Annotated in this window: 55 protein-coding genes (1 of these 55 cut by a window edge); 30 read left to right on the plus strand and 25 right to left on the minus strand. The window is 62.4% G+C overall.

The genetic code is table 11. From position 1 onward, the window contains the following. The 7 genes from ASD07_RS31845 to ASD07_RS20475 form a co-directional block, all read left to right on the plus strand. Positions 1-248: hypothetical protein (locus ASD07_RS31845; protein ID WP_055934516.1), on the plus strand; the 248-nt coding region annotated here is incomplete at its 5' end. Between the two features lie 225 nt (positions 249-473). Beyond that, positions 474-992 (plus strand): hypothetical protein, encoded by a 519-nt coding sequence (locus ASD07_RS20450; RefSeq protein ID WP_156398116.1) that lies wholly within the window; start codon positions 474-476, stop codon positions 990-992. Positions 993-1,331: 339 nt separating this feature from the next. After that, positions 1,332-2,405, plus strand: coding sequence for a type II toxin-antitoxin system RnlA family toxin (locus tag ASD07_RS20455; RefSeq protein ID WP_055934520.1), 1,074 nt, complete (start codon positions 1,332-1,334; stop codon positions 2,403-2,405). Beyond that, complete coding sequence (locus tag ASD07_RS20460) at positions 2,406-2,744, plus strand: type II toxin-antitoxin system RnlB family antitoxin (RefSeq protein ID WP_055934522.1); 339 nt, start codon at positions 2,406-2,408, stop codon at positions 2,742-2,744. Between the two features lie 686 nt (positions 2,745-3,430). Beyond that, complete coding sequence (locus ASD07_RS20465; protein ID WP_055934524.1) at positions 3,431-5,101, plus strand: DEAD/DEAH box helicase; 1,671 nt, start codon at positions 3,431-3,433, stop codon at positions 5,099-5,101. 104 nt (positions 5,102-5,205) lie between these two features. Next, positions 5,206-6,105, plus strand: a complete 900-nt coding sequence (locus tag ASD07_RS20470; protein ID WP_055934525.1) for a L,D-transpeptidase — start codon at positions 5,206-5,208, stop codon at positions 6,103-6,105. A gap of 10 nt (positions 6,106-6,115) precedes the next feature. Next, positions 6,116-6,886: a M23 family metallopeptidase gene (locus ASD07_RS20475; protein ID WP_055934527.1), complete on the plus strand. Its 771-nt coding sequence runs from the start codon at positions 6,116-6,118 to the stop codon at positions 6,884-6,886. Here the strand turns inward: ASD07_RS20475 and ASD07_RS20480 are convergent. Next, positions 6,877-7,413 carry a DUF882 domain-containing protein gene (locus ASD07_RS20480; protein ID WP_055934529.1) on the minus strand — a complete coding sequence of 179 codons (537 nt, stop codon included), beginning with the start codon at positions 7,411-7,413 and terminating at the stop codon, positions 6,877-6,879. The two genes, ASD07_RS20475 and ASD07_RS20480, sit on opposite strands and share 10 nt — an antisense overlap. A gap of 99 nt (positions 7,414-7,512) precedes the next feature. Between ASD07_RS20480 and ASD07_RS20485 the strand changes: the two genes are divergently transcribed. The 5 genes from ASD07_RS20485 (at position 7,513) to ASD07_RS20505 (ending at position 12,983) form a co-directional block, all read left to right on the plus strand. Continuing rightward, entirely contained in the window at positions 7,513-7,938 is a 426-nt protein-coding gene (locus ASD07_RS20485; RefSeq protein WP_055934531.1) for a MarR family winged helix-turn-helix transcriptional regulator, read from the plus strand. Further along, positions 7,938-9,197 (plus strand): MFS transporter, encoded by a 1,260-nt coding sequence (locus ASD07_RS20490; protein WP_055934533.1) that lies wholly within the window; start codon positions 7,938-7,940, stop codon positions 9,195-9,197. Before ASD07_RS20485 ends, ASD07_RS20490 begins: the two co-directional genes overlap by 1 nt. Before the next feature lie 10 nt (positions 9,198-9,207). Then, positions 9,208-10,170: a LysR family transcriptional regulator gene (locus ASD07_RS20495; protein WP_055934535.1), complete on the plus strand. Its 963-nt coding sequence runs from the start codon at positions 9,208-9,210 to the stop codon at positions 10,168-10,170. Between the two features lie 190 nt (positions 10,171-10,360). Next, positions 10,361-11,644 carry a Glu/Leu/Phe/Val dehydrogenase gene (locus ASD07_RS20500; RefSeq protein WP_055934537.1) on the plus strand — a complete coding sequence of 428 codons (1,284 nt, stop codon included), beginning with the start codon at positions 10,361-10,363 and terminating at the stop codon, positions 11,642-11,644. 106 nt (positions 11,645-11,750) lie between these two features. Continuing rightward, positions 11,751-12,983: a malic enzyme-like NAD(P)-binding protein gene (locus ASD07_RS20505; RefSeq protein ID WP_055934539.1), complete on the plus strand. Its 1,233-nt coding sequence runs from the start codon at positions 11,751-11,753 to the stop codon at positions 12,981-12,983. Here the strand turns inward: ASD07_RS20505 and ASD07_RS30330 are convergent. After that, the gene (locus tag ASD07_RS30330) at positions 12,874-14,790 is read right to left on the minus strand and encodes a DUF885 family protein (protein WP_082507468.1); all 1,917 of its coding nucleotides are present in this window, start codon (positions 14,788-14,790) and stop codon (positions 12,874-12,876) included. The two genes, ASD07_RS20505 and ASD07_RS30330, sit on opposite strands and share 110 nt — an antisense overlap. Positions 14,791-14,865: 75 nt before the next feature. Here ASD07_RS30330 and ASD07_RS20515 point away from each other — a divergent pair, with 75 nt between their 5' ends. After that, positions 14,866-16,932, plus strand: a complete 2,067-nt coding sequence (locus ASD07_RS20515; RefSeq protein ID WP_055934543.1) for a S9 family peptidase — start codon at positions 14,866-14,868, stop codon at positions 16,930-16,932. A 30-nt stretch (positions 16,933-16,962) separates the two neighbouring features. Here ASD07_RS20515 and senA read toward each other — a convergent pair whose 3' ends face one another. Then, positions 16,963-18,165 (minus strand): selenoneine synthase SenA, encoded by a 1,203-nt coding sequence (gene senA, locus ASD07_RS20520; protein WP_055934545.1) that lies wholly within the window; start codon positions 18,163-18,165, stop codon positions 16,963-16,965. A 36-nt stretch (positions 18,166-18,201) separates the two neighbouring features. On the opposite strand from senA, the gene senB reads away from it, so the two are divergent. The 3 genes from senB to ASD07_RS20535 all read left to right on the plus strand — a co-directional run bounded on the left by senB (position 18,202) and on the right by ASD07_RS20535 (position 21,144). Further along, the gene (gene senB / locus ASD07_RS20525) at positions 18,202-19,173 is read left to right on the plus strand and encodes a selenoneine biosynthesis selenosugar synthase SenB (RefSeq protein ID WP_055934547.1); all 972 of its coding nucleotides are present in this window, start codon (positions 18,202-18,204) and stop codon (positions 19,171-19,173) included. A gap of 11 nt (positions 19,174-19,184) precedes the next feature. Continuing rightward, on the plus strand, positions 19,185-20,234 hold the full coding sequence (gene selD / locus ASD07_RS20530; RefSeq protein WP_055934549.1) for a selenide, water dikinase SelD: 1,050 nt from the start codon (positions 19,185-19,187) through the stop codon (positions 20,232-20,234). A gap of 241 nt (positions 20,235-20,475) precedes the next feature. Next, entirely contained in the window at positions 20,476-21,144 is a 669-nt protein-coding gene (locus ASD07_RS20535; protein ID WP_229207228.1) for a flagellar brake protein, read from the plus strand. Position 21,145: 1 nt separating this feature from the next. Here ASD07_RS20535 and ASD07_RS20540 read toward each other — a convergent pair whose 3' ends face one another. Both ASD07_RS20540 and ASD07_RS20545 read right to left on the minus strand, forming a co-directional pair. Further along, positions 21,146-21,763, minus strand: coding sequence for a hypothetical protein (locus tag ASD07_RS20540; protein ID WP_229207230.1), 618 nt, complete (start codon positions 21,761-21,763; stop codon positions 21,146-21,148). 51 nt (positions 21,764-21,814) lie between these two features. After that, entirely contained in the window at positions 21,815-22,264 is a 450-nt protein-coding gene (locus ASD07_RS20545; protein ID WP_082507469.1) for an Lrp/AsnC family transcriptional regulator, read from the minus strand. Between the two features lie 277 nt (positions 22,265-22,541). Here ASD07_RS20545 and leuA point away from each other — a divergent pair, with 277 nt between their 5' ends. The 3 genes from leuA (at position 22,542) to ASD07_RS20560 (ending at position 27,300) form a co-directional block, all read left to right on the plus strand. Then, positions 22,542-24,239, plus strand: coding sequence for a 2-isopropylmalate synthase (gene leuA / locus ASD07_RS20550; RefSeq protein WP_055934559.1), 1,698 nt, complete (start codon positions 22,542-22,544; stop codon positions 24,237-24,239). A 106-nt stretch (positions 24,240-24,345) separates the two neighbouring features. Then, a complete protein-coding gene (locus ASD07_RS20555) occupies positions 24,346-25,971 on the plus strand; it encodes a methyl-accepting chemotaxis protein (RefSeq protein ID WP_055934561.1) in 1,626 nt (541 codons plus the stop codon). A gap of 261 nt (positions 25,972-26,232) precedes the next feature. Beyond that, a complete protein-coding gene (locus ASD07_RS20560; RefSeq protein ID WP_055934563.1) occupies positions 26,233-27,300 on the plus strand; it encodes a cache domain-containing protein in 1,068 nt (355 codons plus the stop codon). A 507-nt stretch (positions 27,301-27,807) separates the two neighbouring features. On the opposite strand, the gene egtB is transcribed toward ASD07_RS20560, so the two are convergent. Together egtB and egtD are read right to left on the minus strand one after the other, a co-directional pair. Further along, the gene (gene egtB, locus ASD07_RS20570; protein WP_082507470.1) at positions 27,808-29,187 is read right to left on the minus strand and encodes an ergothioneine biosynthesis protein EgtB; all 1,380 of its coding nucleotides are present in this window, start codon (positions 29,185-29,187) and stop codon (positions 27,808-27,810) included. Next, the gene (gene egtD / locus ASD07_RS20575; RefSeq protein WP_082507471.1) at positions 29,180-30,184 is read right to left on the minus strand and encodes an L-histidine N(alpha)-methyltransferase; all 1,005 of its coding nucleotides are present in this window, start codon (positions 30,182-30,184) and stop codon (positions 29,180-29,182) included. The genes egtB and egtD overlap by 8 nt, the downstream gene beginning before the upstream one ends. Positions 30,185-30,296: 112 nt before the next feature. On the opposite strand from egtD, the gene ASD07_RS20580 reads away from it, so the two are divergent. The 6 genes from ASD07_RS20580 to ASD07_RS20605 all read left to right on the plus strand — a co-directional run bounded on the left by ASD07_RS20580 (position 30,297) and on the right by ASD07_RS20605 (position 34,725). Then, a complete protein-coding gene (locus tag ASD07_RS20580; RefSeq protein WP_373922095.1) occupies positions 30,297-31,157 on the plus strand; it encodes a putative selenate ABC transporter substrate-binding protein in 861 nt (286 codons plus the stop codon). Between the two features lie 3 nt (positions 31,158-31,160). Then, positions 31,161-31,982 carry a phosphonate ABC transporter ATP-binding protein gene (locus ASD07_RS20585; RefSeq protein ID WP_055934573.1) on the plus strand — a complete coding sequence of 274 codons (822 nt, stop codon included), beginning with the start codon at positions 31,161-31,163 and terminating at the stop codon, positions 31,980-31,982. A gap of 3 nt (positions 31,983-31,985) precedes the next feature. Next, entirely contained in the window at positions 31,986-32,831 is an 846-nt protein-coding gene (locus ASD07_RS20590; protein WP_055934575.1) for an ABC transporter permease, read from the plus strand. Further along, the gene (gene phnE, locus ASD07_RS20595) at positions 32,828-33,616 is read left to right on the plus strand and encodes a phosphonate ABC transporter, permease protein PhnE (RefSeq protein ID WP_055934579.1); all 789 of its coding nucleotides are present in this window, start codon (positions 32,828-32,830) and stop codon (positions 33,614-33,616) included. Before ASD07_RS20590 ends, phnE begins: the two co-directional genes overlap by 4 nt. A gap of 3 nt (positions 33,617-33,619) precedes the next feature. Next, on the plus strand, positions 33,620-34,300 hold the full coding sequence (locus ASD07_RS20600; protein ID WP_055934581.1) for an ABC transporter ATP-binding protein: 681 nt from the start codon (positions 33,620-33,622) through the stop codon (positions 34,298-34,300). Between the two features lie 137 nt (positions 34,301-34,437). After that, the gene (locus ASD07_RS20605; RefSeq protein WP_055934583.1) at positions 34,438-34,725 is read left to right on the plus strand and encodes a hypothetical protein; all 288 of its coding nucleotides are present in this window, start codon (positions 34,438-34,440) and stop codon (positions 34,723-34,725) included. 63 nt (positions 34,726-34,788) lie between these two features. Here ASD07_RS20605 and ASD07_RS20610 read toward each other — a convergent pair whose 3' ends face one another. From ASD07_RS20610 to ASD07_RS20645, 9 genes are all read right to left on the minus strand, one after another. After that, complete coding sequence (locus ASD07_RS20610) at positions 34,789-35,346, minus strand: TetR/AcrR family transcriptional regulator (RefSeq protein ID WP_055934584.1); 558 nt, start codon at positions 35,344-35,346, stop codon at positions 34,789-34,791. Positions 35,347-35,348: 2 nt separating this feature from the next. After that, a complete protein-coding gene (locus ASD07_RS20615) occupies positions 35,349-35,819 on the minus strand; it encodes a nuclear transport factor 2 family protein (protein ID WP_055934586.1) in 471 nt (156 codons plus the stop codon). Between the two features lie 70 nt (positions 35,820-35,889). Next, the gene (locus tag ASD07_RS20620; RefSeq protein WP_055934588.1) at positions 35,890-36,645 is read right to left on the minus strand and encodes a GNAT family N-acetyltransferase; all 756 of its coding nucleotides are present in this window, start codon (positions 36,643-36,645) and stop codon (positions 35,890-35,892) included. Between the two features lie 141 nt (positions 36,646-36,786). Next, a complete protein-coding gene (locus ASD07_RS32230; protein ID WP_200953834.1) occupies positions 36,787-36,996 on the minus strand; it encodes a transposase in 210 nt (69 codons plus the stop codon). Between the two features lie 77 nt (positions 36,997-37,073). Beyond that, on the minus strand, positions 37,074-37,499 hold the full coding sequence (locus ASD07_RS32235; RefSeq protein WP_307144975.1) for a transposase: 426 nt from the start codon (positions 37,497-37,499) through the stop codon (positions 37,074-37,076). 64 nt (positions 37,500-37,563) lie between these two features. Further along, entirely contained in the window at positions 37,564-38,073 is a 510-nt protein-coding gene (locus ASD07_RS31475; protein WP_055934591.1) for a hypothetical protein, read from the minus strand. A 42-nt stretch (positions 38,074-38,115) separates the two neighbouring features. Then, positions 38,116-39,570, minus strand: coding sequence for a Ppx/GppA phosphatase family protein (locus ASD07_RS20635; RefSeq protein WP_055934593.1), 1,455 nt, complete (start codon positions 39,568-39,570; stop codon positions 38,116-38,118). Positions 39,571-39,635: 65 nt separating this feature from the next. After that, on the minus strand, positions 39,636-40,814 hold the full coding sequence (locus tag ASD07_RS20640) for a GGDEF domain-containing protein (RefSeq protein ID WP_055934595.1): 1,179 nt from the start codon (positions 40,812-40,814) through the stop codon (positions 39,636-39,638). Between the two features lie 21 nt (positions 40,815-40,835). Further along, positions 40,836-41,111: a hypothetical protein gene (locus ASD07_RS20645; RefSeq protein WP_055934597.1), complete on the minus strand. Its 276-nt coding sequence runs from the start codon at positions 41,109-41,111 to the stop codon at positions 40,836-40,838. A gap of 153 nt (positions 41,112-41,264) precedes the next feature. On the opposite strand from ASD07_RS20645, the gene ASD07_RS20650 reads away from it, so the two are divergent. The 3 genes from ASD07_RS20650 (at position 41,265) to ASD07_RS20660 (ending at position 45,180) form a co-directional block, all read left to right on the plus strand. Continuing rightward, entirely contained in the window at positions 41,265-42,038 is a 774-nt protein-coding gene (locus ASD07_RS20650) for a methyltransferase domain-containing protein (RefSeq protein ID WP_055934599.1), read from the plus strand. Positions 42,039-42,099: 61 nt separating this feature from the next. Continuing rightward, a complete protein-coding gene (locus tag ASD07_RS20655) occupies positions 42,100-44,970 on the plus strand; it encodes an EAL domain-containing protein (protein ID WP_055934601.1) in 2,871 nt (956 codons plus the stop codon). An 18-nt stretch (positions 44,971-44,988) separates the two neighbouring features. After that, a complete protein-coding gene (locus tag ASD07_RS20660) occupies positions 44,989-45,180 on the plus strand; it encodes a hypothetical protein (protein WP_055934603.1) in 192 nt (63 codons plus the stop codon). 9 nt (positions 45,181-45,189) lie between these two features. On the opposite strand, the gene ASD07_RS20665 is transcribed toward ASD07_RS20660, so the two are convergent. Together ASD07_RS20665 and ASD07_RS20670 are read right to left on the minus strand one after the other, a co-directional pair. Further along, positions 45,190-45,672 (minus strand): acyl-CoA thioesterase, encoded by a 483-nt coding sequence (locus ASD07_RS20665; protein WP_055934605.1) that lies wholly within the window; start codon positions 45,670-45,672, stop codon positions 45,190-45,192. Positions 45,673-45,698: 26 nt separating this feature from the next. Then, a complete protein-coding gene (locus tag ASD07_RS20670) occupies positions 45,699-48,545 on the minus strand; it encodes a CheR family methyltransferase (protein WP_055934607.1) in 2,847 nt (948 codons plus the stop codon). Between the two features lie 102 nt (positions 48,546-48,647). Between ASD07_RS20670 and ASD07_RS20675 the strand changes: the two genes are divergently transcribed. Continuing rightward, a complete protein-coding gene (locus tag ASD07_RS20675) occupies positions 48,648-49,964 on the plus strand; it encodes a pitrilysin family protein (protein ID WP_055934609.1) in 1,317 nt (438 codons plus the stop codon). Positions 49,965-49,967: 3 nt separating this feature from the next. Next, positions 49,968-51,350 (plus strand): pitrilysin family protein, encoded by a 1,383-nt coding sequence (locus ASD07_RS20680; protein ID WP_055935369.1) that lies wholly within the window; start codon positions 49,968-49,970, stop codon positions 51,348-51,350. A gap of 85 nt (positions 51,351-51,435) precedes the next feature. Here ASD07_RS20680 and ASD07_RS20685 read toward each other — a convergent pair whose 3' ends face one another. The 7 genes in view from ASD07_RS20685 to ASD07_RS20715 are tightly spaced (at most 13 nt apart) and all read right to left on the minus strand, a layout consistent with a single transcriptional unit that may run on beyond the window. Further along, entirely contained in the window at positions 51,436-52,551 is a 1,116-nt protein-coding gene (locus tag ASD07_RS20685) for a hypothetical protein (RefSeq protein WP_055934611.1), read from the minus strand. After that, on the minus strand, positions 52,548-53,258 hold the full coding sequence (locus ASD07_RS20690; protein WP_055934613.1) for an outer membrane lipoprotein-sorting protein: 711 nt from the start codon (positions 53,256-53,258) through the stop codon (positions 52,548-52,550). Before ASD07_RS20690 ends, ASD07_RS20685 begins: the two co-directional genes overlap by 4 nt. A gap of 3 nt (positions 53,259-53,261) precedes the next feature. Next, positions 53,262-54,491: an FtsX-like permease family protein gene (locus ASD07_RS20695; RefSeq protein ID WP_055934615.1), complete on the minus strand. Its 1,230-nt coding sequence runs from the start codon at positions 54,489-54,491 to the stop codon at positions 53,262-53,264. Continuing rightward, entirely contained in the window at positions 54,488-55,162 is a 675-nt protein-coding gene (locus ASD07_RS20700; RefSeq protein WP_055934617.1) for an ABC transporter ATP-binding protein, read from the minus strand. Before ASD07_RS20700 ends, ASD07_RS20695 begins: the two co-directional genes overlap by 4 nt. Further along, complete coding sequence (locus ASD07_RS20705) at positions 55,162-55,614, minus strand: DUF2141 domain-containing protein (RefSeq protein WP_055934618.1); 453 nt, start codon at positions 55,612-55,614, stop codon at positions 55,162-55,164. The genes ASD07_RS20700 and ASD07_RS20705 overlap by 1 nt, the downstream gene beginning before the upstream one ends. Before the next feature lie 13 nt (positions 55,615-55,627). Next, on the minus strand, positions 55,628-56,737 hold the full coding sequence (locus tag ASD07_RS20710) for an ABC transporter permease (protein ID WP_055934620.1): 1,110 nt from the start codon (positions 56,735-56,737) through the stop codon (positions 55,628-55,630). Then, positions 56,734-57,076, minus strand: the 3' end of a protein-coding gene (locus ASD07_RS20715) for an ATP-binding cassette domain-containing protein (protein WP_055934622.1). The gene runs 2,024 nt beyond the window's last position; only the last 343 of its 2,367 coding nucleotides appear in the window; the start codon falls outside the window, past its right edge — the gene reads right to left on this strand; it ends in the stop codon at positions 56,734-56,736. Before ASD07_RS20715 ends, ASD07_RS20710 begins: the two co-directional genes overlap by 4 nt.

Raw genomic sequence — 57,076 nt, forward strand, 5'->3', positions numbered from 1 at the left:
AAAATGGTCGTCAGGATGGTCTGGAAGATACCGCCGCCAAGTTAGCGGGCAAATTCTCGCTTACTCCAGTGACTGAATTTCCGGTAATTCGAGGCGCCCTTTATTGTCTGCGCATTGAGGACGCCTCAAGAGCTTCAGTCCACATGGATTTTTCATTTGATGGCAATTCGATCAACGAAGTCGCGCCGAGCTTAGACGCTATGTGCGGAATGCTGTTAGATGATCCTAGAGCCTTGTACCTTCCCTAAACTTGGCGCCAAGTAAACGTCGTTTTTTGGAGACGGCGACGCGACTGGGTACAATCGGCCAACAGCGGAACTTGGCTGGAGGCGGACTTCCGTTTGACACTTAAGTGGCCAGGCAATAGCAACAAGGCTTTCTTGCGCCTATGGTCCGGCGGTGTCTTTGGAAACTTTCTGTAGACATGACGGGCACGAATGACCACCAGCCGTTGGACGGCAAAGAGAGGTGCTATGTCTAGTGCTACCGAACAAGGAGTCGTCTGGGATTTTTACAAGCCTCGACATACTCATGCATGGAACATGCTCCAAGTGGCTGCGCAGCAGCTTGCAAAGACCGCTAAGACAGTAGATTTCGAAACGGAATACGCGTGGGAGAATCTGATAATTCGCCTCTCGCTGTATCGCAACACAGTGAAAACATTGACGAATCTGCCCTCAGTGGCGCCTGATGCGGAACAAGCGCTCAGCCGCTTTGACGCTGAGTTTACTCAAGGCGGAAAGAACGCGCTCATCTCGCTAAGGAATATGTTCGAGCATTTCGACGACTATGCGACTGGAGCAGGACGCGGCCCTGCTGAAAGGAATCTTGACTTAGATCCTTGGCGCTCCATCGCCGTTGAAGAGTTCAGTCGGGGTCAGTTTAAGATTCTTCTTTCCCCGTCAATGGCAGCTGCCAACTACCTACGGTCTGATGCCGAGGCCGTCAGTGACAAGTTCATTCGTTGGTACGAGAGAGAAACGGCGCGCTAGTCGATGCAGCCACCTCCCCCGTTCGTCGAGAGGACGCTTTCCGGTAGCTATAGGGCGACCGGCGGCTTCGGAGTGGCAGCTGCGCTTGATGTGACAAAGTGCAAACCTTTCAACTCAGCAACATGCTGCGGCCAGGTACGGCCAGAAGCGGCCGCACGGTTGGCCGCACTGAGAGCGGGCATTGGTAGAGTGGGTTCTGCGCGTAGCAGGGTGCTCGCAAACCATACTTGCTAGACAGCCATCCGCAGCCGCAGGTACAATGAGAACCTTTTCTCTACAAGTCTGTGCTTTTACATCGTCCAGATAAGAGATTGCCCGTGCGCGTTCGAGGTGGAATGGATGTCTGACTATAAAGACCTGAATCTGAATCGGGAGACTCTGGATGCGAACATTCAGGGCTTCATGGTGTCGAACAGCTACATGCTGGACGGCGGAATTCAGTCGCTTGAAAAACGCAAACGAGTCGTCTTTGGTGCTGCGGGCTCTGAGTATGCTACCGTTGATCTGCACCTGAACGGGACAGGTACGACGACTGTCCAATGGCAGATGGGAAAGAACCAGCCAGTAGGCGAGCAACTTGCCGTCTACTTGAAAGCAACAATCAACCCTGCTGAGTTTGAGAATATAAACTATTCCCTTAAGGGGATCACTAGTGAGTCGTTTGATCCGATTCTGGATTGTCTTGAAGAGTCCGCTGACATTAAAATCACCCCTCTTCGAGATGAAGCGATTTGCAAGCAGGTGACACTGACAAGCGTTGCTCATCAGGATAGTCTCACGCTTACCCACCATCGCACGACAAGGGTTTTGCAGATTCAGGGCAAACCTCTTTCTTGTTATCGGCGGGTCATATTTATGCTCACCGATCTTCTGGACTTGAAGGGGCTTGAGCAAGTTTTGTATCGAAAAGATGACAGCAGCGCGGAAATTGTCCGGAAGGAGATGGCTGAAGATTACCTGAAGGGATTTTTCCCTCGTAGCTATGGCGATCTGCCGGAGGCAGTCAAAAAACTGTTAATTTCTAGCTGCTGCGTCAAGTTGGCAGCTCCGAAGCTGCCTGACTATTGCTTGTTGCTTTATCCTGACCTGCGCTCGTTGGAAGGCGTCCTGAAACAGGAGATGAGCGGCTACTTGATGTCCGTTGAAGACGCCGACGATGGGTTCGGCGAATTCTTTGACGTTAAGCATGGCGTATGTACGCTGAAGCCTAAGTATGAGGCCGCTGTTGGGCACGCGGCGATGGTAGATGCCTTTAACAAAGGCTATACTTTTTTCAGGAAGCACCGTCATACAATTTTCCACATGGAGGAATTTCCTGATGGTAGCAGAATGATAGATACGTTGGATAAGGCCATTAGTCTGTCAAAAGATGCTTATGCAGCTATCGACGGACTTTATACGGCGAGAATGTAAATGATTAAGACACTTCGCATTGTCGGTGAAATCGCAGTGGTTACAGCCACGGCTGATTTTCATCCTTTGCGCCAGACAAAGCAACTCACTACAGAACTCGGCCGTTTGGGTTTCGAGGGTGTGGTGCTGTTCGATTTGCTAGCTGTCAATGGACTGACCTCAAATCGTTTCGCTTCCATGAAATTCGGCGAGAACGGATTTGATCGCACGTCATTTGCAGTTGAGTCCGACGTTAGTTTAAGCATTCAGGACGAACAAGACTCGATTGCCAAGAGCGATCCGACATTTCTTCTCGGTAGCGTCCTCTCGTCTGGCGAATTGAAAAAATTCGCGCACTAGCCTGCCAATCCCATTAGCATTGTTACCCGTGCGCTTAGGCATACTGTGCCAGTAATAGATTTTTCGAGCTAAACAAGTGCTTGCTAGGCAAGCTCAGAGAGTCGTGGCCGGTCTTGAGCCTGGAAGAAGGCAAAGCCGGAATCCGAGGCTTGTCCATGGCAGCAGAGGCTGACTGCGGGATTACTCTGGCACGTCCGGGCTTCGTTTTCTGAGGGTCTGCTTTTCTTTTCGCCGACCGTCCGCAACGGGGCGGAAGCGGCCATTCGCCTCTCCTTGAACGTGACCTCATGTAAGCCCAGGCATGGCGCAGACATTCGCAGCCATCGTTGAAGTATAACCTGGACGACACCCGAGGCGTGATCTTCACGTCGCGCAAGCAATGCAATATTGCTCTGCCGCAAACCCAAACGAAAGCTACCGCGCGGCCGGGATTCCATGTATAATTCACCGCTTGTGCGCTGCAACACATCAACGCAGCTGAAAATAACAACACAAATAGCAGCTTCGCGAAACTATCTGCCGCATTCCGAAACACTGGATGCCGCCTTAAAAGCCCCCCCGCCCTGCGTGTCGTAGTCCAATGACACCGTCCCGGCGCAAAGCTTTTGTGCCGAAATTTCTATACAAATAGAGTCGTTTCGTTCTGGTTTAGCGTAGCTTTTTTTCGCTTTTTACGAAAGATATACATGACTTTTGAAGCACTTGGTCTCAACACGTCCATCCTCAATGCACTGACCGAATCCGGCTACACCAAGCCGACCGGGGTCCAGGAGCAGGCAATCCCTGCGGCGATTGCGGGCAAGGACCTGTTGGTTTCCTCGCAAACCGGCTCCGGCAAGACCGCGGCCTTCATGCTGCCATCGCTGAACCGCCTGGCCGCAGACAGCTTCTCCGGCAACGCCGGCAAGACCGCAGCGCAGGAAGCGCAGTCGGCGCGCGCACGCGGCGAGCGCCCACGCTTCCGCCCTGCCCAGCCAAAAATGCTGGTGCTGACCCCGACCCGTGAACTGGCCCTGCAAGTCACCACCAACACCGCCAAGTACTGCTCGAACCTGCGCCAGATCCGCGCCGTGTCGATCCTGGGCGGCATGCCTTACCCGAAGCAGATGCAACTGCTGGCGAAGAATCCGGAAGTCCTGGTCGCGACCCCAGGCCGCCTGATCGACCATATGGAACAAGGCAAGATCGACTTCTCCCAACTCCAGATCCTGGTGCTGGACGAAGCCGACCGCATGCTGGACATGGGCTTCATCGACGACATCGAGAAGATCGTTGCCGCCACCCCTGCTTCGCGCCAGACCATGCTGTTCTCGGCAACCCTGGACGGCGTGGTGGGCAATATGGCCCGCCGCATCACCAAGGACCCGCTGACCATCCAGGTTAACAGCACCACCACCAAGCACGAAAACATCTCCCAGCGCGTGCACTTCGTGGACGACCTGTCGCACAAGAACCGCCTGCTGGACCACCTGCTGCGCGACGAAACCATGGACCAGGCAGTGGTCTTCACCGCCACCAAGCGTGACGCCGATACCATCGCCGACCGCCTGAACATCGCCGGCTTCTCCGCCGCCGCGCTGCACGGCGACATGCACCAGGGCGCGCGTAACCGCACCCTGGACGGCCTGCGCCGCGGTAACGTGAAGGTGCTGGTTGCAACCGACGTGGCGGCTCGCGGTATCGACGTGCCGAACATCACCCACGTGTTCAACTACGACCTGCCGAAGTTCCCTGAGGATTACGTGCACCGCATTGGCCGTACCGGCCGCGCAGGCCGCAATGGTGTCGCCGTTTCGCTGGTGAACCACGCGGAAAACATGCTGGTGCGCCGCATCGAGCGCCTGACCCACCAGCCGATCCCGGTCGAAGTGATCGAAGGCTTCGAGCCTAAGCGTGCAGCGCCTTCGCGTTCCGCAGCGCGTCCGGGCTGGAAACCAGGCGACGGCCGCAATGCCAAGCCGGGCCAGCGTTCGTTCTCGAACCCGCGTTCCGAAGGCAGCCACTATCGCAGCGAAGGCAATCCGTTTGCCGGCGAGCGTAAAGAAGGCGGCTTCCGCAACCGCAACGAAGGCGGCCAGCGTGCCGAAGGCGGTTTCCGTACCGAGCGCACCGATGGCGGCTTCCGCAACCGTAATGAAGGCGGCTTCCGCGCCGAGCGTCCAGCCGAAGGCGGTTTCCGCAATCGCGCCGACGGCGGTGGTTTCCGCGCTGAGCGTCCTGCAGAAGGCGGCGTCCGCAAGGAAGGCAGCGGTTTCCGTGAGCGCGGCGAGAGCACCTTCCGCAATCGCGACCGCGATGCCGGCGGTTTCAAAGGCCCACGTACCGATGCACCGCGCCGTCCATGGGGCGACCGCTAATCCTTAGCATGCAATAAGCAAGGCCGCCCGGGCAACCTGGCGGCCTTTTTTCTTTTGTACGTTACCGAACGGAGCCGCCTTGAAAACGGCGCGACACTGCGCCCATGAGAACAACCCTGATCGCCCTGTTAATAGCCAGCACGGGCGCGCATGCGGCCCAGGACTCGCCCTCCCCAACCGTGCGCGCCCAAGTGCTGCTGGACCGGGCCAACTTCTCCGGTGGCCAGATCGATGGCGCGGCTGGCAGCAATATGCGGCAGGCCCTGGCCGGCTTCCAGCGGGCGCATAACTTGCCGCAGACAGGCAAGCCGGATGACGCAACGCTGGCTGCGCTTGACGACGGCCAACCGGTGCTGGCCGAATACACCATCACCGATGCCGATGTCGCCGGGCCGTTCGAGCCGGTGCCCGAGGAAATGGCCGATAAGGCAAAGATGCAGGCGCTGGGCTACTCGAGTGCTGCCGAAGCCTTGGGAGAACGCTTCCACGCCAGCCCCGCCTTGCTGCGCAAGCTAAATCCAGGCAAGGATATCGAACAGGCGGGCACGCGCATCCTGGTGCCGAATATCGGCGGCGAGCGTCCCTTGCCGAAAGCCGCCAGCCTGGTGGTGGACCGCAGCGCCAGCACCGTGACCCTGCTCGATGCGGGCGGCAAGGTGATTGCGCAGGTGCCCGCCAGTACCGGCAGCGAGCATGATCCGCTGCCGATCGGACAGTGGAAAGTGAATGGCGTGGCACGCAACCCGCCCTTCCACTACAACCCGCAATTGTTCTGGGATGCGCGGCCTGGCGAGAGCAAGGCCACCATCCCGCCCGGACCGAACAACCCGGTCGGCGTCGTGTGGATCGACCTGTCGAAAGATCATTACGGCATCCACGGCACACCGGAACCCGCCAAGATCGGCAAAACGCAGTCGCACGGCTGCATCCGGCTCGCCAACTGGGACGCCGCGCGCGTCGCCGATGCCGTGGGGCCCGGGACGCCAGTCGTGCTTCAGGAATAAGGAGGCTGCCATGAGACCCATAGGCGCATTCGGTACCCTGATTGCCGGCATCGTCCTTGGTGCCGCGGGCACGCTGCTGTTGCTTAGCCGCGTGCCGCTCGATAACCGCGAGACCGCGGCCATTACGATTCCCGGCGACCGGCCAGCGCCTGTGACGCCGACGGTACCGGCGGCTAACTCCCCCGTGATCGAACCAGCGGCGACCGGACCCGCACCGGTACTCGCGCCGGCCCAGGCGGCACCTGTCGCTCCGCCGCAAGTGGCCAGCGCCGGCAAGGCGGGCGACTCCCTGGCCGGCATGCGCCCGGCCGATACCAGCGGAACTGGCGGCCTGGTAGCCAGCGGAAGCGGCAGCTCGCTCATGATCCCCGTGGCCGGCGTGAAGCCCGCACAAATCCAGGATACCTATAGCCAGCCGCGCGGTTCCGAACGCATGCATGAAGCGCTGGACATCCTCGCGCCCATCGGCACGCCGGTCTACGCGGTGGCGGACGGCAGGATCGCCAAGCTGTTCACCAGCAAACCCGGCGGCCTGACGATCTACCAGTTTGACCCGAACGAGAAATACTCCTACTACTACGCCCACCTGGACCACTATGCCACCGCGCTAAAAGAAGGCCAGCAGGTAAAGCGCGGGGAACTGATAGGCTATGTGGGCACCACCGGCAATGCCGATCCCGCGGCGCCGCACCTGCATTTCGCCATGTTTGAACTGGGCCAGGAAAAGAACTGGTGGCAGGGCAAACCGGTCAACCCCTACCCTCTGCTTGCTCACCAGTGACGGACGCGACCCGTGTCCATGTGCACGAACTGTGACGTCGGGTAGTAGCCAACGCCACCGCTTTTCAACGCCAGCGCGGCCTTGTGCAGCCGTTCCAGGTCGCGCCCCGGGATGCGCACGTCAATCGCCTTCCCTTCGATATGCATGCTGTGCTTCGCCACGCCGCCACTGGCCTCGGCCAGCTTCTGGTTGGACTCCGGCGAGCGATAGCCCGATATCACGTGGATCACTTCATGGTTACTGAACTGCGCGCTGACACGGTCGAGCAGCAGAATCAGCTCGGGATCGATGGCTGCGATCTTGTCGTTGCGATGGTCGCGCAGCAGGTGGTTGATATCCTGCAGCGCCTCAGGGATGAACTGTCCTTCGGCCCAGAACATGGTGCGCAGGGTTTCGCCGGTATGCGTGTTGTAGAAGCGCAGGCTACGCTCATGCGGCGCCGCAATGGCTGCGCGCGCCATCGCCGGCAACGCCAAGGCCGAAGCCACAGCGACGGAACTCTTGAGGAATGATCTGCGCTGGTTCATGACTGTAGTCTACCGCTGACACCGATATGAATGTTTTTATGGCGCGCGGCAAGAAGTTTCGATATACTTGATTACTCAAGCACTTTTCAATGATCAATCATGGATAACGCACTCGAATTCTGCCTGCGCCTTGCGCGCGCCCACGCCACCATCATTCGCCGCCTCGACACTGTGCTGGGCGGCCACCACGGCCTGAGTTTCAGCGACTTCATGCTGCTGCAAAGCCTCGCCAATGCGCCGGGCGGCCGCCTGCGCCGCGTCGACCTGGCCGACCGCCTGGGACTGACCGCTTCCGGCGTCACGCGCACCCTGCTGCCGCTGGAGAAAACCGGCTGGGTGGCACGCCAGGCCGACGAACGCGACGCGCGCGTCGGTTATGCCGTGATTACGGCCGCAGGGCACGCGCTGCTCGACAACGCCCAGCGCACCGCCAACGAATATGCAGCGGACCTGCTGCGCCACTCAAACGACGAAGAGCTGGCGCCATTGAACGCCGTTCTCGCCAACCTGATCGGACCCCAATAATGACTCCCAGTCCCAGCCTGAAATCCAATGCCAATTTCCGCTGGCTGCTCAGCGGCGGCATCCTGTCCATGCTGGGCGATCAATTCACGCTGATCGCCCTGCCCTGGCTCGTACTGAAACTCACCGGCGACCCGCTGTCGCTTGGCCTGGTGCTTGCCCTGTTGGGCGCACCGCGCGCCATCTTCATCCTGATCGGCGGCGCCGTGGTGGACCGCTATTCACCGAAGCGCGTGCTGATGCTGACCAAGCATGCCAGCGCCTTGCTGGTAGGCGCCCTGGCCGTGCTTGCGCTGACCGGCAACGCGACGCTGCCGCTGGTCTACGCACTGTCGCTCGGCATCGGCCTGGCGCAGGCGTTTGCTTTTCCGTCCGGCAGTTCAATCATGCCGCGCACCATTCCGCCGGAACTGCTGCAGGCCGCCAACGGCGCCACCATGGGCGTGCGCCAGGTCGGCATGCTTGTCGGGCCTTTGCTTGCCGCGCTGCTGCTGGCTATCGGCGATGCAGGCGATGCGACGGGCGGCATGCGCGCGCTCGGCCTGGCTTTCGCGTTCGACAGCCTGAGCTTCATGGCCTCAGCATGGACCTTGTCCCGCGTGGTGCCGCTGGGAGGAGCGAAGCCGCCGGTGCCGCAAAACGTGCTGCATGCGGTCGGCGAAGGCTTGCTGGCAGTATGGCGCGACGCGGAGATGCGCACTTGCTTCGCCTACTGGGGCCTGGTGTCGGTGCTGATCGGCGGCACCATGCAGGTAGCCCTGCCCGTGCTGGCCAAAGAGCGCCTGCATGATGGCTCCGCCTTCGGCCTGCTGATGGCCGCCCACGGCGCCGGCATGCTGGCGGGCATGGCATTCTCCGGCATGACCGCCAAGTACAACGCTGGGAAGCCGGTGCGTATTGGCCTGCTCGCCTTGTCGGTCGATGCCATGGCCGGCCTGTTGATCATGCCGCTGGGCCTGATCACCGCGGCGTGGCAAGGTGGTTTGCTCCTGCTGTCGCTCGGCGCGCTGGTGGGCCTGGTGCAGGTGGCCGTGTTCACCTGGATCCAGAAGCGCGTACAGCCGCAGATGATGGGGCGCATCATGAGCATCTTCATGTTCATCCTGTTCGGCCTGGCGCCATTGTCTTCGGCGGCAACCGGCTGGATCATGCAAAGCGCGACCCTGCCGCAAATGTTCTTCGGCGGTGGCGTAATCCTGGTGGTTTGCGCTACGCTTGCGTTGCTGTTCACGCCGATGCGCCGCATCGCAACCGCTGCTTAGGATCTCGTACATGGAAACAAAATGGCTGGAAGATTTTATCTCGCTGGTTGAAACGAATAGTTTCAGCCGCTCCGCGCAACTGCGCCACGTCACGCAGCCAGCGTTTTCGCGGCGCATCCAGTCGCTGGAAAACTGGCTGGGCATGGACTTGATCGACCGCACTTCCTACCCCACGCGCGTGACGCCGGCGGGTCTGGTGTTCTACGAGCAGGCGCTGGAAATGCTCAGCCAGATCAATGGCGTGCGCGAACTGTTGCGCGGCAAGCGGGCAGCGGCGCAGAACAGCATCGACCTTGCGGTGCCGCACACGCTGTCGCTGACCTTCGTCCCGAAATGGATCACGCAGCTGGAAAAGGAATTCGCGCCGATCAATTCGCGCCTGATGGCCTTGAACGTGCACGATGCGGTGCTGCAGCTGGTGGAAGGCGGCTGCGACCTTCTGCTTTGCTACCACCATCCGCGCCAGCCGGTGCAGCTTGATCCGGGGCGCTACGACATGCTGGTACTGGGGCGCGAGGCTTTGCGCGCTTATGCACGCTGCGACAAGGCGAAGCTGCCGGAGTTCGTGCTGCCGGGGCGGAAGACCTCGCCGCTGCCCTTCCTTTCCTACACCACCAATGCCTATTTGGGGCGCATGGTCGACCTGATCGTAGCGGATGCGAAGCAGGCTTTGCACCTTGAGACCCACTACGAAACCGATATGGCGGAAGGCTTGAAGATGATGGCGCTCGAGGGACGCGGGATCGCCTTCCTGCCTGAATCGGCAGTGACACGCGAGGTGAAACAAAAGCTGCTGGCGCCTGCCGATGGCGGGCGGGCGGAATGGGAAATCGAGATGGAGATCCGGCTTTATCGCGAGCGGCCAAGCACGGCGCGGCCTGGGAAAGCCATCGTGGCGCGTTTGTGGGAGCACTTGGCGGAAAGGCAAAAGCCCGCTTCGGCGAAACGGCGCGTGCCGGCTTCGGACCGCTAAAACCGGTAAACCAGTGTCAGACCCACAGGGTCTGACACTGGTTTACCGGTTTGTAGTTTTGGTTCAGAAACATGCCATTCCGACACGTTATGCAAATTTTGCATAACCGGATGCGCACTCGGCATTGGCTTCGGCTATTGCGCAGGAATAAGATTCGCCGCGTTACCGAACAACCTGAGCGAGTCACACAATGACCAACCACGTCTTGCCGTCTTACCTCAACGCTGAAGATCTCGGCCCTTGGGGCCAGTACCTGAAACAAATTGATCGCGTCACCCCTCACCTGGGCGGCCTGTCCCGCTGGGTTGAAACCCTGAAGCGCCCAAAGCGCATCCTCGTTGTCGACGTTCCGATCGAACGTGACGACGGCTCGATCGCCCACTACGAAGGCTATCGCGTTCAACACAATATGTCGCGCGGCCCTGGCAAGGGTGGCGTACGCTTCCATCAGGATGTAACCCTGTCGGAAGTAATGGCCCTTTCGGCATGGATGACGGTGAAAAACGCCGCCGTCAACGTGCCATACGGTGGCGCAAAAGGTGGTATCCGTGTCGATCCAAAGACCCTGTCCAAAGGTGAACTGCAGCGCCTGACCCGCCGCTACACCAGCGAGATCAGCCTGATCATTGGCCCGACCAAGGATATCCCTGCGCCGGACGTCAACACCAACGAACAGGTGATGGCGTGGATGATGGACTCCTACGCCATGATCGAAGGCAACCTGTCGACCGGCGTCGTAACCGGCAAGCCGATCTCGATGGGCGGCTCGCTGGGCCGTCGTGAAGCAACCGGCCGCGGCGTGTTCGTGACCGGCCGTGAAGCTGCTGCAAAGCGCGGCGTGGCAATCGCCGGCGCACGCATTGCAATCCAGGGCTTCGGCAACGTGGGCGGCATCGCTGCCAACATGTTCGCTGATGCCGGCTCGAAGATCATCGCAGTGCAGGATCACACCGGCACCGTGGTGCACCAGGGCGGCCTGAATGTGGCTGAACTGCACAAGCACGTAGCGGAAACCGGCGGTGTCGCTGGCTTCGCAGGTGCAGAAGCAACCCAGGACCGCGATTCCTTCTGGGGCATCGAGTCCGACATCCTGGTACCGGCAGCACTGGAACAGCAGATCACCGCCAAGAACGCCGGCCAGATCCGCACCAAGATCATCCTGGAAGGCGCCAACGGCCCAACCACCCCTGAAGCGGACGACATCCTGAACGAAAAAGACATCCTGATCGTTCCGGACGTACTGTGTAACGCCGGCGGCGTGACCGTGTCCTACTTCGAATGGGTGCAGGACTTCTCCTCCTTCTTCTGGAGCGAGGAAGAAATCAATGCACGCCTGACCCGCATCATGCAGGACGCGTTCAACTCCGTGTGGGAAGTGTCGCAAGAGAAGAAAGTCTCGCTGCGCACCGCAACCTTCATCCTGGCCTGCACCCGCGTGCTGGCCGCCCGCGAAGTTCGTGGCCTGTACCCTTAATCACACGCAAGCAGGGGCGCCCGCGTAGCGCCCTGCAGCATACGCCCGCACCGGCTAAACTGGCCTGTAGCGGGCGTTTTTCGCAGAATAAAAGGAGAAGTACAGAATGAGCAGTCTTGAACAAAAGGCACTGGAATATCACAAGGCCGGCACGCCCGGCAAAGTGGCCATTGCAGTGACCAAGAGCGTCGCCAGCCAGGAAGACCTGGCCCTGGCCTACTCGCCTGGCGTAGCGGCGCCTTGCGTGGAAATCGCACGCGATCCGGCACTGGCCTATGAATACACGGCCAAAGGCAACCTGGTGGCAGTCATCACCAACGGTACCGCGGTGCTGGGCCTGGGCAATATCGGCGCACTGGCCGGCAAGCCGGTCATGGAAGGCAAGTCCATCCTGTTCAAGAAATTCGCCGGCATCGATTCCTTCGACATCGAACTGGACGAAACCGATCCGGACAAGCTGGTCGACATCATCGCAGCCATGCATCCGACCTTCGGCGGCATCAACCTGGAAGACATCAAGGCGCCGGAGTGCTTCTACATCGAGCGCAAGCTGCGTGAACGCCTGAGCATTCCGGTGTTCCACGACGACCAGCACGGCACCGCGATTGTGGTCGGCGCGGGCATGCTGAACGCCGTTGAAATGACCGGCCGCGATATCGCCGAGGTGAAGATCGTCTGCTCCGGCGCCGGCGCAGCGGCCATCGCCTGCCTGGAACTGCTGGTGGACATCGGTGCACGCCGCGAGAACATCTTCGTATGCGACTCCAAAGGCGTGCTGAGCAGGGCCCGCAACCTGACCGGCGAGAAAGCCGACTGGGCGCAGGACACTAATGCCACCACCCTGTCCGACGTGATGGAAGGCGCAGACGTGTTCCTCGGCGTATCCGGTCCTGGCGTACTGTCGCAAGCCGACGTGCAACGCATGAAGAAGCAGCCGATCGTGTTCACCCTGGCCAACCCGGAGCCGGAACTGCGTCCGGAACTGGTACGCGAAGTGGCACCGGACGCGATCATCGCCACCGGCCGCTCCGACTACCCGAACCAGATCAACAACGCGCTGTGCTTCCCATACCTGTTCCGCGCCGCGCTGGACACCGGCGCCACCACTATCAACCAGGAAATGAAGCGCGCCTGCGTGACCGCCCTGGCCGGCCTGGCGCACAGTGATGCCCGCTTCGGCAAAGACTACGTGGTACCCGGCCTGCTGGACGACCGCCTGCTGCCAACCGTCACCCCGAAGATCGCGCAAGCCGCGATGCGCAGCGGCGTCGCCCGGAAAGAGCTCGACATGACCGCCTACTTCGAACGCCTCGAAGCACTCGGCAAGCACCTTCTGTAATTAAAGTCGGGGTCAGCTCCRGCACCATCATCGGCAAAGCGCCGTGGCTCAGGACTTCATTATGGAAGTCCTTGAGGTCGAACTTGTCGCCCAGTTCGCTGCGCGCCTTCTCGCGTAATCCCAGTATCGACAGCATCCCCACCTTGTAGGCCAGCGCTTGTCCAGGCGAGACGATGTAGCGTTCCACTTCCGCGGTCGCTTCCTGTTCGGACATGCCGGTATTTTCCATCATGTATTCGATGGCTTCCTCATGCTTCCAGCGTTTGTAGTGAATGCCGGTGTCAACTACCAGCCGTGCGGCCCGCATCATGTCGTCGCGCAATCGGCCCAACTGGTCCAGCGGATCGGGGGTCAGGCCCATTTCGGAAGCCAGCCGCTCCGCATACAGTCCCCAACCTTCCTGGTATGCAGAAAAACTGATCACGCGGCGGAAAAACGGCACACCCTTCATCTCCTGCGCCAGCGATACCTGGAAATGGTGGCCCGGCATGACTTCGTGGAAGACCGTGCTGCGCATGCCGAACTTCGGCGTGTCTTTCAGCGAGCGCAAGTTCGCATAGAACACGCCGGGCCGCGAGCCATCCATTGCACCTGGTATGTAATAGGCGCTGGGCGCGGTTGCGGCCGATTCGATGGGGGCAGGACGCACTTCGATCGCAGCCTTGGGGCGCGTAGTAAATGCGTCGGCCAGCTTTTCGTCGGCTTCCTTCATGATGGCGCGATATTCGGCCAGCATTTCCTTGCGGCCTTCGTCGGTATCGGGATAGCGGTACTTCGGATCGCGCTGCAGCTGCTGCATGCGCTCGCCGACGCTCCCCTCCTCCAGCCCGATCTGGCGCAGCAGCCGGTCCATGATGCCGGTGATGCGGTCGACATCGGCCAGCCCCAGTTCATGCACGCGCTGCGGGGTCAGGTTGGTCGAGGTGTGATAGCGCACGCACCAGGCGTAATATTCGTCGCCGTTCGGCAGCGCCCAGGCGCCATCGTTGGAGTGCGCACGTCCTTGCAGGTCGACGAAATGGCGGATCAATCCGGCATAGGCCGGATACACGCTCTTCTGGATTGCGTCAGCCACGCCCTGCAGCAATTCATCGCGCACCTTCTCACTCATGTCGGACAGCGGAATCGCGTCAAGCTTGGACTTGAAGCTGGTGTACAGCATGTTCTCGCGCGCCGGTCGGCCGGCGAAGCCATGCATCTGCAACAGCACTTTCTCGACCAGGAACTGCGGCGGCAGGATACCGGCGGCTTGCTGTGCGCGCAGGCTCTCGATCAATTGTTCGAACTTGCGCGGGAATTTCTGCAGGCGGGCGATATAGCTTTCCGCTTCGCTGCGGTTGCTGACGCGATGTACGTCGTTCATGAATTCAGGCAGCGCGCTTTGCAGGCCGTGCACCTGGTTGACCGGAAATTCATGCAGCTGGAAGCGCTCGCCTTCCACCATGGTGCCCAGATAATAATGCAGCGTGTCGTAGGACAGCTGCGCCTCGCGTCCCAGCTCGTTGCGGTCATAGCGATCGAGCATGGCCAGGTTGTCCTTCATGTCCTGGAAGATCTCGTGCCGGCGCCGGGGCGATTCGTCGTCCAGCCGTGAGCTGGAAAAATCCAGCCAGCCCGGCAGCACGTGCAGGCGGGACATCATCTCCGGGCTCTTCAGCGCGGCCGCGGCAAAGCCGCGCATGTAAAACCACTCGAGCTTGAGCGGTTTCGAATACCACGTTTGCGTCAACAGCACGGCGCCGGCGCACAAGGCGGCAGTAGCACCGGTCAATCCCCAGACCGCGATTTTTTTGGCATTGATCTCCATGCACGAAATATTACAGTATCATGCCGCTTGGCCAGCCATCAGCTGGCGGATTTGATAACAGACCGGAGATCCCGAATGACCTTACGCCTGCTGGTATTGGGCGCCGCCATCGCTGCGGCTACCAATGCCGTTGCCGCCCCGCGCGGCCTGACCATCGAAGACCTGGCGAGCATGGACCGTGTCGGCAGCCCTGTGCTGTCGCCGGATGCAAGCCGCGTGGTGTACACCGTGCGCGCCACCAATATGGAAAAGAACCGCGGCATCACGCAACTGTGGATGATCGACCTGAAGGCCGCCAAGGCGGCACCGGTCCAGCTGACCCAGCACGATGCCAGTAGCAGCCAGCCGCAATGGTCCCCTTCCGGCGATGCCGTGTACTTCGTCAGCGGCCGCTCGGGTTCCGCGCAAGTGTGGCGCCTGCCGATGAACGCCGGCGGCGAAGCCGTTCGGATCACCGATTACCCGCTGGGCGTGGAGAGCTTCCGCCTGTCGCCAAAGGGCGACCGCCTGGCCATGGCCTTTGAAGTGTTCCGCGATTGCGCCGACCTGGCCTGCACCAAAAAACGCCTGGACGACAAGTCCAAGAACAAGGCCACCGGCATGCTGTACAACGAAATGTTCGTGCGCCACTGGGATACCTGGGCCGACGGCCGCCGCAATGTGCTGTACTCGGCGCCGATCGACGCCGCAGGCAAGGCAGGCGCACCGGTCAGCCTGAGCGGCGCGCTGGACGGCGACGTGCACTCCAAGCCTTTCGGCGACAACGCCGACTACCAGTTCTCGCCGGACGGCGAGAAGGTGGTGTTCTCGGCACGCGTGGCCGGCAAGGCCGAATCCTGGTCCACCAACTTCGACCTGTATGAAGTACCTGCCGCCGGCGGCGCTGCCCCGCGCAACCTGACTGCGGAAAATCCGGCATGGGATGCCAAGCCTTCCTTCTCCCCGGATGGCAAGACCATGGCCTACCTGATGATGAAGCGCCCGGGCTTCGAAGCCGACCGCTTCCACCTGGTACTGATGGATGTCGCCACCGGTAAGAAGCGCGTGGTAGCACAGGACTGGGACCGCTCGATCGCCGACTACAAGTGGCGCACCGACGGCAAGGCCCTGCTGGCCAACGCCGACGATATCGGCAACCACCGCCTGTTCTCGATCGATGCCGCATCCGGCAAGGTCACCGCGCTCACCGGCAAAGGCTACGCTGGCGAATTCGATACCCAAAAAGACACCGTGATCTCCGCCGCGGCCTCGCTGGGCGGCGCGGCGCAACTGGTCAAGCTGAAGACCGAGGGCGCCGAGCAGAAAGGCACCCAACTGACCTGGGCCAACGCTGATCGCCTGAAAGACGTCAAGATGGCGGAGTACGAACAGTTCTCCTTCAAAGGTGCGAACGGCGAAACCGTGTACGGCCACGTGATGAAGCCTTGGAACTACGAACCGGGCAAGAAATACCCGGTGGCCTTCCTGGTGCACGGCGGCCCGCAGGGCAGCTTCGGCAATAGCTGGAGCTACCGCTGGAATCCGCAGGTGTATGCCGGCGCCGGCTACGCTTCGGTGTTCATCGACTTCCACGGTTCGACCGGCTACGGCCAGGGCTTCACCGATTCGATCAGCAACGACTGGGGCGGCAAGCCGCTGGAGGACCTGCAGAAAGGCCTGGCGGCAGCCGTCGCCAAGTACGACTTCCTGGACGGCCAGAACGCCTGCGCCCTGGGCGCATCCTACGGCGGCTTCATGATGAACTGGATCGAAGGCAACTGGAGCGACGGCTTCAAGTGCATCGTCAACCACGACGGCGTATTCGACCAGCGCGGCATGGCCTACTCCACCGAAGAGCTGTGGTTCACCGAATGGGACAACGGCGGCACCTACTACGCCAACCCGAACGGCTACGAGAAGTTCAACCCGGTGCACCATGTGGCCAAATGGAAGACCCCGATGCTGGTGGTACAGGGCGACCTGGACTTCCGCATCCCGACCGCACAGGCACTGGGCACCTTCACCGCGCTGCAGCGCCAGGGCATCGAGTCCAAGCTGCTGGTATTCCCCGACGAGAACCACTGGGTGCTGAAGCCTGCCAATTCGATCCTGTGGCACCACACCGTGATCGGCTGGCTGGATGACCACCTGAAGAAGAAATAAAGAACCAGAGCCGCCTCCGGGCGGCTTTTTTCATTCAAAAGCGCAGGTACGGAAGCCGTTGAAGATATCGTCCCGTTCCGGCAGGTAGAAATTGCGGAACTTGGCCGAGCCTAGCCGCGACGGCGTGGCGAACGAAGCACCACGCAGCACCTGGTGGGTGCTGAACCACGGCGCCGAATACTCGCGATAGCGGTCGGCAGTAAAACCGGGATACGGCTCGAACGGCGACGCCGTCCACTCCCACAATTGCCCCCAGCGGAAAGCCGGATGGCCATGCAGGGCAGCATATTCCCATTCCATCTCAGTCGGCAGCCGGCGGTTGGCCCAGGCGCAGTAGGCCTGGGCCTCGTATAAGGACACATGCCGCACCGGTTCATGCGCCGCCAGGGTTGTGAGCCGGCCGAAGCGCATGGTGCGCCACTGCCCATTGTCGCGGCGCCAGTAGCGCGGTGCTGAACGCTCCTGCCGCAGCAGCCAGTCGGTGCCGGAATTGCTCCAGAATTCGCGCCGCTCATAGCCGCCGTCTTCCACGAAGTCGGCGTACTGGGCGTTGGTCACCAGCGTGGAATCCATGCGGAACGGCGCAACGTAGCAGGGATGGGCGAATTTCTCGTTATCGAAGATGAAGCCCCCCGTATCCGCTGCGCTCCCCAGTTGCAGCGTGCCGCCTGGGAAGCCAATGTCGCCCGGCGCACCGGAAGCTCGTTCGTCGTGGGTCAGGTGGGCCGGCGCCTGCAAGCCCAGGGTTTGCAAGGTATAGAGGAAGGCCTCGCCGTGCATATCCTCGTGGGCCAGCGCCAGCCGGTACGGGTACAGCGCTTCGTCCGTATTCGCTTCACGCGACAATTTGTCCAGGACGCGATCAAGCACTTCGTGGCAGTAGGTCTTGACACCGCCGGTAGTCGGCAGGTCGAGGCTCCAGCGGCTGCGGTGCGGCACCATATTGGAATCGAACCAGTCGTCGCCTTTGCGCAGCAAGGACATGTACAGCGCATCCGCCGGATGGCTGGAAATCGCTTCGCGCAACACGAACCATTCGGCAAACCAGGCGGTGTGGCCCAGCTCCCACAACGGCGGATTCACGATGCGAATTTGCGGCACGCGCATCGAGACATCCATGCCGGCGGCGGCAAAGCATTCGAAAAGGCTCAGCGTATAATGGCGCGCAGCCTGTAAGGCATCGGCAAGTTGCTGTGTTCGGGCGGTACGGAACGAGGCGTGGATGGCATTCATGGATCGATTGTAGCGATATTTGGGCAAAATACACCAGTGAGCAAGCAGACAATCTGCATCGTCAGCCCGGCGCTGGCACAAGCCAACAATGGCAACTGGCAAACGGCCCGCCGCTGGGCGCAATTCCTGCGCACGCGCTACCAGGCCGACATCGCTTCCGACTGGCCAGCCGCTGCGGCGCCGGACCTGCTGGTCGCACTCCATGCGCGCCGCTCGGCCGCAGCGCTGGCGCACTTCTGCGCAGCGTATCCCGCCCGTCCCACCATATTGGTGCTGACCGGTACCGACCTGTACCGCGACATCCGCAGCGACGCCGACGCGCAAGCCTCGCTGGAGCGCGCCAGCGCGCTGGTGCTGCTGCAGCCGGCCGGGCTGGACGAACTGCCGCCCCACCTGCGCGCCAAGGCCCACGTCATCTATCAATCGGCGCCGGCACTGCAGCCAGCGGTCCGCGCCGCGGCGCCGCAGCGTCACGAAATCCTGATGGTCGGCCACCTGCGCGAAGAAAAAGACCCGCGCACGTTCATGCTGGCAGCCGCGCACGTGACGGCCCGCACCGCCCGCCTGACACATATCGGCGGCGTTCTCGAACCCGCGCTCGGCGACGCCGCCACCGCGGCCAACGCAGCCTGGCCGGGACGCTACCAGTGGCTCGGTCCCCTGCCCCACGCCGACACCCGCCAGCGCCTGAAGCACGCCCACGCCATGGCCATCTGCTCGCGCATGGAAGGCGGCGCCAACGTCATCATTGAGGCCGTGACCAGCGGCGTTCCCGTGCTGGCCAGCGATATCAGCGGCAACCGCGGCATGCTGGGCGACGACTACCTTGGCTACTTCCCGCTGGGCGACGCGCAAGCACTGGCCAAGCTGATTGACAAAAGCATCAACGTCCCCGGCTGGTATGCAGAGCTGCAAGAACAATGCGCCCGCCGCGCCCGACTTTTCACTCCCGAAGCCGAGCAGGCAGCCCTGCTCGACTTGGTGGATAATCTGCTCCATACGAACTGAAAGACCCCATCATGAGCACTGAACCAATCAAACTCACCTCCTTCTCCCACGGCGGCGGCTGCGGCTGCAAGATCGCGCCGGGCGTGCTGTCCGAGATCCTGAAGAACACCAACGGCTTCCCGCTGCCGAAGGAACTGATGGTCGGCATCGAAACCGCCGATGACGCCGCGGTCTACAAGCTGAATGACGAGCAAGCGCTGATCGCCACCACCGACTTCTTCATGCCGATCGTCGACGATCCGTTCGACTTTGGCCGCATCGCAGCCACCAACGCCATCTCCGACGTGTACGCCATGGGAGGCACCCCGATCATGGCGCTGGCATTGGTCGGCATGCCGGTCAACAAACTGCCGATCGACGTAATCGGGAAGATCATCAAAGGCGGCGAATCGATCTGCAACGAGGCAGGCATCCCGATTGCCGGCGGCCACACCATCGATTCCGTTGAACCGATCTACGGCCTGGTGGTCCTGGGCCTGGTGCACCCGTCGAAAGTGAAGCGCAACGCCGATGCCAAGGCTGGCGACGTGCTGGTGCTGGGCAAGCCGCTGGGCGTGGGCGTGCTGTCCGCCGCCCTGAAGAAAGGCGTGCTGGGCGACGAGGGCTACAAGGCCATGATCGACAACACCACCAAGTTGAACAAGCCGGGCAAAGCTTTGTCCGAGCTGCCAGGCGTGCACGCGCTGACCGACGTTACCGGCTTTGGCCTGCTGGGCCACCTGCTGGAACTGGCGCGCGGCGCCAAGCTGACCGCCAAGCTGAATATGTCGCAAATCCCGCTGCTGCCAGGGGTCGAAAAGCTGGCGCATGACGGCTTCTTCACCGGCGCTTCCGGCCGCAACTGGGACGCCTACGGCAAGGACGTGCTGCTGTCGCCGAACATCAGCCAGCCGCAGCACACGCTGCTGACCGATCCGCAAACTTCCGGCGGCCTGCTGGTGTCCTGCGATCCGTCCAGCGTTGACGAAGTGCTGGACCTGTTCCGCAGCCACGGCTTCGAACACGCCGCCGTCATTGGCGAAATGGCCGCCGGCGAGCCGCGCGTGCAAGTGGCGGCGTAAGCCGCGACTCGCCGGCCGCAGTGCAGATAGCAACGGCCGGCAATCACTTTGACCTGGTTTCATTTTCAAAGTTCTAAAACAGGTTGCTATTTGGCAATTCGCATCCTATGATGGACTCATACCAGTCCCCTATACAAGCGATATGCTGCTCAATGAGCCACATGCCGTACCGATCCGCAAAGGACCTCCGCGGCCACAAGACGCGCTAGCCCCTTTCCTGGCTACCGCAAGCTCGTACGAAATGACGAGCGAGGACGATATTGGCGACGCCCTGACCCTGCTGGCTGCGAGCGGCGACGCGATCTCGATGTATGCGGCCGGCAGCCGCGACGTGGTACTTGGGCGCATCCTGTCGGTCGACCCGGAGTTGCCGCATTTTGTGATCGAGCTCAATGAAGGGGCAGTCCTCCCGCCCGGCAAGATCACTTTTGTCAGCTGGCTGCGCACAGCCAAGGTGCAGTTCCGCCTGTCCAGCCAGGAATGGGGTTCGGTTCCCGGCAAGCCGCAGCTCATCCCACTGACATTCCCGGAAACCTGCGCGATACTGGACCGGCGTGCTTCGGAGCGCATCGAGACGCCGCTGGGCGCCAACTTCATGGCCTCGTTCGTGTTGAACAACCATACCTACCAGCTGCCGATTTACGACCTTTCACTTGGCGGAATCGGCCTGCGCTGCTCGAAGCTCGAGGCGAAAGGCTTGCTCAAGGGCCGCAAGATCCCGGACGTTGTGCTGGAGCTAGGGGAGGATATCGAGATCGCCACCGAGCTGGAAGTGCGCTTCACGCGCGGTTTTCGCTCCTTCCTGCTGGGCGAACAGCTCCATATCGGCTGCATGTTCATCAACGTGGCGGCAGAGACGGCAGCCCAGCTGGCCGCGCAGCTGCCGCTGATTACCGCAAGCGGGAAGTAGCTTATTTCAGGAAGCGGAAGGTGGGCTCGATGTTCTTTGAATGGAGGAAGCTGACGATGTCTTCCAGCGCCGCATCCTTCAGCAGCAAGCCTGCCGCTGCGGACCCAGTTGGCGGCGCCTGGCGCAACGGCGGCAGGGCACCGCCACTGGACCGGCGCAGTTGATCGAGCGCTTGCGCGAACTGCGCAGGCCCGATGCTTTCCAGCCCTTCCAGCAAGGCGACTTGCCCCGCTTCCGGCGGCTGCATATCGAGTCCCTCGTCACCTGCGAATGACGCGCCCATGCCAGGGTGGATGAACGCCGCCCACTTGCCGCTGGCCTGGTCAAGGTATGGCGGCAGCGCGACGGCGCACGCATCGGCGTCAGCGCAAACCAGCTGCGCGAACACCTGCGCTTGCGCCAGCGTTACCGGTTTCTCCAGCGAGAGCCAGAGCCCAAACGCGCCCGCGCCGCAAATACTCACCGCAGGAGCCGGCAGGCCCAGGTCCGCCTGCAACGCATTCGCCACCGCGCACAGGCGTTCCCAATGCCCGGCCTCGCCATCCCCCGCCAGTTTCCTGAACGCCAGGGAAATGCTGCGCGTTCCGCCATCGGCAGGCGCAAGGAAAAGTCGGTTCAATTCTGCATTCAGCTTTTGCATCGGGATTTCGCAATCAAAACATCAAGGCCGTTATTCTGTCACAGACAGCGGAGCGCTGACCGGTGTCTGGTGCAGGATCACGCGGCTGTATGTGTCCTGCACGCCGGCGCGGTCGCGCAAGGTATCGATCAGCCGCAGCAAATGGGCCTGGTCTTTGCAGGCCACACGCAGCAGGCCATCGTAATTCCCCGTCAGCAGCGCCACTTCCAGCACGCCGGGGATGGTTTTCACGATTTCCTCAAACTCGCGGGTATTGCTACCCGACTTCAGTTTGACGTCGATATAGGCTTGCAAGTGCAGGCCAAGGGCGGCGTGGTCAATGCGGGCCTCGAAAGCGAGAATGGCGCCTTCGGCCACCAAACGCCGCACGCGATCCGCCACGGTATTCGCACTGAGGCCTACGCGCTCACCTAAATCCTTAAAACTTATCCTCGCATCATCGCGCAAAAGTCCGATTATTTCTCGATCAATCTTATTCATATTCGATTTATCCTCACTGTGACCGGCATTTTATCAGCATAAAACGCGAAAACATCGCAAATCACTGTCGAGATTTTTTCTTGACAAGGCCAAATCCGGTGCCTTACATTGGTCGACATGACCTCGCATTCGCACATTTCTGCACACCTGCCAGGCGCCCTATCCCTAGGGGCGCTACTACTGGCACGCGCCTGATTTCCCCTAGCAGCACCCTTCGTCGGCCGCCCTTGCGCCGCGTCCCGGTTTCCCAAAATTTGAAAAACACAGGAGTATCACCATGATGTTGAAGAACCCTGCCGCCAAATATCGTCCCTACCCGACCGTCGGCTTGACCGACCGCACCTGGCCAAACACCGTCATTTCCAAGCCGCCGACCTGGATGAGCACCGACCTTCGCGACGGCAACCAGGCGCTGATCGAGCCGATGAGCGTGGAAAAGAAAATCAAGTTCTTCGAGCTGTTGATCAAGGTGGGCCTGAAGGAAATCGAAGTGGGCTTCCCTTCCGCCTCGCAGACCGATTTCGATTTCGTGCGCAAGCTGATCGAAGAAGACCGCATTCCGGACGACGTCACCATCATCGTGCTGACCCAGGCGCGCGAAGAGCTGATCCGCCGCACCGTTGAATCCTGCATCGGCGCCAAGCGCGCGATCGTGCACATGTATAACTCCACTGCACCGGTCTTCCGCAAGGTGGTGTTCGGCGCGACCCGCGAAGAAATCACCGCGATTGCCACCAGCGGCACCAAGCTGGTAAAGGAGTTGCTGGCCCAGCATCCGGAAACCGACTGGACTTACGAATACACGCCGGAGTCCTTCTCCACCACCGAACTGGATTTCGCCAAGCACATCGTGGACGCGGTCTCCGCCATCTGGCAGCCGACCCCGGACAAGAAGATGATCGTCAACCTGCCGGCCACCGTCGAATGCTCGACGCCAAACGTCTACGCCGACCAGATTGAATGGATGTCGCGCAAGCTCGAACGCCGCGATTCCATCATCATCTCCGTGCATCCGCATAACGACCGCGGCACCGGTATCGCCGCCGCCGAATTCGCCGTCATGGCCGGCGCCGAGCGCGTGGAAGGCTGCCTGTTCGGCAACGGCGAGCGCACCGGCAACGTCGACCTGGTGACCCTGGCCCTGAACCTCTACACGCAAGGCGTGCATCCGGGCCTGGACTTCTCCGACATCGACTCCGTGCGCAAAGTAGTCGAGGAATGCAACCAGCTGCCGGTGCATCCGCGCCATCCATACGTGGGCGACCTGGTGTTCACCGCCTTCTCCGGCTCGCACCAGGACGCGATCAAGAAGGGCTTCGCCAAGCAGCAGGAAGGCGCGCCATGGGAGATCCCCTACCTGCCAATCGACCCGCAAGACCTGGGCCGCAGCTACGACGCCGTCATCCGCGTCAACAGCCAGTCCGGCAAGGGCGGCATGGCCTACCTGCTGGAACAGGATTACGGCCTCGAATTGCCGCGCCGCCTGCAGATTGAATTCAGCCGCGCGGTGCAGAAAGTGGCCGACCAGAGCGGCCTGGAAATCACCTCCGAAGGCATCCACCAGATCTTCGAAAGCGAATACCTGAACCAGGCCACGCCGTATGCCTACGTATCGCACAGGATGGTGGAAGACAGCTCCAGCGACGAGCCGGTGCAGATCGACATCAGCCTGCTGCACAACAAGGCTTCGATGTCGCTGCAAGGCGGCGGCAATGGCCCGATCGATGCATTCGTCGATGCGCTCGGCCTGGACGTCACGCTGATGGACTACCACGAACACGCGATCGGGCACGGCGCCAACGCCAAAGCGGCCTGCTACGTTGAACTGCGCCTGGATGGCGGCCCGACCCTGTTCGGCGCTGGCATCGACAGCAATATCGTCACCGCTTCGTTCAAGGCCGTGCTGAGCGCGATCAACCGCCAGATCGCACAGAAATCCGAAACCTCGGCTAGCATCGCACAAGCCGAGGCCTGAGCGGTTTCCCATTCGGGGCGGCCGCCTGCGCCGCCCCGAATTTTGTCTCCTTGCGGCCATTACCTATACTGGTAAATCGTTTTCCACGCCGCCGGAAGGAGCAGTCATGCGCATTGCCAACCTGAAGATCGGGACCCGCCTGGGATTGTGTTTCGCGATTGTCTTCGCCTTGATGGCAATGCTGATCGCCGTCGGCAGCCAGCGCCTCTCCAGCATCGGCGAGCTGAGTTCCACCATTATCGACAAGGACTGGGTCAAGGCGGATGCGGCGGCAACGGTCTCCGCCACCACGCGCGCCAATGCGGCACTGGTGCTGCAACTGCTGCTGGTGACCGACACCGCCCAAGGCGCGCAGCTGCGCGCGCAGGTGGACAGGAACAAGGCCATCATCACCGATGCACTGGCGAAGCTCGACAAGCTGGTGTACCGCCCCGCCGGCCGTGAACTGCTGGCGCAAGTGAGCAGCGACCGCAGCGCCTACGTGCAGTCGTTCACCGGCGTGCTCAAACTGCTCGCGGACGGCCAGCGCGAGCAGGCCACGCAACGCGCACTGTCGGAAACCATGCCGCGCCTGGCGAAGCTGCAGGCAAGCGTGGAAAAACTCGCCGACCTGCAGGACGGCATCGTCACGGCCAACGGCGCCGAAATCAAGCAGCACATCAGCTCCGCCCGCGCCATGATGATTGCCCTCGGCGTGTCGGCACTGGTGCTGGGTGCGGCCTGCGCGCTGTGGGTCACACGCTCCATTACGCGCCCGATCAACTATGCGCTGCAGGTGGCACGCACCGTCGCATCGGGCGACCTGAGCAGCCAGATCAAGGCTCAATCGCAGGACGAAGCCGGCCAGCTGCTGCATGCCCTGCGCGATATGAACGACGCGCTGTCGCAGATCGTCGGCCAGGTACGCAATGGCACGGTGGCGATCGCCTCGGCCTCCGGCGAAATCGCGACCGGCAACATGGACCTGTCGGCACGCACCGAGAACCAGGCCTCCGCGCTGGAAGAAACCGCATCTTCGATGGAAGAACTGACATCGACCGTCAAAGCCAATGCCGACAACGCGCGCGAAGCCGACAAATTGGCCAGCTCCGCCTCCTCCATCGCCCAGCGCGGCGGCGAAGTGGTGTCGCAAGTGGTGACCACCATGGGCTCGATCAACGACTCCTCGCGCAAGGTGGTGGATATTATTGCGGTGATCGACGGTATCGCGTTCCAGACCAATATCCTGGCCTTGAACGCGGCGGTGGAGGCGGCACGGGCCGGCGAGCAAGGCCGCGGCTTTGCCGTTGTGGCCAGCGAGGTGCGCAACCTCGCAGCGCGCTCGGCCAGCGCCGCCAAAGAGATCAAGGCACTGATATCCAGTTCGGTGGAACAGGTCGATGCCGGCGCCAAGCTGGTCGCCCAGGCCGGCGCCACGATGGAAGAAGTGGTGTCGGCGGTGCAGCGCGTGACCGGCATCGTCGCCGAAATCTCGCTTGCCACGCGCGAGCAAACGGACGGCATCGAACAAATGAACACGGCCATCATGCAGATGGACCAGACTACGCAGCAGAATGCCGCCCTGGTGGAGCAAGCCGCAGCGGCCGCCTCGGCCATGAGCGACCAGGCTGGCGAACTGGAAACCCTGGTCAGCCAGTTCCGCCTGGCAGGTGAAACGGCAGGGCGCAAGCGCCCCGCCCTGCCAGCGCAGCAACGCAACACGCCACGCCTGGCCAACGTGCGCGATGCATAAATCATTTCCGCACAGAAACCGACTGATGTATAATCGTGTACTTATAAACTGAGCAACAGGGAAATCACGCTAAACAAGGGTCCAGCAGCGACCCGTGATTTCGCAAGTTGTTGCTCAGGCAATGCCCGAAGCAGCGTGCTTGGCGCTGCAAACAGCCTCGGGTGAGCAACCAGCTTTGCCTCGAAATCAGCCATAATGCCAACACTGTCCGTAATCTGAATGCGGAAGTGTCCGTGCGATTTTTACGAATGATTTATAAAAATGAAACTGTCACTTAATATCTTCCAAAAAGTCCTGATCACCCTGCTCGTGGTCACCCTCGTGCCACTGTTTGCCCTTTGGTACCTGGGCAATTCTTCTGCTGAGCAGGAACTGACCACGAAGATTTCGGAAAACCTGATTGCCACCACCGACACCGTGGCGACCGGCGTCACCGGCTGGGACGACACCAATATGCGCGCAATGCGCCAGGCCGCCCGCCTGGACGACATCATCTCCATGAACACCGCGCGCCAGACCCCGATCCTGATGGCAACCGCCGCCTCCTATGAATGGGTCTACCTGATCCACACCCTGGGCGTGGACGGCATGGACGTGGCGCGTAGCGACGGCAACCCAATGCTCAACTACGGCGACCGCGGCTACTTCAAGGCCATCATGTCCGGCAAGGACGAAGGCCGCCTGGTAGCCATCGGCAAGACCAGCGGCAAGCCTTCGCTGAACATCGGCGTACCGATCCGCAATGAAAACCGCACCATCGTCGGCGTGTTTACCATGGCGATGGACCTGGGTGTGGTGTCCCGCACCGTAACCGACATCCGCATCGGCGAAACCGGCCACGCGATCCTGCTGGACGGCGACAAGAAAGTCATCGCCCACGGCGACGCAAGCAAGATCAAGTCCGCCCTGCAAGACTTCAGCAAGCACCCTGCCCTGCAAGTGCAAGGCATCACCGACGAGCCAAAAGTCTACATGGACGGCGACGTCAAGATGGTGGGCTTCGTACGCAACCTGCCACAAGGCTGGACCGTGCTGGTTGAGCAGCAATACGACGAAGCGTATGCCGCCATGTCGAAGATGCGCAGCGAAGCGCGCCTGCTGATCATCGTCGTTATCGTCCTGGTTGGCGCACTCGCATTCGTGCTGGGCAAGCAACTGACCCGTCCGATCAACCACCTGACCGACATCGCTGAGAGGCTGAGCAAAGGCCAGCTGGACGTGACCATTCCACAGACCAGCCGCGGCGACGAAATCGGCTCGCTGGCCCGTGCGGTGGAACGCCTGGGCGTGAGTATCCAGATGGCGATGGATCGCCTGCGCAAGAAATAATCGATAAAGGCGAACTGATATGGCACAGCCAGAGTTCACTCCTTTCGTAGAGTTACTCGACAAAATCGCCGGCTTCTGCGCCCAGGGCGACACCGCGACCATCATGCTGGTCAGCGATGACAACCGCATGGCGCAGATCCACCTCGATAACGGACGCATCGTGTTCGTCTTGTGCCGCGGCCGCCGCGGCCGTGACGGCCTGGACATCCTGCGCACCATCCAGAACGCACGGATGAGCCTGGATCGCCCGAGCGTTGGCAGCAACGAGCCGCTGCCGTGGTCGACCGAAGCGATTCTCGACTACCTGTACGGCAGCATCACGGAACTGCCGGAAGGCAGTTCGGCGTCGACGCTGCTGGCCGGCGTAGCGCGCCGCCCGGCAGCCGCACCGGAAGCGGCAAGCAAACCGGCTTCCAGCAAGCCGGCACTGTCGGCCGCGCAGCGCACGATTTTCGAAGAAACCCTGGCCACCTACATTGGCCCGATGGCCGCAATTGTGTGCGGGGATTATTTCGACGAGATCAGCGACCTGCGCCAGCTGACATTGAAACTGGCCGGCGAGATTGCCAACGCCGACCAGGCAGCCAAGTTCAAGGCAGAGATCGTACAGGCCCTCGGCATCCGCCTGTAACTCGCATCTAAAAAGTCGGGGTCAGGTCCGGCAATCGGACATTTCGCAAGCGAAATGTCCGATTGCCGGACCTGACCCCGACTTTTATTTTTGAATTGCCAGCGGGCGCTGGCGGGGAAGAAGTTGCGGTAGCTGGCTCGGGCGTGACCTGGCGGGGTGGCCAGGCTGGAGCCGCGCAGCACGTATTGGTTCACCATGAACTTGCCGTTGTACTCGCCAATTGCGCCTTGTGCCGGGCGGAAGCCGGGGTATGGGGCATAGCTGCTGCTGGTCCATTGCCAGCGCTGGCCGAACATTTGCTGCAGCGCGCCGTCGCCGGCTGCATGCTCCCATTCCGCTTCCGTCGGCAGGCGGGCGCCGCACCAGTGGGCGTAGGCGTCAGCCTCGAATAATGAGATATGCATTACCGGGGCATCCATCGCAAGCGGCTGCTGGCCGTGCATTGTGAAGGCGCTCCAGCCTGCCCCCTCCCCGTCGTGCCGCCAGTACAAGGGCGCTTCAATGCCTTGCGCACGAATCCAGTCCCAGCCTTCCGCCAGCCACAGGGCTGGGTCGCGGTAGCCGCCTGCTTCAATGAAGGCGAGGTATTCGGCATTCGTTACCAGCCGCGTGGACAACTCGAACGGGGCAATGCAGGCCTTGTGGCGCGGCAGCTCGTTGTCGAAGCAGAAGCCGTCGCCCTGGTGGCCGATTTCTTGTACGCCGCCATCGAAGCGTTGCCAGGATTGGGCTGCGGCGGCGGGCGCAGCCGGTGCAGCAGCTGCCGGCAGGCAGGCCGGCGCCATCGGGTTCTGCGCCAGCAGGTGCTTGACGTCGGTGAGGATCAGCTCCTGGTGCTGTTGTTCGTGCTGCAGGCCAAGCGTCAACAGCTCGGCCAGGCGGGCATCGGTGGCGGCCAGCCGCGTCGCCAGCACGGCAATCCGGGCATCGACATTGGCGCGGTAGGCGCGCACTTCTGCCATTGAAGGCCGCGTCAGCAGGCCGCGCTGCGGCCGCGGGTGCTTGTCGCCGACGCCGTTGTAGTAGGAGTTGAACAGCACGCGGAACGCGGCATGGAATGGCTGGAATCCGGGTTCGTAACGTTCGAGGATGAAGGTCTCGAAGAACCAGGTGGTATGCGCCAGGTGCCATTTGACCGGGCTGGCATCCGGCATCGACTGCGCGCCGCAATCCTCGTCGGACAGCGGCTCGGCCAGCGCCATCGTCGCAGCTCGCACTTGCGCGTAGCGCTCGGTCCAGGGGCTGGCGTCACGCATAGGCTGCCGCGGCGTGCATCACTGCGAACCAGTGTGCATCGTCGGTCCAGGTGCCGTCGACGCGGAAGCCTGCCTCCCACAGCAGGCTGCGGAATCCATCGAGCGTGTACTTGTAGCTGTTTTCAGTATGAATGCGCTCGCCCTGGGCGAAACTGCGCTCGCCGCCGCACCAGTGCACGGCAAGTGCGCAGCGCGCTTCGAGGTGCATTTCGATGCGGCTTTCAGCATCATTGAAGAAGGCGACGTGGCGCCACTGCGCGGGATCGAAGTCGGCGCCCGCCAGGAGGTTCAGGTGGCGCAGCAGGTTCAGGTTGAAGGCTGCTGTGACGCCGATCGCGTCATCATAGGCCGCGTCCAGCACCGCCGGGTCCTTGACCAGGTCCACGCCGATCAGCAGGCCGCCATCGGCGCCGACGTTCTCACGCACCTGGCGCAGGAACGTCACCGCGTCGTGCGGCGTGAAATTGCCGATCGATGAACCGGGATAGAAGAACTGGCGGCGCGCGACCGGCACGGAAGGCGGCAACACCAGCGGCTGCGCCAGGTCCATCACCAGCGGCGTGATTTCGATGGCGGGGAAACGCTGGCGCAGTTGCGCCGCTGCCTGCTGCAGGAAATCGCCGGCGATATCGACTGGCACGTACTGGCTTGGCTGCAATAAGGGAAACAGGCTGGCGGCCTTGGCGCAATTGCCTGCGCCCAAGTCGACCAGGGTCATGCCGGGCCCGATGCGGGCTGCCATGTCGGCGCCATGGCGGGCGAAGATTGCCGCTTCGGTGCGGGTCGGATAGTACTCGGGCAGTTCGCAGATCGCTTCGAACAGGTGCGAGCCCAGGCTGTCGTAGAAATATTTTGGCGAGGTGGACGCTTGCGGCGCAAGCAGTCCGGCGCTGATCTCTGCAATAGTGGCCGCGTCACCGTGGGCGGTTCTGGTGGACAACACACTGCTCGTTTCCGGTGCGACCAGGCGAATCGCAGCCGTGCGTGACAAGGTCATGGCTCTGGCTCCAGGGACATTTTTGCTATCATAGCTGAATATCCAAGACCAGGTACCGCACCCACACGTGGCGTGCGGCTCGTCATTAACATAAATAAGGTCCCTCATGTCCATGTTTTCCCTCCGCACCATTCAATCGGCCCTGTTCGCAGCAGGTGTGCTGTTCGCCGCTGCCGGCGCCCAAGCCCAGCAGGTGCTGCGCGTTTCCGCCATTCCTGACGAAGCACCGACCGAGCTGCAGCGCAAGTTCAAGCCCCTCGGCGATTACCTCGAGAAGAAACTGGCGATGAAGGTCGAGTTCACTCCCGTGACCGATTACGCCGCTTCGGTGGAGGGCCTGGTGAACGGCAAGCTGGACATGGTCTGGTTCGGCGGCTTCACTTTCGTGCAAGCCAACCACATGAGCAAAGGCAAGGTCGTGCCGCTGGTGCAGCGCGTGGAAGATGAGAAATTCCGCTCCGTTTTCGTCACCACCAACAAGTCGATCAATTCGCTGGCCGACCTGAAAGGCAAAACCCTGAGTTTCGGATCCGAGTCCTCGACTTCCGGCCACCTGATGCCACGCTCCTTCCTGCTGGCAGCCAAGATCGATCCGGACACCGACCTGAAACGCATTTCCTTCTCCGGCGCGCATGACGCCACCGTGGCTGCCGTAGCCGGCGGCAAGGTCGATGCCGGTGCACTGAATATCTCGGTGTGGGAAAAACTGAACGAACAGAAGAAGGTCGATCCCGCCGTGGTGCGCGTGTTCTACACCACCCCGGCCTACTACGACTACAACTGGACCGTCCGTTCCGACATGCCGGAAGCGCTGAAGAAAAAGATCAGCGACGCCTTCCTGGCGCTGGACAGCGCCAAGCCTGAAGACAAAGCCATCCTGGACCTGCAGCGCGCGTCGAAATTCATCCCGACCAAGGCTGCCAACTACACCAATATCGAAGCGGCAGCCAAGAACGCCGGCCTGCTGAAGTAATCAATGTCTTCTGCCTGGTACGAACTGCAAGGCCTGTCGGTCCGCCACATCGGCGGTTCGCGCGGCCTTGCGCTGCAAGACCTTTCGCTGAACTTCGAGCCTGGCGAGCAGGTGGCGCTGATCGGTCCTTCGGGCGCCGGCAAGACGACCCTGCTCTCCACACTGGCTTGCGCCCACCGTCCCGATGGCGGCGGCTTCAAGGCCTTCGGCACCGATCCCTGGCAACTGACCGACGCCGGACGGCACGCGATGCGGGCGCGCCTTTTCCTGGCGCCGCAAACGCCGCCGCTGCCGCCGCGCCAGCGCGTAGTGACGGCCGTACTGGCTGCGCGACTGCCGCACTGGAGCCTTGGCAAGGCGCTGCTCTCGCTGTTCAAGCCCGCCGATCCGGAAGCGGCTTACCGTGCGCTGACCCGCTTCAACCTTGGCGACAAACTGTATTCCCGCGTCGACCGCTTGTCCGGCGGCGAACGCCAGCGCTGCGGCCTGGCGCGGCTGCTGCTGTCATCGGCGCAGGCATTGCTGGTCGACGAGCCGCTGTCGGCGCTCGATCCGGCGCTGTCGCAGCTGACGCTGAACACCCTGCAGCAGGAAGCGCGCGAGCGCAACGCGTTGCTGGTGTGCAGCCTGCACCAGGTCGACCTGGCGCTGGCCCATTTCCCGCGCATCGTCGCGTTGAAGAATGGCCGCGTCGCTTTCGACCTGCCGCGCGGCCAGGTCACGCAAGCCATGATCGACGAACTCTATCTCGGCGAACTGCCGCCGGCGAATTCGCCGCAGCCGGACGAGATGGCCGCCAAACTGGCCGTTGGGGCATGCCTGTAAGCGATGCATAACGTTCCTGCCGTTCCCCTCTCGCCCCTCCATCCGGATCCCGCATGGCGGCGGCGCCTGGCAACGATCGCCGTCGGCATCTTGCTGCTGTGGCCGCTGGTGGCGGCGACCGAGTTCTACCCCTGGACGCTGTTCGACATGCAAAGCCTGCGCGCCGCATGGCGTTTCCTGTCCGATTTCCTGCAGCCTGCGCATGACGCGGAATTCCTCGCCATGGTCGCGCGCGAAGCATGGAAGACGGTGGCCATTGCCACCTGCGGCCTGACGCTCGCACTGCTTGGCGCCATTCCCGCCACGCTGGTGGTCACCGAGCGCCTGTCGATTTCGCGCATCGGCGCAGGCCGCATCTCGGCCCTCCCACGTATCCTGCGCCAGCTGGTGCGCTGGCTGCTGGTCCTGCTGCGCAGCGTACCGGAACTGGTGTGGGCGCTGCTCTTTGTGCGCATCTTCAGCCTGGGGCCAACCGCCGGCGTGCTGGCCATCGCCCTGACCTACGCCGGCATGCTGGGCAAAGTGTATGCCGAGATCCTGGAGTCCACCGATCATCATGCCAGCGACGTGCTGCTGCAAAACGGCAGCGGGCGCCTGGCTGCCTTGCTGTATGGCGCCCTTCCTGAAGCGGCATCCGAATTGGTGTCGTACACGGTCTATCGCTGGGAATGCGCGATCCGCGGCTCCGTGATCATGGGCTTTGTCGGCGCCGGCGGCCTGGGGCAGCGCATGGATGAATCGACCAAGATGCTGGCCGGCGGCGAAGTATCGACCATGCTGATCGTGTTCGTGCTGCTGGTGGCCCTGGCGGACCTGGTGTCCAAATACCTGCGGCGGAGGCTCGGATGAACCATATGCCTGCGCCACCCGCGCGCAACTGGTCGGGCTGGCTGTTCGCCGCCGCGCTCATCGTCCTGGTGGTGGCCAGTTTCGCGACGCTGTCGCTCAAGCTGGGCGACCTGTTCACAATTGAAGCCATGCACAGCATGGGCGACTTCCTGGCTGGATTCGCCCCGCCGGAAATGGCCGGCGGCTTCCTGCGCAAAACCGGCATCGCCACGATAGAAACGCTGGCCATGTCGGCGCTGGGCACCCTGCTTGCGGTGGCGGGCGGCCTGCTGCTGGCGATCCCCGGCGCCGGACGTTTCGGCCGTGCGCCGCGCGCAGTGGTGCGCGGCATGCTCAACGTGCTGCGCTCGATCCCCGAACTGGTATGGGCCTCGATCCTGCTGGTGGCCGCGGGCCTGGGACCGTTTGCCGGCACGATGGCGCTGGCCGCCCACACGGCAGGCGTATTGGGTCGCCTGTTTGCCGACGCGCTGGAAAACGCGCCGCCGCTGCCGGAACAAAGCCTGCGCCTGAACGGCGCCACGCCGATGGCCGCCTTTTTCTATGCAACGCTGCCGCAGACGCTGCCGCAAATGCTGTCCTACACGCTCTATCGGTGGGAAAACAATATCCGCGCCGCCGCCGTGCTGGGCGTGGTGGGCGCCGGCGGCCTGGGACAAATGCTCAAATTCCACCTCTCCCTGTTCCAGATGGAGCGCGCCGCCACGGTGATCCTGGCCATGCTCCTGCTGGTGGCCGTGGTCGATGCCTTGAGCTTCGCGTTGCGCCGTTCACTGACCCGATAAACCATGCTCCAGCTAAGAAACCTCACCAAGAGTTATTCGAACGAACGACGCGTACTGGACCGGTTGAGCTGGACTTTCGAACCCGGCGAGTTCGTCGCCATCATGGGCGATTCGGGCGTCGGCAAATCCACATTGCTGAATTTGATTGCCGGCCTCGACCAGCCCGACCCCAGCGATGAGCCGGCGATCATCGTTGACGGCACGCCACTGGCATCGCTTGACGACGACGCGGCCACGCGCCTGCGCCGCGCCCGGATGGGTTTTATCTTCCAGGCTTTCCATGTACTGCCCCACCTGACCCTGCAGCAGAACATCGCCCTGCCACTGCTGCTGAACGGCCTGCCGCAAGGCCGGGAACTCGACATGCTCGATGCTGTCGGACTTGGCGGCCGCGGCCACGACTACCCCCATCAACTTTCCGGCGGTGAAATGCAACGGGTTGCAATAGCCCGTGCCTTGGTGCATCGCCCGGCCCTTGTGCTGGCGGACGAACCGACCGGCAACCTCGACCCCGACACTGCAAATTCCGTACTGCAACTGTTGCACCAGGAACTCAAATCCAGCGGTGCAACGACCATCATGGTGACGCATTCGCCGGCCGCCGCTGCGCGGGCCGATAAAGTTCTGCGCCTCACTAAAAATGGACTCAAAGTTACAACAGTCGTCAACCCTGCCACGCAATAAAACTCATTATTTTTCTCACAAATTCTTGGCTTTTTTGGTAAGCGGAGTATTATTTAATTAACTTGCTTCGTTATCAATACAACATGCAAGCCTGCTTTTTCTATCCACGTAGTTAACAACGTCAGGAGGAGCAAAAAATGAGCGTAAGGCAGAAGAAACTCGAACTAATCGAGGCAATGAACAGGGCTCGCGCCCTGGAACCATCCAGCTTCGTACCTAATAAACTGCTCGACACGCTAATCGAGAAGATGCACCTGAAGAATGACGCGGAGCTCTGCAGGGTGCTGGAAGTGCAACCACCTATCATCAGCAAGATCCGTCACCGCAAGCTCGCAGTCGGGGCCACCATCCTGTTGCGTATGCATGAGAAATCTGAGCTTTCTATCCGGGAGCTCAAAGAACTGTCGAATGCCTCAGTACACTGAGCTCAGTTCACGCTGAGATTGATGCCAGGCGCCGGCATCGCATTCACCGGCGCCGCTTCCGCCCTAGCGGTCCAGCCGTTCCCGCAACCGCTTCAACGCCGCCCTGAACGTCGCCGGCCTGTTGAACGCGCGTGACAGCACCAGCGCTCCCTGTATTCCACCTACGACTTCCTCCGCCAGCGCAGTCGCTTCCCTGCCTTTGTGCCCGGCGCGCGCCAATGCCGCCGCCAGCGCGTTGATCCACTCTTCAAAATAATCGCGCACGGCTTCGGCAAAGCGGTCGCGCTCATTGCCAAGCGCGAACACACCCACCAGGCACACGCGTTGCCCGGACAGGAAATAGCGCTCCACCTCCGCAAACATGGCGGCGATGCCCTGCCCTGCATCCGCGTTCTCACGCAGCGGCTCGAAGACATGCAGGCGAAACCACTGGTCGATTTCCTGCAGCACGGCAGCGGCCATCTCGTCCTTCCCGCCCGGGAAGAAGTGGTAGATGCTGCCCTTGCCCAGCTTCGTCCCTTCCGTGATGCGGGACAGGCTGGCGCCTTCAAAACCATAGGTGCGGAACACCTCGGCCACCAGGGGGATCACGTCTTCCCGTTCCGCGACAACGCGTGCCATGCTCAGAGCCCCAGTTCGCTCAGGCCTGGATGGTCGGCAGGACGCGGCCCGCTGCGGTCCCAGAAGAACTTGCGTTCCTCAGGTTTGATCGGGTGCTCGTTGATGCTGGCATGGCGGTGCTGCATCAAGCCGTTTTCGTCGAACTCCCAGTTTTCATTGCCGTAGGCGCGGTACCACTGGCCCGAATCGTCATGGTATTCATAGGCGAAGCGCACACCGATGCGGCTACCGTCGTGGGCCCACAATTCCTTGATCAGGCGGTAATCCAGCTCGCGCGTCCACTTGCGCTTGAGCAGGGCAACGATGGCGGCGCGGCCCTGTGCGAATTCGCTGCGATTGCGCCACCAGCTATCTTCCGTATAAGCGAGGGAGACCTTTTCCGGATCACGGGTATTCCAGCCGTTTTCGGCCAGCCGGACTTTTCCGATGGCGCTGGCGCGGGTGAAGGGTGGTACAGGTGCTCGGACTGACATGGTTTTATCCTTTCAAATGTACCGATCGGATCACTATTTACCGATCGGTACAACAAGGATAGCACGTTTTTCAAACGTTGTAGTGGCGGGCGTAGCGGCCGTCCAGGTTCGCCAGCGGCATCATCACGAACAGGTCGGCGCTTTCGAAATCAGGATCCCAGGCCGGCGCGCCGCAAATCCAGGCGCCGGAGCGCAGGTAGCCTTTCAGTAAAGGCGGCACCTGGGCTACGCGCGCGGACTCGACCTTCTCCACCGGGAACGGCAGGTGTGGCGTGACGCGATATTCCATTGGCGCCAAATGCTTTTCGTGCAATTGCTGGTACACGGCAACCGCGTTGTGGCCGCCGTCGGCCAGGCTGATGCTGGCGCAGCCGATCAGGTATTCGCATTGGTGGCGGCGCATGTATTCGGCCAGGCCGGTCCACAGCAGCATGATCACGCTGCCGCCGCGGTAATCCGGATGGATGCAGGCGCGGCCCGCTTCCACGATACGGCTGCGCAGGTGCTTCAGGCGACCGAGATCGAATTCGTTCTCAGAGTAGTGGCGGCCCAGTTTACGGGCGCCGGCGGGGTTCAGCAGGCGGTAGGTGCCGACCACTTTCAGGGTGGCGGTGTCGCGCACGATCAGGTGGTCGCAGGCGGCGTCGAATTCGTCGCAATCCAGGCCATCCGGTGTCGCCAGGGCGGTCAGCCCCTGGTTTTCGATGAAGACTTTATAGCGCAGGCGTTGGACTTCGCGCACTTCTTCCGGGGTGGCTGCCATGCTCAATGCCAGTCGCGGGGTGGAAACCCGCTGTTCGGCGGTAGCAATCGTCGTAGTTTGCATGCTTCGTCCTTTCTGTAGTGACGAAGCCAGTTTGCTGCTCTATTGCTGCACGAACATGACAACCATGTGTCAGCAATATGACTTGGCCTCCACCCCGCCCTCGGCCGCTGGCCGCCGCATACGCGGAAAGGACGGGGATTCCTACTGCGCCGCAACCAGCGACAGGCTGGTTGAAGTCGCGTCGGAGGCTTCCTGCTTCACAAAGTGGCCCAACTGCACCGGCTCTCCACAGGCTAGCAAGCGGAGTCCCCGCTCAAGTACGTTCATGGCACTAACCACGTCAGCGTGGTTTCGGTAGCTGCATGCAGTGCACTCGAAAGCGGCCTGCGTGCGGCGATTCGCTGACGACACGAAGCCGCAACATGGGCAAGTCTGCCAGTTTATAGGACAGTTGGCGCCTGAATTCGCCCCAGCCCTGGTCCATGATGCTACGGTTCAAGCCACGTTTTTGGATTCTCAACGCACACAATGGCGTGTTCCGTGCTGATTACCTTGCTGGCCTTATGCAGGAAGTCGCGGCGCATATTGGCGATACGCGGGTGCAGCCGCTGCACACGGGCCTTGCCCTTGCGCCAGTTCTTGCTGAACTTTACTTTGCGGCTGATTTGATTTTGATACCTCGCCAGGCGCTGCCGATGGCGTTTGAAACAGTTCGCGGGTTCGATGGGAGTGCCATCGCTCAGCGTCGCAAAGCGGACTATGCCAACGTCGGTCCCCACTGCCGACGTTGTCGCAATAGGCACGATGTCGACCTCGCGCTGCGTCAGGACGGAAACAAACCATTTGCCAGCAACGCGAGTGACCGTCACATTACGTACCGCACCCGGTACCGTTCGGCTTTTCCGGTACCGCAACCAGCCTAGTTTGGGGAGGAAGATCCTATTCTGCCCTTAACGACCGGGTTTGCCGCGCGCCGGATCAAGCCTTCTTCGGACGGCCGGTCTTCAGTTGCGGCAGTGAAGCCAGAACTTGCTTGAGCGTAGCCATATCCAGGCGGCTGATCAGGGCGACGCCAATGCGCAACAACTCGGATTTTTTGACTTCAATGCCGTTTTTCAAGCAGGTCTTCTTGACCTGGCCCAGCACCGCGTACTCGGACTCCGGCATGGTGAAGCTGTCGCGCACGAGTTTTTCCTTGTGCTGCTTGGCCGGTTTTTCCACCTTGGCCGCCTTGGCTGGCTTGGCGACTGGCGCCGTTGCTGCAGCAGGCTTGGCGGCGGCTACGCGTTTGGCGGCAGGCTTGGCGGCTGCAGGCTTGGCTGCTGGCTTGGTAGCAACTGCTGCAGTCTTGGCCGCGGCTGGCGCGCGCTTCGCGGCGGGCTTGGCGGCCGGTTTTGCTGCCGGTTTGGCGGGGGGGTTGGCGGCGGGTTTGGCGGCAGCTTTGGTTGCCGGCTTGGCGGCTGGAGCTTTGGCTTTCGTTGCGTTCATGGATACTCCATTATTGAATAATATAAACAGTATATACGATTATTACGCAACAGTACGAACGCCAAAATCCACGCCGATTTCGTCCCAGAACTCCTGCTCCTTCTCGATCAGGTAGGACAGGGTCGGATGGCTGGTGACGCAATCGCGCTTCAGTTCCAGGTCGATGCGATTCTTCATGCGCAACCGCACGGAGCGGTCGTCAACCTCTATGCGGCAATGCATGAACATGATGGCCAGCCGCAAGGCCACCACCGCCTTGGCGAAATCGCTGTCGGTCAAATGCTCGCTGACCTTGCGCAGGTTGCCTTTCTGGGCCAGGACCAGGCGGCCCATCAGCTTTTGCTCACGGGTGGTAAAGCCCGGCAGGTCGGCATTTTCGATCATGTAGGCGGAGTGCTTGTGGTAGCCGGTCTGCGACACCACCAGCCCTACTTCGTGCAACTGGGCACCCCAGGACAGGTGGCGCAACAAGGCATCGTTGGCAGGCTTCATCTGCTGGAACAGCCTGGTGGCCGCCTCCGACACGCGAACGCCGCGCTCGGATTCGGTGTGGAAGCGCGCCAGGAATGCGCCGACCGACTCGTCGCGCCGGTCGCGGCGGGTGGAACGCAAGTACAAGTCCCACATCACGCCCATGCGCAGGCCGGCATCGATCGGCTCCAGCTTTTCGATGCCCAATTCCTGCACCACCGCGATCAGGATCGCCAGCCCCCCGATGACGGTGCTGGCACGGTCCGGCCGCAGGCCCGGCATGTCGATCTTCGATACCTGGCCGAACTCGATAAAGCGCTTGCGCACCGCATTCAGGGCCGCCAGCGTAATGCCGTCGCCCAGCTTGTTCTTTTCGATGATGTCGCCGATGGCGCGGATAGTGCCCGAGGAGCCGTAAGCCCGCCTCCAGTACTCCGGATGGTAAGGCGGCGCCCCATCCTCGAAATGCGAGCGCGCCGACAGCACGGCTGCCTCAAAAGAACGGGCATCGACCCTGCCGCCTACGAAGAAGGAAAGGCTTTGCTTGACGCTGCCCACGCTGAACGACTCGACGCGCTCGATATCCAGCCCGCGCCCGAGGATCAGCTCCGTCGAGCCGCCGCCGATGTCGACCACCAGCCGGCTCTCATTCGGCTGCCCCAGCGCGTTGGCCACGCCCATGTAGATCAGCCGCCCCTCTTCCTCGCCGGAGATGATCTCGATCGGGTAGCCGATAGCCTGCTCCAGCTGCGGCAGGAAGTCCGCCGCATTGCGCGCCTGGCGCAGGATGGCGGTGGCGACCACGCGCACGCCGTCGAAGTCGTAGGCGGCCAGCGCCACGCGGAAATTCTTCAGGCAGACCAGCGCCCGTTGCAGCGCTTCATCGGTAAGGTTGCCGGCGGCATCCAGGCCGGCAGCAAGGCGGATTGGTTCGCGCATGCTGTTGAGCACGCGGATCCTGCCTCCATCGTGCTGGCCGATGGAGAGTCGAAAACTGTTGGAACCCAGGTCCACTGCGGCGTACATCGAGGAATCCATTTATATCGTTTATAACGAAAATGGTAGCACAGTACGCCCTCAGTGTTACGCAGTCATGACAAGGCCTCCAGGGACTGCGGCTGCTGCGGCTGCGGCGGCTGCGCCACCTGGTTTTCGCCGCGCACTTTCGCCGCTTGCAGGGCTTCGTCGGCGCGTTTGAACAGGCTGACCGTGCTGTCGTCGGCACGGATGGTGGTGACGCCCATGCTGGCCGTCAGCTTGATAATCGCACGCTCGGTCTTGACTGGCGTCGCCTCGATGGCGCGGCGGATGCGCTCCGCCACCATCATCGCGTCCTCCTGCCCCGTGCGCGGGAGCTGGATGGCGAATTCGGCGCCGCCCAGGCGGCCCATCAGGTCGGAATCGCGCAATTGCTTTTTGCAGGTTTCCACCATGGACTTCAGGGCCGCGTCGCCGGCGGCGTGGCCGTAGCTGTCGTTGACGCGCTTGAACTGGTCGAGCGCCAGGATGATCATGGCGGTGGGCAGGCCCGGGCGGCGCGCCAGCGCCATCCAGGTACCCAAAGCCTGGTAGAAGCCGCGCCGGTTCGGCACGTCCGTCAGCGGATCGGTGGTTTCCAGGCGCGCCAGGTCCATCTGCAGTTTCTCGCGCGACAGCAGCAGGTAGCCAAAAGCGTTCACCAGCATCATCAGGTAGAAGCCGCCGAAACCGAAAAGCTGCATCGCATTGGCGCTGATCCATGGCAGGCCGTCGGGGAAGGCCGCTGTCAGCAGGCCGCGCCCGGTGATCACCAGCGCCAGCACGAACATGGCGACCACCAGGTAGCGCCGCAGCATACTGCCGCCGCGCCAGGCGCGCGCCAGCGCCAGCACACCGGCGAGGAAGAAGAAGCCGACACACAGGGAGCCGAACGCAAGGCGCAGCGCCGGCGCGGTATCCAGGATGTGGAAGGCCAGCAGCACACCGACCGCCAGCGACAGCGCCGGGTACAGGTAGTTGCGCCAGCGTGGACGGCCGATACCTTCCCACAGTGCGCCGGCATCGAGCGCGAAGCCGGCCAGCAGCACGGCATTGGCCACCGGGCCGGCCAGCAACTCCGGCACCACGCCGCGGAAATACAACAGGGCCCAGCCCACCGCCTGGCACTGCTTCGCAATGGCCCAAGTGGACAGGGTCAGCGACTTCTTGCTCTCGCACTCGAAGAAAAACAGCGCCGCGCACAGGCTTAGGTTGCCCAGCGCGAGGGCGAGAACCAGGGTTTTGATATCCATTGCTTGGCGGACGGGCCGCGGTCAGACTTCGTGTTCGACGTTGCTACTGCCGTCGCCGATCTTGCTGGCCCAGGCTTTGGCGAAGAACTCTTTTTCATCTTCAGTTGGCATGTCGTGCCAGAACACGATCAGCGTGCCCTTGTGGTCATGCAGCTGGCTGACCTTTTCGATGAACTGCTGCTTGCCTGCGTGGTCGGCCAGTGCGGCCACGTAACCATACACGCGGGTCAGGCGCTCGATGCGATCAGGCTCGGTGAAACTGTTGGTCGCCGTAATGGTTGGATGGTCTAAGAACATTTATCGTCTCCAAGCTGCCTATGTTGGCAATGTACCTATAAAAGTTGCCGATGTAAACGCGAGCGCCCTGCCGCGCGGCTCATCCGGTACACTGGGGTGGAAACCGGAGCCCGGCAGCTTATCAGATCATCACGGCTCATAACAAGTTGACAAATGACTTCCATTCCCGACCACCGCCGCCCCCTGGTTCGCCGCCGGCGCGGCCGCCTGTCGCTGGAATTCACACCCGGCGAAGTGCAGAGCCAGATGGATCCGGCCGATCCGGACGCGCTGGTGCTGGCCTATGCCCGCGCCATGATGTGTTTTGTCCTGTTCAAACCGAACCCCAAGCATATCGTCATGGTAGGCCTGGGCGGCGGCTCGCTGGCCAAATTCTGCTATCGCTACCTGCCCCGCACCCGCATCACAGTGCTCGAATTGCGGGCCGATGTCATCGCCCTGCGCGAACGCTTCGCCATCCCGCAGGACAATGAGCGCTTCCGCGTCATCCAATGCGATGCCGCCAAATACATGAAGGAGTTGAAGGACAGTGCCGACGTGCTGCTGGTGGACGGCTTCGACGCCGACGGTTTGCCGAACGTCCTGGCCACCGACCACTTCTACGCCGACTGCCGGCGCGCCCTGCGGCCGGACGGCGTGCTGGCTGCCAATGTCTTCAGCTACGACCCGAAATACCGCAGCGTGCTGGTACGGCTGTCGAATGCCTTCCACGACCGTATCTGCCAGTTCACCGGCATCGCCGGCAACAACCACATCCTGTTTGCGGTTCGACCCGGCCGCGCCCCGGGTGCGCCGGCCAGCGCCATGCAGCGCCGCGTGGCCGCCTGGGGCAGTCCGACGCCGGGGCTGGGTTTCGGCCTGGCCAATCGACTGTTGGCAATTTACACCGTTTCCCGCCTGCGCAAGAGAGTTTTGACGGGAGATTAATGAGTATTGCCCCAAAGCCATGAGAATTATGACAAACTACATTTTTTGAGCAAGGGACACCATGGCAGTTCGGCGCAAGGGACTATCGCACTACGCTGCAGCCGCACTCACGCTGGGCGCAGGCCTGGCGGCCAGCGCCATCCTGTTCGTCTCCGTCAGCGCCCTCGAATTCGGCAAGATGGAACTCGCTTTCCAGCAGCGCGCCAACGCCCGCGTGACGGCCATTGAACGCGGGCTGGCCGATGCCGAAGAAGTACTGAATGTGATCAATGAACTGTTCCGTACCGTGCAACCGGTCAGCCGCGAACAGTTCCATACCTTTTCAGAACCGCTGCTCAAGCGCTACCCCTTCATCCAGGCTTTCAACTATCACCGCGTGCTGGCGCATGCCGAGCGTCCCGCGTTTGAAGCATCGATGCAGGAGCTCTTCCCCGGTTTCCAGCTCACCGAGTTGTCGCCCGAAGGCAAAGCAGTGCCGGCCCCGGTGCGGCCGTATTACAACATCGTCGAATACCTGGAACCGATGGCGGGCAACGAGCCGGCGCTTGGCCTGAACACCGGCAGCAACGTGCAGGTGCGCGGCGCCATCGACCGCATCCTGCACAGCGGCCGGCCTTCCGCCACCGAGCAGCTGCAGCTGGCGCAGGACCCGGCGCAGCACAACAGCTTCATCATGATCATGCCGGTGTACCGGCCCGGCATGCCGACCGGCACACGCGCCGAGCGCCAAGCGGCATGGGCTGGCGATACCGCAGCCGTGATCCGCACACCCCACCTGGTGCACACCATCCTGCAGCAGAACGGCTTGCTGGACGACGCCAGCCTGGGCCTGAGCGTGTATGCCGGCGACCCGTCGGAAACCAGCACCCTGGCTTACCGCCGCGGCCCGGTGCCGGCCGTCCGCAAGGAACACTGGCTGCACCGCTGGCTCGATTTCGACTATCACAGCAGCGAGATGCGCAGCTTCGACGTGCTGGGCCGCACCTGGCATATCCGCAGCGACGACTTGCCGCGCCCTTTCCTGGCCGATCACCTTGGTTCGCTCGGCACCTTGCTGGGCGGCCTGCTGTTCAGCGCCCTGGCGGCAGCCTTCGTGCATACCCTGGTGCAGCGCTCGCGCGGCGTGCAGCTGCTGGTTGAAGCCCGCACTGCCGACCTGCAGCGTTCCAACCAGCGCCTGGCCGAAGACGTGGCTGCACGCAAGCGCACCGAGCGCGCGCTGCAGGAATCCGAGCACCGCTTCCGCCGCTTGCTGGCCCTGTCTTCCGACTGGTACTGGGAACAGGATACGCATTTCCGCTTCACCCACATCACCGGCGGCTTCTTTGAAAAAGGCCATGTGGCCAAGGAAAACTTCCTGGGCCGCACGCGCTGGGAGTGCACCCCGGAGCTGTACACCAGCAGCGCGGGGCGCGACCATATCAACAAGGTGCAGGCCCGCCTGCCCTTCTCCAATTTCGAATATGCCATCGTCGGCCACGACGGTGTCACGCGCTGGTTCAACACCAGCGGCGAACCGGTGTACGACGCGCAGGGCGAATTCAAGGGCTACCGCGGCACCGGCAGCGAGATCACGGAGCGCAAGGAAGCGGAACAGCGCATCCAGCATATCGCCCACCACGACGTGCTGACCGGCCTGCCCAACCGGGTGCTGCTGCAGGACCGCCTGCAGCAAGCCATCGCCTACGCCAACCGCAGCGGCCTGCCGATGTGGGTGATGCTGATCGACCTGGACCGCTTCAAGTTCGTCAACGACAGCCTGGGCCACAAGGCCGGCGACCAGCTCCTGCAAACGGTGGCAACGCGCCTGCAATCAAGCGTGCGCGAAAGCGATACGGTGGCGCGCCTGTCGGGCGACGAATTCGTGGCGATCCTGAGCCAGTACCCGGACGAGCAATTGTCGCCCGCCATCATCGAACGCGTGATGAAGGCGCTGGCGCAGCCGGTGCTATTGGAGGGCAAGGAATTCTTCGTCACCTGCTCCATCGGCGTCGCGGTCTACGATGCCGACGGCACGCCGGCGCAGCACCTGATCGAACACGCCGACATCGCGATGTACTCGGCCAAGAAACTGGGCCGCAACACCTTCCAGTTCTACCAGCCGGAAATGAACGACAAAGCGCAGGAACGCCTGCGCATCGAAAGCGCGCTGCGCAATGCGCTGGAACGCGATGAATTCGTGCTGCATTACCAGCCGCAGGTCGACCTGTCTTCCGGCGCCATCGTCGGCATGGAAGCCTTGCTGCGCTGGCAGCATCCGGAACTTGGCATGGTGCCGCCGGCGCGCTTTATCAGCCTGGCCGAAGAAACGGGCCTGATCGTGCCGATCGGCGCCTGGGTGCTGCGCACCGCCTGCCAGCAGGCGCGCGTACTGCGCGATGCCGGTTTCAAAGACTTGCGCATGGCTGTCAACCTGTCGGCACGCCAGTTTGCGCAGCCCGAACTGGTTTCCACCATTGCCGCCGCGCTGGAGGAAAGCGGCCTGCCGCCGTCCGCGCTGGAACTGGAACTGACCGAAAGCCTGTTCATGCACGACGTGGCGCAAGGCGTGAACCTGCTGCACGAACTGAAAACGCTGGGCGTGGCGCTGTCGATCGACGATTTCGGCACCGGTTACTCCAGCCTGTCCTACCTGCGCAATTTCCCGATCGACGTGCTGAAGATCGACCGCTCCTTCGTCCATGACATCGCCACCGATGCCGACGATGCGGCCATTGTGGTGTCGGTTATCGCACTTGCACACAACCTTGAGTTGCGCGTGATTGCGGAAGGGGTAGAATCTGAAGAGCAGCTTGAGTTCCTGCGCCGCCATGGCTGCGACGAAATCCAGGGTTTTTATTTCAGCCGGCCTGTCGGCGCATCCGAGATGCGCCAGATGTTGCAGGAAGGCAAGCAACTAGCCAGCGCGGCGCCCCGCCGACTGCGAGCCTGAGGAGATAGGAGAGTGGACATGAACAGCGTAGACCTGCATCGACAGCAAGTACGCAGCGACCACCGGACGCGCGACATCATCAACCAGGCTGTAGCCGCCCTGCCCGAAGTGGGTTTGCGCCGCGCCGCCGAATTCCTGTTCGCGATGGGCGTGCCGCAGCCGATTGCGCTGCGGACGCTGGTCTATCCGACCCATCGCCGCGCGCATTAAGCTGCCTGCTTAAGTTTTCCTGACCGCAGCGGCCACTTGCTGGCGTGCGGCCTTGCGCAGCTTCGCCTTTTCCCAGCGTGCGATCTGTTCCGGCGTTTGCGGCACCAGCGGCGGCACCGCCTGCGGCTTGCGGTCCTGGCTCACGGCCACCATTGTGAAATAGCAGCTGTTCGCGTGGCGCACCAGGCGCTTCTGGATGTCTTCCGCCACCACCCGGATGCCCACTTCCATCGAACTGCTGCCGGTGTAGTTGACCGAGGCCAGGAAGGTCACCAGTTCGCCCACATGGATAGGCTGCAGGAACATCACCTGGTCTACCGACAGCGTCACCACATAGCTGCCCGAATAGCGGCTGGCGCAGGCGTAAGCTACGCCGTCCAGCAGCTTGAGGATGGCGCCGCCGTGCACATTCCCAGAGAAGTTCGCCATGTCGGGCGTCATCAAAACCGTCATCGACAGCTCGTGCGCCGACCAGTGCATCGTATTTTCCATCGCCATGCCAAGGTAGTTATAGATGGCTATATGCTACCCGATGGCGCCGCCGTACGCTCATCAACGTCGATGATGCAGCCGCTCCATTCGCGCACCCCGCCCTGTTCATCGAGCAGCGGGGTCGCCACCACGCTGGCCCGCAGCCAGTCGCCGCCAGCTTCATGCAGGCGCACCTTGGCCTCGCCGCTGGTCGAAGTCCGCACTGCATCGCGCCACATGCTGCGGGCGCGCGCCCGGTCGTCGGGATGGATCGATTCCAGCCATGCTTCGCTGCCTTTGCCGCTGGCATCGGCCTCCCAGCTCAGGATTGAGATATCGCGCAGCACATGGCGCAGGCGCGATTCGCTGGCGCGCAAGGCTGCTTGCGAACGCGCGCGTTCAAATTCCACGCCAATGCGCGCCGCAGCCTCCTCGAACAACGCTACTTCGGATGGCTCCCACTTGCGCGCGACAGGCTGGCAGGCCAGGAAGAAGCCGAGCCACACATCGCCCTTGTGGCAAACGGCGCCCAGGATCGCTCCGCGCCCGCCGGCAAGCTGCGACAGCCCTCCCATGCCGACAGCGTCCTCGATGTCATCGTCCACAACCGCCTCACCGTCGCGCCAGCGTGACAGCGCCGCCGCCCCGAGCTTTTCCACCTCGCCGCTGCCGTGCAGCGCGGGAGCGCCGGCGGCATACCCCGGCATCGTGTCGTAGCGCCCGCCCCGGATACCGGCAAAAGACAGTTGCGGCACAGCGAGCCGCTCGCCCAGCATCCGGCAGCCCAGCGCCAGTAGCGCCATGGGGTCAACCAGCGGCCGCAGGCTGTCGCCCAGCCGCAGCAGGAAGTGCTGGTCGGCGGCGCGGGCACGGACCTCGTCCTCGGCAATACGGCGGCGGCTGATATCGACAAACGCCAGCACCGCGCCGGCAACCTCGTCGTCCCGGGTCCGGTAAGGCCGCACGCGAACGATATAATGGCCGCCATCGAGCGCGTTGACTTCCCGTTCCTGCGGCTGCTGGCTTTCCAGCACCGCGGCCACATCGGACTGCAGCTCGGGGTAATCGAGGCGGTGGGTGATATCGAGCAGGCGGCGGCCGACATCGCGTGGAATCAGGTTGAATATGCCGGCGGCGCGCGGTGTGAAGCGTTTAACTGCGAGGTTGGGACCGACGAAGATGGTAGCCAGGTCCGCCGCTGCAATCAGGTTGACCAGGTCGTCGTTGACACGGCCGGTATCGTCCAGGCGGGCGGCGAGTTCGGCATTGACAGTCGATAGTTCTTCATTGTGCGACTGCAGCTCTTCGCAGCCGCTCTCCGCCATGGCCAGGCGGCTGCACAGTTCGTCGGGCGACAAGTGCTGCGGCACCGCTTTTCCTGCACCAGCCGGAGCATGTGTGAAACTGACGCGCCGCGCAGGCGCCGCGACTTCCGCGCTAGCACCGGCAACGACCCGAGCCTGGTAAATCCTGTGCTCACGGTCCACATGTGAAAATAGCTCGGGCACTGGCGTCGCGGTTTCCGCGTTGCCGAGGAACAGAACACCACCGCGACTGAGGCTGAAATGGAAACGCTGCAGCACCTGCCTTTGCATTGCCCGGTCGAGGTAGATCATGAAGTTGCGGCAAGTGACCAGGTCCAGTTCCGAGAACGGCGGGTCGCGCAGCAGGTTATGGCTGGCAAAGGTAATCAGCTCACGCAGCGGCTGGCGCACGCGGTACTGTTTACCTGCGCGGACAAAATAGCGCTCAAGGCTGGCCGGGGGCACTTCGTCCTGGATCGATTCCGGGTACATGCCGGCACGCGCCACGCCCAGTGCCTGCTCGTCGATATCGGAGGCGAAAATATGGATGCGCGGCGGGTTGTCCATCGCGCGCGCCGCATCGGACAGCAGCATCGCCAGCGTATAGGCTTCCTGCCCCGTCGAGCAGGCTGCAACCCAGGCCCGCAGCTCGCCTTTGGCACGCGCCGCCAGCATGGCCGGCAATACCGCATCACGCAACTGGTCGAACGACAGGCGATCGCGGAAAAAGCCGGTGACACCGATCAGCAAATCCTTCATCAGCTTGCGCGCTTCGCTGTCGTCATTTACCAACAATGTGCGATAGGCGGACACGCTGGGGATGCCACGCAGGTGCAGGCGGCGCTCCAGGCGGCGCAGGATTGTCGGCCGCTTGTAATTACGGAAGTCATGTCCAGTGCTCTCGTGCACCATTGCCAGCACTTCCTGCACGGCCGCATCTTCCGTCTCTACACCATCCACCAGCAAAATGCCGGCATCGTTACTTTCATGCAGCAGCAGGCGCGCTGCGATGTCGGATGCCGGCAGGATAATGTCGGCCTGGCTGGCCTTGATGGCAGTTTCCGGCAAGGTGCCGAACTGGGCGTCCTGCGGCAGCTGGACGACGGTGGTGCCGCCCTGCTCGCGCAACGCCGCCAGGCCGCCGCAGCCATCCTGCCCCATGCCGGACAACAGCACCCCGGTCGCCAGCTGCCGGTGCGACAGGGCCAGGGAGTGGAAGAAGTAATCGATCGCGCCCAGAGAAGTATGGCCGGCATTTGCCTCATCGATGAACAGGAAACGGTCTTCGACTTTCAGCAGCGTGCCGGGGGCAATCACGTAAATGTGGTTGACCAGTACTTCGGTCGGATGCTGCGTCACCTGCGTTACCGGCATCTTGCTAAAACGCTGCAAGGTTTCGGCGGATCTGCTGGAATGGGACGGCAGCAGGTGCAGGATAATAACGATCGAGAACCCAGGCGCCTCCGGCAAGCCAGGCAACATGCGCTCCAGCGCGGCCAGCCCGCCAGCGGACGCGCCGATCCCGACCAGCGGGAACTTCACACTGGCCATGCCCAGCTCAGCTTTACCGAGTGCTTCTGGCGAGTTCATCGTTTAGGGCTCCTGCCCCATTCTAGCCCTTACTTAAAAATTAGCATTTTCGCTATGAATCCAGTATTCTTCCAGCAACTTCTTTCACCCAAAGGAAACCCAATGAAGTTGAAAATTCTGGCGACGGTGCTGGCCTGCGCGGCCGCCTCGACTGCCCAGGCCGCATTGACGGCCGACCAGGTCAAGACCTTTACGCTGAATAACGGCATGAAATTCATCGTGCTGGAAAGTTCGGGCATCCCGAATGCGACCATGTACACCTTCTTCAAGGTCGGCTCGCGCAACGAAGCGCCGGGCACCACCGGCCTGTCGCACTTCTTCGAGCACATGATGTTCAACGGCTCCAAGCACTACGGCCCGAAGATGTTCGACCGCACCATGGAAGCCAATGGCGGCTCCAACAACGCTTACACCAATAGCGACGTCACGGTGTACCAGGACTGGTTCCCGGCCTCCTCGCTGGAAACCATCTTCAAGCTGGAAGGCGACCGCATCGCCCACCTGTCGATCGATCCGAAGATGGTGGACAGCGAACGCGGCGTGGTGCTGTCCGAGCGCAGCACCGGCCTGGAAAACTCCAATGCGCAGATGCTGATGCAGGACCTGGACAGCGTCGCTTTCGTCGCCCACCCCTATGCGATTCCGACCATCGGCTGGGAATCCGACATCAAGGCGTGGACCCAGAACGACCTGGAGAACTACTTCCGCACTTACTATGCGCCGAACAATGCGGTGTCCGTAATCGTCGGCGACGTCAAGGTCGACGAGGTGAAAAAACTGGCCACCAAATACTTGGGCAGCATTCCGAAACGCGCAGCGCCGCCTGCCGTGCGCACCGTGGAGCCTGAACAGAAAGGCGAACGCCGCGTCTTCGTGGCCAAGCCATCGGCCACGTCCGCCAACCTGATCGTCGCCTACAAGATACCGGAGCGCGCCGCCGCCGACACCTACGCGCTGAGCGTGCTGCAAGCCATTCTCACCGACGGCAAGACTTCGCGCCTGTACAAGGCACTGGTGGAGACCCAGCTGGCAACCAGCGTCACCGCCGGCAGCGGCGATGGCTTCGACCCGGGCCTGCTGTACCTCATGACTGTGGCAGCCGCCGGCGTGGCGCCGGCCAAGGTCGAGAAAGCCCTGCTGGAAGCCGTCGACAAGGTTGCCAGGGAGGGCGTGAGCGAAGCGGAATTGCAGAAGGTGAAGAACAGCAAACTGCTGGACATCTACCGCCAGCAGGAAACCATCAATGGCAAGGCGCAGATGCTGGGCAACTATGAAGTCTTCAACGGCGACTACAGGAAAGCCTTTGACGCCCCTGCCGCCTACGAAAAGCTGACGGTGGCCGAGATCCAGGGCGTCGCCGCCAAGTACCTGAAGAAATCGCAGCGCACCATTGGCGTGCTGGACGCAAAGGAGGATTGATTGATGAAGAAACTGATTTCCGTAGCGCTCACCGGCGCGGTCGCAGCCTCCGCGCAAGCCGCCGAATTCAAGCTGCCAGCCTTTGAAACCGCCAAGCTGGCGAACGGCCTGACCGTGTACATGATGGAACGCCACGACGTCCCGCTGGTCGCCGTGCGCGCCGTGGTCAAGGCAGGCGCCGTCAACGACGGCAAGCAAGCCGGCCTGGCCAACCTGACCGGCGACGGCGTGCTGCTCGGCACCTCCAGGCACAGCAAGGCCGAAATCGACCAGGCCTTCGACTTCCGCGGCGCAGTGCTGACCGGCGGCGGCAGTGTCGAACAATCGACCGTCGCGGCCAATTTCGCCCGCAAGGACACCGACACCCTGCTGCCGCTGTTCGCAGAACTGGTACAGTCCCCAAGCTTCGACGCGGCCGAACTGGAGAAGCTGCGTGGCCGCAAGGTCGACGGCCTGAAGCAGGCCAAGGAAAGCCCGCGCCTGGTGGTCGGCAACTACTACCGCGCCATGCTGTTCGGGAACGCCGCCTACGCCAACCCATCCTCCGGCACCGTCAACAGCCTCACCGCGCTGAAACAGGACGACGTGAAATCCTTCCACAAGCAGTACTTCCGCCCGGATAATGCGGCGCTGGTGGTGGTTGGCGACTTCGACCCGGCAGAAATGCGCAAGAAGGTGGAAGCCCTGTTCGGCCAATGGAAAGCCGAAGGCCCTGCGCCGCAACGCACCAGCTACGGCAAGGTGCAGGCGGACAAGGCGCGCGTATGGGTGGTGAACAAATCCGACGCGATCGAAACCACCTTCCTGATCGGCGGTCCAGGCATCGCCCGCAATGATCCGGACTATGTACCGCTGCAGGTGCTGAACACGGTGCTGGGCGGACGTTTCACCTCGTGGCTGAACGACGAGCTGCGCGTGAATTCCGGCCTGACCTATGGTGCCAATTCGGGCTTCAACACCATGTCGCAGACCGGCACGTTCTCGATCTCCAGCTTCACCGCGTTGCCGAAGACGGAAGCCGCGCTCGACCTGGCGTTGAAAACCTACGACCGCCTGTGGAGCAAAGGCATCGACAAGGCAACGCTGGACTCAGCCAAGGCCTACGTAAAAGGCCAGTTCCCGCCGCGCTATGAAACCAGCGAACAGCTGGCGTCCCTGCTCGGCGACATGTACGCCAACGAGGTAAGCCGCAGCCAGATCGACAACTTCATGAAAGACGTCGACAGCCTGACGCCGGAACGCGCCAAGCAACTGGTCGAAAAGCACTTCCCGCGCAAGAACCTGCAGATGGTGCTGGTAGGCAAAGCCTCCGAGATCGGCAAGATCGCCGCCAAATACGGCGAAGTAACGAACCTCGACATCACCGCCGACGGCTTCCAGCCATGATGAAAGTCGGGGTCAGCTCCGGCAATCTGCCATAAAGCGCACGGCTGTGCGCTTTATGGCAGATTGCCGGAGCTGACCCCGACTTCTAAAATGCATGGCGCAGGCGCAGGGCCAGCGTTTCTTTGACCGGCGAGAGGGCTCTTTCGCTGCCGTTCTTTCCTTCCTGGCGCATTGCCGAGAACATCAGGTGCGTGCGTGCGCTGAATGCGTAGTCGGTTTGGACGTGCCATACGCGGCTGCTGTCGTCCAATCCTAAATACACTCCTGCGCCGACGTCCCACGCGCCTGCCGCTTTTGACACTGTCAGGCTGCCGTAGTGCTGTCTTGCGCCCAGGGTGGGCAGGCGGCTCGCCAACTTAGCCAGCATGTGCGGCGGCAGGTTCGATTGCGCTTGCTGCCGCAACGCTTCGTAGCCGTCGTCCGCCATGCCTTGGCCGTTGTAGGCGTATTCCAGTTGCAGCTTGGGTAGCGTGGATGGCGTCAGGACGATGCCTGCGGTGGCGCGGGTGTAGCGCGATGCGCCTCCTGCACGGTAGGCGGAGGCGTACCAGGACAGTGCATCCGCCGGCGCGGCGCTGATGGTGGCGCCGATGCCAGCGTCTTCGCTATGCGCGCGGCGCAGCACCATGCCTGCGCTAATGGCGTCGAATTCGTAGCCGAATTTGAGAATCGATTGCACGCGCCCCCCAGCCTGGCGCGCATGCAGGGCTGCGACACTGGCGCGTGCTCCGCTCCACGCCAGCACCGCCATCGGAATGCCTTCCGAGTTGCCAAGCGTATCCAATGGATCGCTGAGGTCCGTGCGCTTTTGCAGGAAGCCGAGGGGCTGGTTGATATAAGAGGGGTCCAGGGCGTACAGGCGTTTGCCGAGCGAGAGCGAGGCGCCTTCACCCAGCTCGAACACGCGGTTCAATTCCTGCAGCACGGCTTTGCTGCGCGTGCCATCCCGGTCTGTGTTCAGTGCTTCGGTGCGCACGCGCCAGGTGATGTCTTGCTGGCGTCCTTCGAACAGTACGACGGCGCGCGTTCCCTTGCCGGCGATGTCGAGGAAGTTATCGCGGTTGAGCGGTGTGTCCTGCAGGATGGTGCGCTCTTGCGCGCCCAGTACGAAGCCACCCACCCAGTCTTCACCTGCCGACGCGTCGCCCGGTGCGGCTGCCGCGACGGCCGCTGCCAGCGGCAGGCATTGCAATCGCTTCATTGCTCCAGCGTGCGCGGGTTGAACATATTGGCCGGGAATTCAGCTGCCTTTACCTTTTCGAATACGACCCGCGTTTCTTCGCCGGGCAGTTGCGGGTCGGCGTAGCGGGTGGTCGGCGGCAGGCCGCCCTTCGCTGCGTCGAAGGTGGCTACCTTCAGCAACTTGCCGCTGGCGACGTACAGCATGGCTTTCAGCGGTACATAGCGCCCCTCCTGGCGCGCTGCCAGGAGTGTGATCTTCGAGTAGGTGGCCGCTTCGCTGCGGCTGCGCAGCTCAAGCGCGACGCAACTCTTGGCCGGACAGCCGTCGGTCTCGCCTTCCAGTACCGCCGCGTCGTAATCGTGGCTGAAGCGGATGCGCGACAGGTCGCCGATGTTGGCCTTGCCGAGCAGGGTTTGCAATGGCGTCAGGCGAATCGCGCGCCGTGTGCGCGGGGCGTAGAAAAACAGGCCGCTGTCGGTGGTCAGGAATTTCTGGCCGCGCTGGTCGACACTGGTCGCTTCCACCAGCACCTGGTTGTAATTGGCGCCCCGGATGACATATGTGCCGGGTTCCTGGCCATTGCCCGCCTCGATCCGCACGTTCGCCTCGAAGCTGTTGACCGGCATGCGGTACTGGTCCACCTGTTGCAGGATTTCGGTGGCGCTTGGCGCCGACGCCTGGGCCGCGCCGGCGCTCATCATCAGGATCAGGAATCGTTTCAGCATGGTCTAATTGGAAGTCAGGATGGCCTTTACGGGCATGCGGCCGATGCGCCTGCTGGTCAGCCAGGCTGCAATCATGGCAAGCAGGGGCAGGACTGCCACAATCGCCAGGCTCGGCTGGTGCAGCCATAACAGGTGCAGCGGCACACCGACGTTGCGGCCAGGCGGTGGTGCCAGTTCGATGCCGGCGGCATTGATCGCCAGCGTGGCAAGCCAGGCCACCGCGCCGCCGGCCAGCGCACCGAATGCGCCCTGCAGCAAGCCTTCGAACATGAACAGGCGGCGCACCATCGCTTGCGGGATGCCCATCGCGCGCAGCGTGCCGATTTCCTTGCCGCGCTCGTAAATCGTGGCCAGCGTCATCGCCGCCACGCCGAGGAACACGATCAGGCCGATGATGGCGCCGAAGACGATGAACTGGTTGCGGAACAGCGCCATGACTTGCGGGTAAAGCGGTGCCAGGTCCTGCCAGCGCTGCAGGCGTACCTTGCTGCCGATTGCCTGCGCGATGGCTGCCGACTGCGCATCGGCGCCTGCCGTGTCCTGGTACAGCAAGGACAGGTGGGAGATCTTTTTCGTACGCAGCAGCTCCTGCGCGGTTTCAATCGGGATCTGCAGCGTGTAAAGGTCGCGTTCCGGAATGCCGGTGGAGAGCAGGCCGACGACTTCGACATCCATCGCGTTCACACTGCCATGCACCGTCGTTGTCATCAGGGTCAAGGACTGGCCGCTACGCACGCCGAGGCGCCGCGCCATTTCCCTGCCGACCAGGACCTGGTAGCGGCCCTCCTCGCCGGCACGCAGTGGCGCGCCCTGCGCCAGCAACTGGAAAGTGCCGAAAGCCTGCCTTTCGCGCAGCGGGTCCACGCCCTGGGCTTCAAAGGTCAATGTACGCGGACCATTCGAAACCAGCCCGCTGAATTGCAGGCGCGGCGCGATGCGGCGCACGCCGTCCATCGGTGCCAGCAGCGCTTCGATGCGGGTACGCTCGGCATCGTCCAGCCCGTACTGCAGCTGCTGCTCCACGTAGCCGTCCGCAGGCGCCACGGCGCTGATCTGCGCATGTCCAAGCCCGCCGCGTATGGTGCTCTCCCGCAGGCCGTCGAGGGAGGCGGCAATGTAGGCGGCAAACAGCAGCAAGGCCAGGGTGCCGATGGCGATGGTGCCGCCCAGCAGCAGCGAGCGGCGGCCGTTGCGCATCACGTTGCGATGGGCCAGCACCAGCCATTGCATCATGCGGCCACCTTGCCGTCTTCCAGGCGCAGTACCTGGCCCGCCATATCCATCACGCGCTGGTCGTGGGTGGCAATGATGAAGGTCGTGCCAAGGTCGCGGTGCAGGCGGTCGACCAGTTCCAGCATCTGCTGCGCAGTCTTGCTGTCCAGGTTCCCGGTGGGTTCGTCGGCGATCACCAGCTTGGGGCGATTGACCAGGGCGCGCGCAATCGCCACGCGCTGCTGCTGGCCGCCGGACAATTGCGCCGGAGTGTGGCCGAGGCGGTGCTCCATGCCGACCATGGCCAGGGCTTCACTCGCCGCCTGGCGCCGTTCGCGTTTCGGCAGTGCGCACGTAGCCAGTGCGAGTTCGACGTTTTCCTGCGCGGTCAGGGTGCCGACCAGGTTGAAATTCTGGAACACGAAGCCAAGCTTGCGGTTGCGGAAGGCGTCCAGTTCATGCTCCGGCAACGCGTCCAGCGCGGCGCCGTCAAGGTGGATACTGCCGCTGTCCGGCTGTTCAAAGCGCGCCAGCATGCCAAGCAAGGTGCTCTTGCCGCTGCCCGAAGGGCCGGCAATCGCCACCACCGAAGGTTGCGCCACCTGGAAGGAAATCCCATCCAGCGCTGCGATACGTTCATCGCCGCGACGGTAATGCTTGCTCACCTGCCTGACGTCGACGATGGGCGCCATCAGTACACCATGTCCAGCGCGATGTCATTGGCGCCTGCCTTGATGTCGATGCGCGCATCGTCGAAGCTTGGCGGGCCATAGTGGCCGCGCGCATTGCGGGAAAAGCCCCACCCTTCCTGCGGCATGCCGTTGGCTGACTTGTCCAGCCTTCCGTTCAGGTTTTCGTCGTGGTAGACCATGACCGCGTAGCTGCCGGGCGTCACGCCGGGGAACGTCAGTACGTTGCCGGCAACGGCCGGCTGCACCGCAAAGTACTGGCAGGCCTTCAGGAATGAATTCCTGTTGCAGATGGCGCCCATCAGCGCACCCTTCTGCCCTGCGACACCGCCCAGGGTGACGTTTACGGTTGCCGTGCCGGCTACCGCCGGCTGGCGAACGCCGATGGCATAGGCGGCCGCGGCGCCGGCCAGTGCCAGTGCCCCGGCGATCATCAGGATATTCGTGTTCTTCAATCCATGACTCCTTTCAATGCAGGTCGCGCGGCGTCCAGCCGAAGCGGCGTACTGCCAGCAACAGGCAAGCGCACATCATGGCGGCCAGTACGACGATGCTGTAGGCCTCGCCCTGCCAGCTCATGCTGCCGGTCAGCGCGTGGCGGATGCTTGCCATCATTGCATTGAGGGGCAGGTATTCGAGCGCGTCGCGCAGGATCGGCGGCAGGCCGCCCAGCGGAATCATGAGGTTACCGGAAAACAGCAGGGGGAAGTACAGCAGGTTGCTGACCATGGTGACACCTGCCACGCTGCGGCTGACCGCCGCCAGCAATAGTCCCAATGCGAGGAAGGCGGCGCAGCCCAGGGCCAGCATGCCGCTTGCCGCTGCGATGCCGGTCGCGCCGGTATCCAGCTTCACGCCGTACACGGCCCAGGCCACGATAAACATGGCGACGCTGGCCAGCACGATGATGACGAGGCGCGACAGGCACCATGCCAGCACCACCACGCCGGTCGGCATCGGGAACAGCTGGTACAGACGGAACATGCCGCCCTCGCGCGCCGCGACCAGCGGGCCGGCGAAGCCCATCAGGCTGGTCGAAAGGATGACCAGGCCCGCCAGCCCGCTGACCAGGAACAGGCGGTAGTCCAGTGCGCCCGATGCGGGTACAGGCGGCGCAGGCAGCACAACGCGCGGTTCGTCTTGCAGGCCTGCCAGGTTATAGCCATCGCTGAAGCCGCGCAGCATGCCATAGCTGGCCTCCAGCGTGGGACCGGCGCTCAGCGTGGTGGCGAGCTTCATCTCGGTGCTATGGCCGGCGCGTACCGCCTCGGCGAAGCCCTCCGGGATGGTAAGTTCGAGGTCGGCCTTCACTCCGGGCGCCGGCGCGATAACGCGGAATTCGACGCTATTCTGCAGGCGCAGGCCGCGCGCCAGTTCCTTGGCATAGCTCGCGCTTTCCGTGCTGCGGTCCATGTCGCGTACCAGCAAAGTGACGGGGCCCAGCTTTGCTTCCTGCCCGAACAGGGCCATCTGCATCATCAGCATCAGCAAGGGGAAGGCAAAGGTCCAGAACAGGGCCAGGCGGCCGCGCAGGAATAGCGCCAGGTCGGCCCGCACCAGGTGCAGCAGGATCTTCATGCGGTTTCCCCCTTGGTGAGATCGGCCAGGAAGTCTTCGATGGTCGATGCTTCGAGGCTGAAGTTGGCGATTCCGTGCTGGTCGATGAAGCGGCGGAATCCCGCGTCGAAGCCCGCCGCGCCCTGCAGCTGCCAGCCGCCTTGCGTTGCATCGGCGCACAGCAGCGCAGGCAGCCCGTGCAGGGCCTGTTCCGCCTCGCCGGTCAGCGGCTGCAGGATGCGGGCCTTGAAGCGGCCGACGCTGCGTTCCAGCAGTTCGTCGAGCGTGCCGCCGTCGACCAGCCTGCCTTTTTCCATGCAGAGGATGCGGTCCATGCCGGCCAGGTCGGCGGGAATATGG

Origin of the sequence: Duganella sp. Root336D2 (assembly GCF_001425005.1) — a bacterium.
GTDB lineage: Bacteria > Pseudomonadota > Gammaproteobacteria > Burkholderiales > Burkholderiaceae_D > Rugamonas.

Coding starts and splice junctions, on each gene's coding strand:
- ASD07_RS20450 (WP_156398116.1), top strand. CDS start 474: ATGTCTAGTGCTACCGAACAAGGAGTCGTCTGGGATTTTTACAAGCCT.
- ASD07_RS20455 (WP_055934520.1), top strand. CDS start 1,332: ATGTCTGACTATAAAGACCTGAATCTGAATCGGGAGACTCTGGATGCG.
- ASD07_RS20460 (WP_055934522.1), top strand. CDS start 2,406: ATGATTAAGACACTTCGCATTGTCGGTGAAATCGCAGTGGTTACAGCC.
- ASD07_RS20465 (WP_055934524.1), top strand. CDS start 3,431: ATGACTTTTGAAGCACTTGGTCTCAACACGTCCATCCTCAATGCACTG.
- ASD07_RS20470 (WP_055934525.1), top strand. CDS start 5,206: ATGAGAACAACCCTGATCGCCCTGTTAATAGCCAGCACGGGCGCGCAT.
- ASD07_RS20475 (WP_055934527.1), top strand. CDS start 6,116: ATGAGACCCATAGGCGCATTCGGTACCCTGATTGCCGGCATCGTCCTT.
- ASD07_RS20480 (WP_055934529.1), bottom strand. CDS start 7,413: ATGAACCAGCGCAGATCATTCCTCAAGAGTTCCGTCGCTGTGGCTTCG.
- ASD07_RS20485 (WP_055934531.1), top strand. CDS start 7,513: ATGGATAACGCACTCGAATTCTGCCTGCGCCTTGCGCGCGCCCACGCC.
- ASD07_RS20490 (WP_055934533.1), top strand. CDS start 7,938: ATGACTCCCAGTCCCAGCCTGAAATCCAATGCCAATTTCCGCTGGCTG.
- ASD07_RS20495 (WP_055934535.1), top strand. CDS start 9,208: ATGGAAACAAAATGGCTGGAAGATTTTATCTCGCTGGTTGAAACGAAT.
- ASD07_RS20500 (WP_055934537.1), top strand. CDS start 10,361: ATGACCAACCACGTCTTGCCGTCTTACCTCAACGCTGAAGATCTCGGC.
- ASD07_RS20505 (WP_055934539.1), top strand. CDS start 11,751: ATGAGCAGTCTTGAACAAAAGGCACTGGAATATCACAAGGCCGGCACG.
- ASD07_RS20515 (WP_055934543.1), top strand. CDS start 14,866: ATGACCTTACGCCTGCTGGTATTGGGCGCCGCCATCGCTGCGGCTACC.
- senA (WP_055934545.1), bottom strand. CDS start 18,165: ATGAATGCCATCCACGCCTCGTTCCGTACCGCCCGAACACAGCAACTT.
- selD (WP_055934549.1), top strand. CDS start 19,185: ATGAGCACTGAACCAATCAAACTCACCTCCTTCTCCCACGGCGGCGGC.
- ASD07_RS20535 (WP_229207228.1), top strand. CDS start 20,476: ATGACGAGCGAGGACGATATTGGCGACGCCCTGACCCTGCTGGCTGCG.
- ASD07_RS20545 (WP_082507469.1), bottom strand. CDS start 22,264: ATGAATAAGATTGATCGAGAAATAATCGGACTTTTGCGCGATGATGCG.
- leuA (WP_055934559.1), top strand. CDS start 22,542: ATGATGTTGAAGAACCCTGCCGCCAAATATCGTCCCTACCCGACCGTC.
- ASD07_RS20555 (WP_055934561.1), top strand. CDS start 24,346: ATGCGCATTGCCAACCTGAAGATCGGGACCCGCCTGGGATTGTGTTTC.
- ASD07_RS20560 (WP_055934563.1), top strand. CDS start 26,233: ATGAAACTGTCACTTAATATCTTCCAAAAAGTCCTGATCACCCTGCTC.
- egtB (WP_082507470.1), bottom strand. CDS start 29,187: ATGCGTGACGCCAGCCCCTGGACCGAGCGCTACGCGCAAGTGCGAGCT.
- egtD (WP_082507471.1), bottom strand. CDS start 30,184: ATGACCTTGTCACGCACGGCTGCGATTCGCCTGGTCGCACCGGAAACG.
- ASD07_RS20580 (WP_373922095.1), top strand. CDS start 30,297: ATGTTTTCCCTCCGCACCATTCAATCGGCCCTGTTCGCAGCAGGTGTG.
- ASD07_RS20585 (WP_055934573.1), top strand. CDS start 31,161: ATGTCTTCTGCCTGGTACGAACTGCAAGGCCTGTCGGTCCGCCACATC.
- ASD07_RS20590 (WP_055934575.1), top strand. CDS start 31,986: ATGCATAACGTTCCTGCCGTTCCCCTCTCGCCCCTCCATCCGGATCCC.
- phnE (WP_055934579.1), top strand. CDS start 32,828: ATGAACCATATGCCTGCGCCACCCGCGCGCAACTGGTCGGGCTGGCTG.
- ASD07_RS20600 (WP_055934581.1), top strand. CDS start 33,620: ATGCTCCAGCTAAGAAACCTCACCAAGAGTTATTCGAACGAACGACGC.
- ASD07_RS20605 (WP_055934583.1), top strand. CDS start 34,438: ATGAGCGTAAGGCAGAAGAAACTCGAACTAATCGAGGCAATGAACAGG.
- ASD07_RS20610 (WP_055934584.1), bottom strand. CDS start 35,346: ATGGCACGCGTTGTCGCGGAACGGGAAGACGTGATCCCCCTGGTGGCC.
- ASD07_RS20615 (WP_055934586.1), bottom strand. CDS start 35,819: ATGTCAGTCCGAGCACCTGTACCACCCTTCACCCGCGCCAGCGCCATC.
- ASD07_RS20620 (WP_055934588.1), bottom strand. CDS start 36,645: ATGCAAACTACGACGATTGCTACCGCCGAACAGCGGGTTTCCACCCCG.
- ASD07_RS31475 (WP_055934591.1), bottom strand. CDS start 38,073: ATGAACGCAACGAAAGCCAAAGCTCCAGCCGCCAAGCCGGCAACCAAA.
- ASD07_RS20635 (WP_055934593.1), bottom strand. CDS start 39,570: ATGTACGCCGCAGTGGACCTGGGTTCCAACAGTTTTCGACTCTCCATC.
- ASD07_RS20640 (WP_055934595.1), bottom strand. CDS start 40,814: ATGGATATCAAAACCCTGGTTCTCGCCCTCGCGCTGGGCAACCTAAGC.
- ASD07_RS20645 (WP_055934597.1), bottom strand. CDS start 41,111: ATGTTCTTAGACCATCCAACCATTACGGCGACCAACAGTTTCACCGAG.
- ASD07_RS20650 (WP_055934599.1), top strand. CDS start 41,265: ATGACTTCCATTCCCGACCACCGCCGCCCCCTGGTTCGCCGCCGGCGC.
- ASD07_RS20655 (WP_055934601.1), top strand. CDS start 42,100: ATGGCAGTTCGGCGCAAGGGACTATCGCACTACGCTGCAGCCGCACTC.
- ASD07_RS20660 (WP_055934603.1), top strand. CDS start 44,989: ATGAACAGCGTAGACCTGCATCGACAGCAAGTACGCAGCGACCACCGG.
- ASD07_RS20665 (WP_055934605.1), bottom strand. CDS start 45,672: ATGGAAAATACGATGCACTGGTCGGCGCACGAGCTGTCGATGACGGTT.
- ASD07_RS20670 (WP_055934607.1), bottom strand. CDS start 48,545: ATGAACTCGCCAGAAGCACTCGGTAAAGCTGAGCTGGGCATGGCCAGT.
- ASD07_RS20675 (WP_055934609.1), top strand. CDS start 48,648: ATGAAGTTGAAAATTCTGGCGACGGTGCTGGCCTGCGCGGCCGCCTCG.
- ASD07_RS20680 (WP_055935369.1), top strand. CDS start 49,968: ATGAAGAAACTGATTTCCGTAGCGCTCACCGGCGCGGTCGCAGCCTCC.
- ASD07_RS20685 (WP_055934611.1), bottom strand. CDS start 52,551: ATGAAGCGATTGCAATGCCTGCCGCTGGCAGCGGCCGTCGCGGCAGCC.
- ASD07_RS20690 (WP_055934613.1), bottom strand. CDS start 53,258: ATGCTGAAACGATTCCTGATCCTGATGATGAGCGCCGGCGCGGCCCAG.
- ASD07_RS20695 (WP_055934615.1), bottom strand. CDS start 54,491: ATGATGCAATGGCTGGTGCTGGCCCATCGCAACGTGATGCGCAACGGC.
- ASD07_RS20700 (WP_055934617.1), bottom strand. CDS start 55,162: ATGGCGCCCATCGTCGACGTCAGGCAGGTGAGCAAGCATTACCGTCGC.
- ASD07_RS20710 (WP_055934620.1), bottom strand. CDS start 56,737: ATGAAGATCCTGCTGCACCTGGTGCGGGCCGACCTGGCGCTATTCCTG.